Annotated in this window: 57 protein-coding genes (2 of these 57 cut by a window edge); 37 read left to right on the top strand and 20 right to left on the bottom strand. The window is 68.9% G+C overall.

The genetic code is table 11. The features are described from left to right. The 4 genes from ACIA58_RS35680 to ACIA58_RS35665 form a co-directional block, all read left to right on the top strand. On the top strand, window positions 1-181 hold the end of the coding sequence (locus tag ACIA58_RS35680) for an ABC transporter substrate-binding protein (RefSeq protein ID WP_396408259.1). The gene continues 1181 nt to the left of window position 1, outside the view; the window shows 181 of its 1362 coding nt (coding positions 1182-1362); the start codon falls outside the window, past its left edge; the stop codon is at window positions 179-181. Between the two features lie 35 nt (window positions 182-216). Then, window positions 217-1134 (top strand): carbohydrate ABC transporter permease, encoded by a 918-nt coding sequence (locus ACIA58_RS35675; protein WP_396408258.1) that lies wholly within the window; start codon window positions 217-219, stop codon window positions 1132-1134. Continuing rightward, window positions 1124-1921, top strand: coding sequence for a carbohydrate ABC transporter permease (locus ACIA58_RS35670; RefSeq protein ID WP_396408257.1), 798 nt, complete (start codon window positions 1124-1126; stop codon window positions 1919-1921). The genes ACIA58_RS35675 and ACIA58_RS35670 overlap by 11 nt, the downstream gene beginning before the upstream one ends. Before the next feature lie 150 nt (window positions 1922-2071). Further along, window positions 2072-4015 carry a DUF4185 domain-containing protein gene (locus ACIA58_RS35665; RefSeq protein WP_396408256.1) on the top strand — a complete coding sequence of 648 codons (1944 nt, stop codon included), beginning with the start codon at window positions 2072-2074 and terminating at the stop codon, window positions 4013-4015. Between the two features lie 204 nt (window positions 4016-4219). Here ACIA58_RS35665 and ACIA58_RS35660 read toward each other — a convergent pair whose 3' ends face one another. Further along, on the bottom strand, window positions 4220-4885 hold the full coding sequence (locus ACIA58_RS35660; RefSeq protein ID WP_396408255.1) for a maleylpyruvate isomerase family mycothiol-dependent enzyme: 666 nt from the start codon (window positions 4883-4885) through the stop codon (window positions 4220-4222). Continuing rightward, window positions 4876-5526: a pyridoxal 5'-phosphate synthase gene (locus ACIA58_RS35655; protein ID WP_396408254.1), complete on the bottom strand. Its 651-nt coding sequence runs from the start codon at window positions 5524-5526 to the stop codon at window positions 4876-4878. Before ACIA58_RS35655 ends, ACIA58_RS35660 begins: the two co-directional genes overlap by 10 nt. Window positions 5527-5589: 63 nt before the next feature. Between ACIA58_RS35655 and ACIA58_RS35650 the strand changes: the two genes are divergently transcribed. The 7 genes from ACIA58_RS35650 to ACIA58_RS35620 all read left to right on the top strand — a co-directional run bounded on the left by ACIA58_RS35650 (window position 5590) and on the right by ACIA58_RS35620 (window position 11335). Beyond that, on the top strand, window positions 5590-6174 hold the full coding sequence (locus ACIA58_RS35650) for a CGNR zinc finger domain-containing protein (RefSeq protein ID WP_396408253.1): 585 nt from the start codon (window positions 5590-5592) through the stop codon (window positions 6172-6174). Between the two features lie 10 nt (window positions 6175-6184). After that, window positions 6185-6871 (top strand): VOC family protein, encoded by a 687-nt coding sequence (locus ACIA58_RS35645; protein WP_396408252.1) that lies wholly within the window; start codon window positions 6185-6187, stop codon window positions 6869-6871. Beyond that, the gene (gene dapE / locus ACIA58_RS35640) at window positions 6868-7935 is read left to right on the top strand and encodes a succinyl-diaminopimelate desuccinylase (protein WP_396408251.1); all 1068 of its coding nucleotides are present in this window, start codon (window positions 6868-6870) and stop codon (window positions 7933-7935) included. The genes ACIA58_RS35645 and dapE overlap by 4 nt, the downstream gene beginning before the upstream one ends. Before the next feature lie 37 nt (window positions 7936-7972). Then, window positions 7973-8821, top strand: a complete 849-nt coding sequence (locus tag ACIA58_RS35635) for a TIGR00730 family Rossman fold protein (RefSeq protein ID WP_396408250.1) — start codon at window positions 7973-7975, stop codon at window positions 8819-8821. 54 nt (window positions 8822-8875) lie between these two features. Next, window positions 8876-10222: a DivIVA domain-containing protein gene (locus ACIA58_RS35630; protein WP_396408715.1), complete on the top strand. Its 1347-nt coding sequence runs from the start codon at window positions 8876-8878 to the stop codon at window positions 10220-10222. Next, complete coding sequence (locus ACIA58_RS35625; protein ID WP_396408249.1) at window positions 10222-10659, top strand: SRPBCC family protein; 438 nt, start codon at window positions 10222-10224, stop codon at window positions 10657-10659. Before ACIA58_RS35630 ends, ACIA58_RS35625 begins: the two co-directional genes overlap by 1 nt. Window positions 10660-10774: 115 nt before the next feature. Beyond that, on the top strand, window positions 10775-11335 hold the full coding sequence (locus ACIA58_RS35620; protein ID WP_396408248.1) for a DNA-3-methyladenine glycosylase I: 561 nt from the start codon (window positions 10775-10777) through the stop codon (window positions 11333-11335). Between the two features lie 191 nt (window positions 11336-11526). On the opposite strand, the gene ACIA58_RS35615 is transcribed toward ACIA58_RS35620, so the two are convergent. The 3 genes from ACIA58_RS35615 to ACIA58_RS35605 all read right to left on the bottom strand — a co-directional run bounded on the left by ACIA58_RS35615 (window position 11527) and on the right by ACIA58_RS35605 (window position 15445). After that, a complete protein-coding gene (locus ACIA58_RS35615; RefSeq protein WP_396408247.1) occupies window positions 11527-13656 on the bottom strand; it encodes an alpha/beta hydrolase-fold protein in 2130 nt (709 codons plus the stop codon). 137 nt (window positions 13657-13793) lie between these two features. Next, window positions 13794-14585 (bottom strand): enoyl-CoA hydratase/isomerase family protein, encoded by a 792-nt coding sequence (locus tag ACIA58_RS35610; RefSeq protein WP_396408246.1) that lies wholly within the window; start codon window positions 14583-14585, stop codon window positions 13794-13796. A gap of 32 nt (window positions 14586-14617) precedes the next feature. Then, the gene (locus tag ACIA58_RS35605) at window positions 14618-15445 is read right to left on the bottom strand and encodes a PaaX family transcriptional regulator C-terminal domain-containing protein (RefSeq protein WP_396408245.1); all 828 of its coding nucleotides are present in this window, start codon (window positions 15443-15445) and stop codon (window positions 14618-14620) included. A 166-nt stretch (window positions 15446-15611) separates the two neighbouring features. Between ACIA58_RS35605 and ACIA58_RS35600 the strand changes: the two genes are divergently transcribed. After that, a complete protein-coding gene (locus ACIA58_RS35600) occupies window positions 15612-15779 on the top strand; it encodes a DUF3117 domain-containing protein (RefSeq protein ID WP_012923066.1) in 168 nt (55 codons plus the stop codon). A gap of 136 nt (window positions 15780-15915) precedes the next feature. After that, complete coding sequence (locus ACIA58_RS35595) at window positions 15916-17439, top strand: leucyl aminopeptidase family protein (protein ID WP_396408244.1); 1524 nt, start codon at window positions 15916-15918, stop codon at window positions 17437-17439. Between the two features lie 90 nt (window positions 17440-17529). Here ACIA58_RS35595 and ACIA58_RS35590 read toward each other — a convergent pair whose 3' ends face one another. Further along, on the bottom strand, window positions 17530-18018 hold the full coding sequence (locus ACIA58_RS35590) for a CGNR zinc finger domain-containing protein (protein WP_396408243.1): 489 nt from the start codon (window positions 18016-18018) through the stop codon (window positions 17530-17532). 64 nt (window positions 18019-18082) lie between these two features. Here ACIA58_RS35590 and ACIA58_RS35585 point away from each other — a divergent pair, with 64 nt between their 5' ends. Then, window positions 18083-18763, top strand: a complete 681-nt coding sequence (locus tag ACIA58_RS35585) for a hypothetical protein (protein ID WP_396408242.1) — start codon at window positions 18083-18085, stop codon at window positions 18761-18763. On the opposite strand, the gene ACIA58_RS35580 is transcribed toward ACIA58_RS35585, so the two are convergent. From ACIA58_RS35580 to ACIA58_RS35570, 3 genes are all read right to left on the bottom strand, one after another. Further along, window positions 18747-19985 carry a hypothetical protein gene (locus ACIA58_RS35580; RefSeq protein WP_396408241.1) on the bottom strand — a complete coding sequence of 413 codons (1239 nt, stop codon included), beginning with the start codon at window positions 19983-19985 and terminating at the stop codon, window positions 18747-18749. The two genes, ACIA58_RS35585 and ACIA58_RS35580, sit on opposite strands and share 17 nt — an antisense overlap. Window positions 19986-20055: 70 nt before the next feature. Then, window positions 20056-21213, bottom strand: a complete 1158-nt coding sequence (gene glgA / locus ACIA58_RS35575; protein WP_396408240.1) for a glycogen synthase — start codon at window positions 21211-21213, stop codon at window positions 20056-20058. Window positions 21214-21232: 19 nt separating this feature from the next. Then, entirely contained in the window at window positions 21233-21778 is a 546-nt protein-coding gene (locus ACIA58_RS35570; protein WP_396408239.1) for a GNAT family N-acetyltransferase, read from the bottom strand. A gap of 64 nt (window positions 21779-21842) precedes the next feature. Between ACIA58_RS35570 and glgC the strand changes: the two genes are divergently transcribed. The 8 genes from glgC (at window position 21843) to ACIA58_RS35530 (ending at window position 29925) form a co-directional block, all read left to right on the top strand. Further along, entirely contained in the window at window positions 21843-23120 is a 1278-nt protein-coding gene (glgC, locus tag ACIA58_RS35565; RefSeq protein ID WP_396408238.1) for a glucose-1-phosphate adenylyltransferase, read from the top strand. Next, window positions 23117-24358: a kynureninase gene (kynU, locus tag ACIA58_RS35560; protein ID WP_396408237.1), complete on the top strand. Its 1242-nt coding sequence runs from the start codon at window positions 23117-23119 to the stop codon at window positions 24356-24358. Before glgC ends, kynU begins: the two co-directional genes overlap by 4 nt. Further along, complete coding sequence (locus tag ACIA58_RS35555; RefSeq protein ID WP_396408236.1) at window positions 24355-25656, top strand: FAD-dependent oxidoreductase; 1302 nt, start codon at window positions 24355-24357, stop codon at window positions 25654-25656. The genes kynU and ACIA58_RS35555 overlap by 4 nt, the downstream gene beginning before the upstream one ends. Before the next feature lie 130 nt (window positions 25657-25786). Beyond that, the gene (locus ACIA58_RS35550; protein WP_396408235.1) at window positions 25787-27289 is read left to right on the top strand and encodes a 2-hydroxymuconic semialdehyde dehydrogenase; all 1503 of its coding nucleotides are present in this window, start codon (window positions 25787-25789) and stop codon (window positions 27287-27289) included. Then, window positions 27286-27699: a RidA family protein gene (locus ACIA58_RS35545; protein ID WP_396408234.1), complete on the top strand. Its 414-nt coding sequence runs from the start codon at window positions 27286-27288 to the stop codon at window positions 27697-27699. Before ACIA58_RS35550 ends, ACIA58_RS35545 begins: the two co-directional genes overlap by 4 nt. Next, window positions 27699-28214, top strand: a complete 516-nt coding sequence (locus ACIA58_RS35540) for a 3-hydroxyanthranilate 3,4-dioxygenase (protein WP_396408233.1) — start codon at window positions 27699-27701, stop codon at window positions 28212-28214. The genes ACIA58_RS35545 and ACIA58_RS35540 overlap by 1 nt, the downstream gene beginning before the upstream one ends. After that, window positions 28211-29206: an amidohydrolase family protein gene (locus ACIA58_RS35535; protein ID WP_396408232.1), complete on the top strand. Its 996-nt coding sequence runs from the start codon at window positions 28211-28213 to the stop codon at window positions 29204-29206. Before ACIA58_RS35540 ends, ACIA58_RS35535 begins: the two co-directional genes overlap by 4 nt. Next, window positions 29203-29925: an alpha/beta hydrolase family protein gene (locus tag ACIA58_RS35530; RefSeq protein WP_396408231.1), complete on the top strand. Its 723-nt coding sequence runs from the start codon at window positions 29203-29205 to the stop codon at window positions 29923-29925. Before ACIA58_RS35535 ends, ACIA58_RS35530 begins: the two co-directional genes overlap by 4 nt. Window positions 29926-30164: 239 nt before the next feature. Here the strand turns inward: ACIA58_RS35530 and ACIA58_RS35525 are convergent, their stop codons facing one another. After that, complete coding sequence (locus tag ACIA58_RS35525) at window positions 30165-30854, bottom strand: O-methyltransferase (protein ID WP_396408230.1); 690 nt, start codon at window positions 30852-30854, stop codon at window positions 30165-30167. A gap of 149 nt (window positions 30855-31003) precedes the next feature. Continuing rightward, window positions 31004-31786, bottom strand: coding sequence for a DeoR/GlpR family DNA-binding transcription regulator (locus tag ACIA58_RS35520; RefSeq protein ID WP_130440069.1), 783 nt, complete (start codon window positions 31784-31786; stop codon window positions 31004-31006). Window positions 31787-31905: 119 nt separating this feature from the next. On the opposite strand from ACIA58_RS35520, the gene ACIA58_RS35515 reads away from it, so the two are divergent. After that, complete coding sequence (locus ACIA58_RS35515; RefSeq protein ID WP_396408229.1) at window positions 31906-32766, top strand: SIS domain-containing protein; 861 nt, start codon at window positions 31906-31908, stop codon at window positions 32764-32766. Here the strand turns inward: ACIA58_RS35515 and ACIA58_RS35510 are convergent. Then, complete coding sequence (locus tag ACIA58_RS35510) at window positions 32753-33940, bottom strand: MFS transporter (RefSeq protein WP_396408228.1); 1188 nt, start codon at window positions 33938-33940, stop codon at window positions 32753-32755. The genes ACIA58_RS35515 and ACIA58_RS35510 overlap by 14 nt on opposite strands. Before the next feature lie 70 nt (window positions 33941-34010). Here ACIA58_RS35510 and ACIA58_RS35505 point away from each other — a divergent pair, with 70 nt between their 5' ends. From ACIA58_RS35505 to ACIA58_RS35485, 5 genes are all read left to right on the top strand, one after another. Further along, a complete protein-coding gene (locus ACIA58_RS35505; RefSeq protein ID WP_396408227.1) occupies window positions 34011-34532 on the top strand; it encodes a CGNR zinc finger domain-containing protein in 522 nt (173 codons plus the stop codon). A 116-nt stretch (window positions 34533-34648) separates the two neighbouring features. Continuing rightward, window positions 34649-36010, top strand: coding sequence for an extracellular solute-binding protein (locus tag ACIA58_RS35500; protein ID WP_396408226.1), 1362 nt, complete (start codon window positions 34649-34651; stop codon window positions 36008-36010). A gap of 34 nt (window positions 36011-36044) precedes the next feature. Then, a complete protein-coding gene (locus tag ACIA58_RS35495) occupies window positions 36045-36887 on the top strand; it encodes a carbohydrate ABC transporter permease (RefSeq protein ID WP_396408225.1) in 843 nt (280 codons plus the stop codon). After that, window positions 36884-37768, top strand: a complete 885-nt coding sequence (locus ACIA58_RS35490) for a carbohydrate ABC transporter permease (RefSeq protein ID WP_396408224.1) — start codon at window positions 36884-36886, stop codon at window positions 37766-37768. The genes ACIA58_RS35495 and ACIA58_RS35490 overlap by 4 nt, the downstream gene beginning before the upstream one ends. After that, a complete protein-coding gene (locus ACIA58_RS35485) occupies window positions 37765-38628 on the top strand; it encodes an NAD-dependent epimerase/dehydratase family protein (protein ID WP_396408223.1) in 864 nt (287 codons plus the stop codon). The genes ACIA58_RS35490 and ACIA58_RS35485 overlap by 4 nt, the downstream gene beginning before the upstream one ends. On the opposite strand, the gene ACIA58_RS35480 is transcribed toward ACIA58_RS35485, so the two are convergent. Continuing rightward, a complete protein-coding gene (locus ACIA58_RS35480; protein WP_396408222.1) occupies window positions 38601-39596 on the bottom strand; it encodes a LacI family DNA-binding transcriptional regulator in 996 nt (331 codons plus the stop codon). The genes ACIA58_RS35485 and ACIA58_RS35480 overlap by 28 nt on opposite strands. Window positions 39597-39698: 102 nt before the next feature. Between ACIA58_RS35480 and ACIA58_RS35475 the strand changes: the two genes are divergently transcribed. The 7 genes from ACIA58_RS35475 to ACIA58_RS35445 all read left to right on the top strand — a co-directional run bounded on the left by ACIA58_RS35475 (window position 39699) and on the right by ACIA58_RS35445 (window position 47318). After that, a complete protein-coding gene (locus ACIA58_RS35475) occupies window positions 39699-42461 on the top strand; it encodes a sugar-binding protein (protein WP_396408221.1) in 2763 nt (920 codons plus the stop codon). A gap of 97 nt (window positions 42462-42558) precedes the next feature. Then, the gene (locus ACIA58_RS35470; protein WP_396408220.1) at window positions 42559-42780 is read left to right on the top strand and encodes a biotin/lipoyl-binding carrier protein; all 222 of its coding nucleotides are present in this window, start codon (window positions 42559-42561) and stop codon (window positions 42778-42780) included. Window positions 42781-42930: 150 nt separating this feature from the next. Next, on the top strand, window positions 42931-43602 hold the full coding sequence (gene sigE, locus ACIA58_RS35465) for an RNA polymerase sigma factor SigE (protein WP_396408219.1): 672 nt from the start codon (window positions 42931-42933) through the stop codon (window positions 43600-43602). After that, on the top strand, window positions 43599-44210 hold the full coding sequence (locus ACIA58_RS35460; protein WP_396408218.1) for an anti-sigma factor family protein: 612 nt from the start codon (window positions 43599-43601) through the stop codon (window positions 44208-44210). The genes sigE and ACIA58_RS35460 overlap by 4 nt, the downstream gene beginning before the upstream one ends. A 3-nt stretch (window positions 44211-44213) precedes the next feature. Then, entirely contained in the window at window positions 44214-45269 is a 1056-nt protein-coding gene (locus ACIA58_RS35455) for a transcriptional regulator (protein ID WP_396408217.1), read from the top strand. Between the two features lie 76 nt (window positions 45270-45345). Further along, entirely contained in the window at window positions 45346-46920 is a 1575-nt protein-coding gene (locus ACIA58_RS35450) for a S1C family serine protease (protein ID WP_396408216.1), read from the top strand. Window positions 46921-46982: 62 nt separating this feature from the next. Further along, complete coding sequence (locus ACIA58_RS35445; RefSeq protein WP_396408215.1) at window positions 46983-47318, top strand: sec-independent translocase; 336 nt, start codon at window positions 46983-46985, stop codon at window positions 47316-47318. A gap of 3 nt (window positions 47319-47321) precedes the next feature. Here the strand turns inward: ACIA58_RS35445 and ACIA58_RS35440 are convergent, their stop codons facing one another. Next, on the bottom strand, window positions 47322-47741 hold the full coding sequence (locus tag ACIA58_RS35440; RefSeq protein ID WP_396408214.1) for a hypothetical protein: 420 nt from the start codon (window positions 47739-47741) through the stop codon (window positions 47322-47324). A gap of 91 nt (window positions 47742-47832) precedes the next feature. Between ACIA58_RS35440 and ACIA58_RS35435 the strand changes: the two genes are divergently transcribed. Beyond that, window positions 47833-48423, top strand: a complete 591-nt coding sequence (locus ACIA58_RS35435) for a TetR/AcrR family transcriptional regulator (protein WP_396408213.1) — start codon at window positions 47833-47835, stop codon at window positions 48421-48423. Here ACIA58_RS35435 and ACIA58_RS35430 read toward each other — a convergent pair. The 6 genes from ACIA58_RS35430 to ACIA58_RS35405 form a co-directional block, all read right to left on the bottom strand. Then, entirely contained in the window at window positions 48406-49494 is a 1089-nt protein-coding gene (locus ACIA58_RS35430) for a GNAT family N-acetyltransferase (RefSeq protein ID WP_396408212.1), read from the bottom strand. The two genes, ACIA58_RS35435 and ACIA58_RS35430, sit on opposite strands and share 18 nt — an antisense overlap. 42 nt (window positions 49495-49536) lie before the next feature. Next, on the bottom strand, window positions 49537-50682 hold the full coding sequence (locus ACIA58_RS35425) for an Mrp/NBP35 family ATP-binding protein (RefSeq protein WP_396408211.1): 1146 nt from the start codon (window positions 50680-50682) through the stop codon (window positions 49537-49539). Window positions 50683-51783: 1101 nt separating this feature from the next. After that, the gene (locus tag ACIA58_RS35420) at window positions 51784-52347 is read right to left on the bottom strand and encodes a hypothetical protein (protein WP_396408210.1); all 564 of its coding nucleotides are present in this window, start codon (window positions 52345-52347) and stop codon (window positions 51784-51786) included. Between the two features lie 25 nt (window positions 52348-52372). Then, on the bottom strand, window positions 52373-53278 hold the full coding sequence (gene htpX, locus ACIA58_RS35415) for a zinc metalloprotease HtpX (protein WP_396408209.1): 906 nt from the start codon (window positions 53276-53278) through the stop codon (window positions 52373-52375). Window positions 53279-53320: 42 nt separating this feature from the next. Further along, window positions 53321-53860: a DUF1003 domain-containing protein gene (locus tag ACIA58_RS35410; RefSeq protein WP_396408208.1), complete on the bottom strand. Its 540-nt coding sequence runs from the start codon at window positions 53858-53860 to the stop codon at window positions 53321-53323. Continuing rightward, window positions 53850-55127 carry a magnesium transporter MgtE N-terminal domain-containing protein gene (locus tag ACIA58_RS35405; protein WP_396408207.1) on the bottom strand — a complete coding sequence of 426 codons (1278 nt, stop codon included), beginning with the start codon at window positions 55125-55127 and terminating at the stop codon, window positions 53850-53852. Before ACIA58_RS35405 ends, ACIA58_RS35410 begins: the two co-directional genes overlap by 11 nt. 99 nt (window positions 55128-55226) lie before the next feature. Here ACIA58_RS35405 and ACIA58_RS35400 point away from each other — a divergent pair, with 99 nt between their 5' ends. After that, on the top strand, window positions 55227-56086 hold the 5' portion of the coding sequence (locus tag ACIA58_RS35400; RefSeq protein ID WP_396408206.1) for a helix-turn-helix domain-containing protein. The gene runs 109 nt beyond the window's last position; only the first 860 of its 969 coding nucleotides appear in the window; it begins with the start codon at window positions 55227-55229; its stop codon lies beyond the right edge, outside the window.

The following is a 56086-nucleotide window of genomic DNA, read 5'->3' as shown; positions in this document are numbered from 1 at the left end:
CAGCCAGATCGCGCCGACCGGCAAGCCGGAGCCGCGGTTCCCACCGGAGGTGTACCAGCCGATCGCCGACGCGATCCAGGCCTGCCAGCTGAACGCGGCCGACCCGGCCAAGGCGGCGGCCGACGCGGCGGAGAAGATCGACACCTTCCTGAAGACCTACCAGGGCGCGCCGATCAGCTGATGGTGACCACGACAGCCCCTCCGTCCAAGCCTGCCGTGAAAGCGCGAGCGAAGCCGAAGGCCGGGATGACGCGGAAACGGCGCGAGGCGCTGGCGGCGTACGCCTTCCTCGCGCCGGACACCATCGGCCTGCTGATCTTCGTCGCGATCCCGATGGTGCTCGCCTTCGGGGTCGCGTTCTTCAAGGTCGATGGCTTCGGCAACTATCAGTACGTCGGCTTGGCCAACTACAAGCTGATGGCCGGGGACGACCAGCTCTGGGCCTCGTTGAAGGTCACGGCGATCTACGTCGTCACGTTCGTGCCGATCGCGTTCGTGGTGAGCTTCGCGCTGGCCATGCTGGTCCGCAACCACTTCAAGGGCATCGGCTGGGTCCGCTCGGCCTTCTTCCTGCCGAATGTGGTCAGCCTGGTGGTGGTCGGCCTGATCTGGCAGTTCCTGCTGGTCGACAAGCGCGGCGCGCTCTCGAAGATCCTGGCGCCGTTCGGCCTTGGCGACGTGTCCTTCCTCGGTACGCCGTCCCTTGCCCTCGGCACGTATGTGGTGATCAGCGTCTGGTTCCTGATGGGATACCAGATGCTGGTGTTCCTGGCCGGGTTGAAGGATGTGCCGAAGGAGCTCGAGGATGCCGCCGAGATCGACGGTGCGGGCTCCTGGCAACGGTTCCGGTACGTGATCTGGCCGCTGCTCCGGCCGACCAGCTTCTTCGTCGTGGTGAACTCGACGATCGGCGCGGTCACCGGCCTGCAGGCGTTCGACCTGGTCTTCGTGCTGACCAAGGGAGGCCCGGCCCGCGCAACCAGCACGGTGGTGCTCTACATCTACGAGCAGGCGTTCACCTTCAACAACATGGGGTACGCCGCCGCGCTGACGACCGTGGTCGTCGCGATCCTCGTCGTCTGCACCGGCCTGATGTTCGGCTTCACCCGAGGAGGTCGCTTCGATGAGGATTAGATTCTTCCCGATCCTGGCCCACGTCCTCGCGATCATCGCGGTGGCGCCGCTGGTATGGATCCTGATCAGTGCGTTGAAGCCTGCCGAGGACGTGTTCAACTTCGGGTGGCCTTCGACCTGGACGCTGGACAACCTGCAGTACGTGCTGCTGAAGATCCCGATGCCGCGGTTCATGCTGAACTCCGCGATCGTGTCAGTGACGGTCACCGTGGTCGCACTGTTCTTCCACAGCATGGCGGCGTACGCGCTGGCCCGGCTGCGGTTCCCCGGGCGCGGGATCATCTTCTCCGGGATCATGTCGACGCTGCTCGTGTCGCTGCCGGTGATACTAGTTCCGTTGTTTCTAGTTGCAAAGCAACTAGGTCTGCTGGACAGTTACGCCGGGCTGATCGTGCCGAGCATCTTCCACGCGTTCGGGATCTTCCTGCTCCGGCAGTACTACCTGAACATCCCACGCGAGCTCGAGGAAGCGGCCGACCTGGACGGCTGCGGGTACTGGCGGCGGTACTGGAGCGTCATCCTGCCGCTCAGCCGGCCGGTGCTCGCGTCGCTGTCGGTGCTGTTCTTCCTGGCCAACTGGAACGCGTTCCTCTGGCCGCTCACCATCACCCGGAACCCGGACCTGCGGGTGATCCAGCTCGGTGTCTCCGGCATGCAGGGGCAGTACGCCTCCGCCTGGAACCTCATTCTCGCGGCCGCCGTGATCGCGGCCATTCCCACGGTCGTGGTGTTCGTCGCGGGCCAGCGCCGTCTGGTCGACGCGATGAAGACGACCGGCCTCAAGTGAAGGGCGCATGTCATGAAACGTGGGGCACTGCTTGCCGTCCTGCCGCTGGTCTTCGGAACGGCGACCCTCCTCACCCAGTCCTCCGGCGCCGCTGACCATACCAAACCGTATGGTATGGCAGCCTCGACAGGACATACCAAACCGTATGGTATGGCGGGTTCGATCGGCACCGCGCAGGTGGAGTCGAAGGGCACGCCCAGCAGCAGCGACGGTGACCTGTGGCCGTCCTGCTGGGCCGGCAACGACAAGTTGTACGCCGCCAACGGTGACGGCAAAGGTTTCAGCACCGACGGGGACTTCGCCGACATCGCGGTCAGCGAGATCAACGGCACTCCCGGAAACTTGTCCGGGGCAACGATCTCGAAGGGCGACCAGGTCGGATCGGTCTGGAGCGGCGCCGGGTACAACCGGAAGCCGACCGGGATGGTGTGCGTCGGCGACACGCTGTACCTCGCCGTGCAGGACCTGGCGCTCGACTTCAACGACGTGCCGGCCGCAACGATCCTGAAGTCGACGGACCACGGCAAGACGTGGACGTGGGACAAGAAGCAGCCGATGTTCTCCGACCATGTCTTCACGACGATCTGGTTCGCGGACTTCGGCAAGGGCGGCGCGCTGGCTCCCGACGGCTACGTGTACGCGTACGGGCTGGACGGCAACTGGCGGGATTCGTTCGACGACACGGTGGCCGATCCGCAGAGCGTGTTCCTGGCGCGGGTGCCCAAGAACAAGGTGCAGGACCGCGGCGCGTGGAAGTTCTACACCGGCTCCGGCTGGTCGGCGAAGATCGCGGATCGCAAACCGGTGCTGACCGACACGCGACGGTTGTACGCGCAGACGTACGGCACGAACGCGTCGAACCTGAGCGTGATCAGCCAGGGCGGAGTCACGTACCTCGCGAAGCAGAAGCGGTACGTCTACACGTCCTGGACGGAGTACACCTTCGAGTTCTACGAGTCGCCGACGCCGTGGGGTCCGTGGAAGCACTTCATGAGCAAGGACTTCGGCGGGTATCCGTGGTCGACGTCGAAGTACGGCGGGTACGGCGTGACGATCCCGTCGAAGTTCGTCCAGCCGGACGGCAAGACGATGTACATCCAGGCGAACGTCTGCCCGTGCGGCGGCGGTGGGATCGGTACGTCGGTGTACAACTTCAACCTGCGCAAACTGGTCCTGACGCCGTCGGTCGGCACCCCGGCCGCGAACCTGCCCGGGTCCGACAACCTCGCGGCGCCGTCGACCGGTGCGGTCGCGATCTCCAAGTCGACACAGTCGGGGAGTCTCGCGTTGATGAACGACGGCGCTCGTACCGGCAGCGAGTCCGACTTCGACGACGAGGTGAAGGGCACGTCGTGGTGGGGCTACGAGTGGCCCGCCAAGCACAAGGTGAACAACGTCGAGTTCACGTCGGGCGCGGTGTCGGCCGAGGGCGGGTACTTCACCGGGCGGCCGCGCGTCCAGGTCAAGCAGAACGGCGAATGGGTCGAGGTCGGTTCGCAGACCGTCTCACCGGCGTACCCGGGGGATGCGTCGGCCGGGGCGAACACGACGTACACGATCACGTTCCCCGTGCAGGAGACCGATGGGGTGCGGGTGATCGGCCTGCCTGGCGGGACCCGTTCGTACACGACGGTCTCTGAGCTCGCGGTGCGGTTCGTGTCCCAGTTGGCGGACGGCGGGTTCGAAGGCACCGGCGGCGGCAAGCCGGCGTGGCTGTTCGAAGGTACTGCGGCCAACGGCGTCGACCGGGGTCTCGGCTTCGCCCACTCCGGCGCCAACAACGGCTGGATCCGCTGCACCTGCACGGGTTTCAGCGACCTGTACCAGACGGTCCCGGTCACGCCCGGCGCGACGTACACCTTCGGCGCGTGGATCAACGCCTCGGCCAACCTGCCGGCAGACCAGGGCCGCTTCGGCGTCCGCGCCGGCACCACAGACCTGGCCAGCACCACTTTCGGCGCAGGCACCGGCTACGTCCACCACGAGGTGACGGTAAAGGTCCCCGCCAACACCCACGAGCTAACGGTCTACGCCGGCTTCAACGCCCCCAACCTGGACACCTGGATCCAGGTAGACGACTTCACCGTCAGCTGACGCGCTCTCCGGAAAGAAGTCGTCACCCACCGACGACTTCTTTCCGGAAAGCTCACGGACGGAGCGACCTCGGTCGCGAGCCGCGTTCGCGTGCGGACCCCAGCCACTCACCAACCGGCTGGCCGGGCGTGGCGGCACGCGCGGCCGTGAGCTTTGGTCGGCCAATGCCCACGGTTGATGAGTGCTGCAGGTCTGCTGTTGTTGCTAAGGCCAGGGGAGGAGCTGCGGCTCGGGTCCGGTGATCGGGCTTGGGGTGGTGCGGCCGGCGTACCAGGCGGTTAGGTCTGTGAGCGCGCCGGTCAGCTCTACCTCTTCGCCGGAGCCGTTCTCCCACGTGGCGGTGGGGGACTTGAGGACCAAGTGGATGCCGTCGGGGGTGCGGGGGCGGAGGAAGTCGAGCAGGTGGAGGCAGAACGAGGAGGACCAGCTTGCAGGGGTCACACCCAGGTCTAGGTCTGTGGTGTGGATGGTTAGTTCTCGCCAGGTGGCTTGGAGGCCGGCGGCGAGGTTGCTGTTGCGGTGGAGGATGGGGAGGGGCCAGTCGGTGGGGCTGACCTTGTCCCAGGAGGAGAGCAGCGTGGTGACTGCCGCCGTTAGATGAGCGCGGAGGTCGGCGGCGGAGCGGTCCGCGCCGGCTTCGATGGACGCGTCCCGCTCCGGTCGGCCGCCGTCGTACATCTCGATCAGGCGACCCTGGAGGGCTTCGTCCACCTGACGGGTCATTGCCTCGGAGAAGTAGGCGATGTGCGTGATCACGTGACCGCGGGACCATCCGGGCAGGGACGAAGCGCCGCGGGCGGTCGGCTCGTCCAGGTCCGCGACCAGTGCGAGCAGTTGCTCGGCGGCGGCGCGTACGTCGGTCAGGGCCACAAGAGCTCCTTCGTCCACTGGTCCTCGAGGCGGTACCGCAGACGCGTATGCCGGCGGTCCGGATCGGCCTGCCAGAACTCGACCTCCTCGGCGCGCAGCGTGTAGAGCGTCCAGTTCGGCGCGACCAGTTCGGGCTCGGCGGCGATCCGCTCCGACTGCTCCTTCACCGCGCGGTCGATGTCCGCAGGATCCTCGAGTACGGCGCTCTGCAACCCGACCAATGCCTCGGCCCGAGCTGCCTCGGGCCGCATGAGGAAGTCCCGCGCCGAATCCTCCGGCTCCGCGGCCTCGACCCTCCCGAGCACGCGGACCTGCCGTCCCAGCGGGATCCAGTAGAACGTCAGAGCGGCGTACGGCGAGGTCGCCAGCTCCTCGCCCTTGCGGCTGGTCGACGTCGACGCGAACTGCCACCCGTCGTCCGTCACGTTCTTGAGGATCAGGACCCGCCCGTTCGGCCGGCCGTCGGCTCGGACCGTCGACAGGGTCGCGGCGCACGGCTCGGGCACCTGCTCGTCGATCGCCGTCAGCAGCCACTCGACGAAGATCGGGTGCGGCGTCTCGGGAGCACTTGCGGGATTCCAGGTCGGTGGGGTGCCGGTCAGCGTCGGTACGGCGCGCAGCCGGGTGCGGAGGTCGGTCACGCTTCGAGACCCTAAGCGATGTATTCACATGGCAGCAACCAGATATCCCATTAGAATCACCTGATGACCACGCTGGCCTTCGCCCTCGCCGCGACCATCAAGCACGACGGCCGCGGCGGCGTCGCCGATCTCCTCGCGACGCCCGCGGAGGCGGCCGCGTGGCTCGCTGACCACCAGGACGAGGTCACGGAGGTACTGGGACGGCCGCTCGCGGTAGGTGGGGAGGTGCGCGAGGAGCTTGTCCAGGTACGACGCGCCGTGCGGGCGTTGTTCGCGCGGACTGTCGCGCCTGAGCCGCCGAGCAAGGCCGATGCTCATCGGTTGATGGATGTCGACGCGGCACTGCGGATGATCAACCGGGCTGCCGGCCGCCTGGGGACACAGAAACTGGTGTGGCAGGAAGGCGGGGAGCCGGTTGTCGAGTGGTCCGGGGGAGCCGCGGAGCCGGTGGCGGTGCTGGTGGGCGCCGTGGGGCGGTCGACGATCGAGTTCCTGACCGGCCCGGATCGAGCGCGACTCCGAGCCTGCCCGGCTGCTCGCTGTGTCAAGTACTTCCTGCAGGACGATCCACGGCAGACCTGGTGTTCGGCGTCCTGCGGGAATCGCGAACGGGTGAACCGTCACTACCGCAAACGGCACGCCGGATAGCCTGTCGGTCATGACCATCGCTCGTTTCAAGGACTTGTGTGTCGACGTCTCGTCACCGAGTGAGATGGCCGCGTTCTGGGGCCGGGTGATTGGCCTGACCGCGCCCGCCGACAACCCGAACGTGCTCGTCGGCGACGCCCCGGAGAAGACGATCTGGATGTGCAAGGTCCCGGAGTCGAGGACGGTCAAGAACCGGGTCCACCTCGACCTGATCACCGGCGCGATCGAGGACCTCGAGCGGGCCGGCGCGGCGATCCTGACCCCGGCCACGGACGAGCAGCGCTGGACGGTGATGACCGATCCCGAGGGCGGGGAGTTCTGCGGGTTCGTCCGCGACACGGTTCCGGCGTACCGGCTGATGGAGCTCGTGGTCGACTCGGCCGAGCCGGAGAAGCAGGCGCGCTGGTGGGCGGAGGTGGTCGGCGGCGACTTCATGAGTCGACCGGGTACGCCGTATCACTGGCTCGAGAACGTGCCGGGCCTGCCGTTCCGGTACTGGGTCTTCGTCCCGGTGCCCGAGCCGAAGACCGTGAAGAACAGGGTGCACTGGGATGTCACCGCGCCCGCGCTGCAGCCGGTGCTCGACGCGGGTGCGACACTGCTGCGGCCCAAGGACGACGAGATCGGCTGGCACGTCTGCGCCGACCCCGAGGGCAACGAGTTCTGCGTGTTCCTGCCGCCGGAGGAGTCTTCATGACCAAGCTCGACCTGACCGCATCCGGTCCAGACCTGACCGAGGCGTTGGTCAACGTCTCGTCGGTGAGTGGGACCGAGGAGAAGATCGCGGACAAGGTCGAGAAGGCGCTCTCGGCGTACGGGCACCTGAAGGTGTTCCGGCACGGGAACACCGTGGTCGCGCGGACCGATCTCGGCCGCGCCGAGCGGGTCGTGATCGCCGGTCATCTCGACACTGTGCCGCTCAACGACAACCTCCCGGGCCGCCGCGCCGACGGCCTGATCCACGGCCTCGGCGCCTGCGACATGAAAGGCGGTGTCGCGGTCGCGCTGCGGCTCGCCGCGACGCTCGACGAGCCGAATCGGGACATCACCTACGTCTTCTACGACTGCGAGGAGATCGAGGCCGAGCGCAACGGTCTGTTCAAGCTGACCCGGTCCAACCCCGAGCTGCTCGAGGGCGTGTTCGCGGTCGTGATGGAGCCGTCGAACGCCGTCGTCGAGGCCGGTTGCCAGGGCACCATGCGGATCGAGGTCACCACCCGCGGCGAGCGCGCGCATTCGGCCCGGTCGTGGATGGGCCGCAACGCCATCCATGCCGCGGGCGAGGTGCTCGCGCGGCTGGCGGCGTACGAGCCGCGGCGGGTGCCGATCGACGGACTCGAGTACCGCGAGGGGCTGAACGCGGTCGCGATCACGGGCGGGGTCGCCGGCAACGTCGTACCGGATCTGTGCACGGTGACGATCAACTACCGCTTCGCGCCCAGCCGGTCCGAGGCGGAGGCCGAGGCGCACCTGCGGGAGGTGTTCGAGGGGTACGACGTCGCGGTGACGGACTCGGCGCCGGGTGGGCTGCCGGGGCTGGAGCGGCCGGCCGCGGCGGCGTTCCTGCAGGTGGTCGGGGGAGAGCCGCAGCCGAAGTTCGGGTGGACGGACGTGGCGCGGTTCACGCTGCTCGGCGTCCCGGCGGTGAACTACGGGCCCGGCGACCCGCTGTACGCGCACAAGCAGGACGAATTCGTGCCCGAGGCCGAGATCGAGCTGTGTGAACAGCGGTTGAGGAGTTGGTTGACGGGCCGCGCCTGAGCCGCAGGTGTTACCGGTCAGGCCATAATCTGGATGCATGTCAGAACCATCGATCCACCCCGACCGTCCGGTCGGCCAGCAGCAGCGCGGGCCGATCGTGATGCGGCGCAAGCAGGTGCAGCACTCCACCTCCGAGCAGCGGCTGCTGGACAGCCGCGGCCCGTCGGACTGGGTGCACACCGACCCGTGGCGGGTGCTGCGGATCCAGTCGGAGTTCATCGAGGGGTTCGGCATGCTGGCCGAGCTCGGGTCGGCGATCAGCGTGTTCGGGTCGGCGCGGACCAAGGCCGACGACCCGATGTACGCCGCCGCCGAGGAGTTCGGGCGGAAGCTGGTCGGCGCGGGGTACGCCGTCATCACCGGTGGCGGGCCGGGCGTGATGGAGGCCGCGAACAAGGGCGCCTCCGAGGCCGGCGGCGTGTCGGTCGGGCTCGGTATCGAGCTGCCCTTCGAGAACGGCCTGAACGAGTGGGTCGACATCGGGATGAACTTCCGGTACTTCTTCACCCGCAAGACGATGTTCGTGAAGTACGCGCAGGGGTTCGTGGTGATGCCGGGCGGGTTCGGCACGCTGGACGAGCTGTTCGAGGCGCTCACGCTGGCCCAGACGCGGAAGGTCACGTCGTTCCCGGTCGTGCTGTTCGGTACGGCGTACTGGGGCGGGCTGGTCGACTGGCTGCGGAACACGATGCTCGCCGACGGGAAGATCTCCGCGGCCGATCTGGACATGTTCACGGTCACCGACGACGTCGACGAGGCGATCAGCTACATCATGAAGGCCGGGGAGCTGGCCGACGCCGCCGCGGAGGAAGCCGCCGAGGTCGCCGCGCAGGACGTGGACAGCTCGTCCGCGAAGGCGCGCCGGCTGGGGTCCGACGGGAGCTGAAATCGCGGGTGATGGTTCGGTTGACTCGGACGGCATGGCACGATCGGACCCGTGATGTGGTTCTTCGGGCTGATCGTCGTGGTGTTGATCGGGGCTGTCGCGGTAGTCGCCTCGGGTCGTTGGGGTGCCATGAGCACGGCGTACGACGACCGGCCCGACATGACCGTGCCGGCGCGGCAGGTGCTCACGTCGGCCGACATCGAGTCGGCGCGGTTCGCGGTCGGGGTCCGCGGCTACCGGATGGACGAGGTCGACACACTTCTCGAACGGGTCGCGAAAGAGGTAGCTGAGCGCGACCGCCGGATCGCGGACCTGGAGCGCGCGGTCGCTCCGATCGTGGATGCGCCGGACGGGGCTGGGTTCACGTCGAAGTCGCCGTACGACTCGTCCGAGTTCGAGGACACCGGGGCTCACCCGCCGATCCTCGTCGGCGGGGACTTCCCGGCTCCTGCCGGCAAGGCCACGCAGCCCGCGGAGCCTTCGGAGGCTCCGGCGGCTACTGCTGGTGAGGTGCCGCAGGTCGGTGTCCCGGTGTCTGCGACGGCTCCCGGGGCGGCTCCTGAGGCGGCTACGGAGCGGACCGATGAGTCGGCGCGAGCTGAGTCCGCGGGAGATGCCGAGGATGACGTCGACGACGAGCCGGAGACCTCGGAGATCCCGCGCACGAGCCACGAAGCGGCCGCCGACGAGTACGAGCGCCTCCAGGCCGAGGCCCGTGCCCTCCTGGAGGCGCAGTCCCAGCCGGTAACTCCGCGCCGGACCCCTGCCACTCGCACGCAACAGCAGCCGGCAAGTACCCCGAAGCAGCCGCAGGACGAGCAGAAGCCGCAGCCCCCCACGCAGCAGGCGCCAGACGAACAGAAGCCGCAGGTCCCCACGCAGCAGCCTGATGGCCAGCAGCCGCCGCAAACTGCAACCCAACAGCCCCCACAGGGCCAGTCGCCGTCGGCCGCCGCACAGGAGCAGTCGCCGCAAGCCTTCGTGCAGGAGCAGTCGCCGCAGGCCCTCGTGCAGCAGTCGGCGGACACGCGGCCGGGGGCCGCCGAACAGTCTGCTCCTGCGCAGCACTGGACGCAGATGCCGCCGCCCGCTGAGGTGCAGGAGACAGCGGCCGAGCAGTTCGCTCCCGCGACGCACTGGACGCAGGCGCAGGAGTCGCAGTACGTCGTCCGGGAGCAGCAGACCGCCGGTCAGCAGCAGGCGCCAGCTCCTCAGCACGAAGCCGCCTCTCAGCAGCCGCCCGACCCTCAGCAGCAGTCCGGCGCTCAGCAGCAGGCGTCCACGGCTCAGCAGGAGCCCGGCTCAGCGCAGGCTGCGTCGCAGCAGGGTGAGGGGGAGGGGTGGCAGTTTTGGCCGCCGGTTGAGGAGGGTGGGGAAGGCGCCTATCAGCGGCCGAGCTGATGGACGGGACGGGGAGTTGTCACGCGGAGGCGTCGGTTGTACTGCAGCTCACGCCGGAGGCCGCGTGGGACCTGGTGATGGACTGGAAGCGGCAGTCCCGGTGGATGCTGCTGACGCGCGTCTGGGGGACTGAGAACGACGGGGTGGGCGTCGGTGGTGGGGTCGCGGCGCGGACTTCTGTCGGTGGCATCGGGTTCACTGACGACATGGTCATCACACACTGGGATCCGCCGCGAGAGTGCACGGTGAAGCATCTCGGCAAGGTCGTCCGCGGCACCGGCACATTCTCGATCACACCGGTCTCCACCGGAAGCGTCTTCACCTGGGCGGAGGACGTCCAGCCCCCGTTGGGACGGATCGGATGGGTAGTGGCGCGACCGATGTTCGAGCTGATGATGCGCGTCTCGCTGAGCCGCTTGGTGCGTGAGGCCCGATGACGGTACTGATGCCGCGCCTCCGGCGCGGCGGGTCATCGGGCTGTAACTCCCGGCCTTCCCTCGTCGCTCCGGTCGCCGCGCTCCCTGCGCTCCTCAGTCCAGGCAGGGAGGCCCGATGACGGTGATCGGCCCCGACGGGCAGGCGCGGTGTGGGTGGGCGACGTCCGCGCCGGAGTACGTCGAGTATCACGACAACGAGTGGGGCAAGGAGATCCGGACCGATGTCGGGCTGTTCGAGCGGATGACGCTCGAGGGGTTCCAGTCCGGGCTGTCCTGGATCACGATCCTTCGCAAGCGGGAGAACTTCCGCGCCGCGTTCGCGAACTTCGACCCGGAGACGATCGCGAAGTACGACGACTCGGACTTCGACCGGCTGATGGCCGACCCCGGCATCGTCCGCAACCGGTTGAAGGTCAACGCGACGATCAACAACGCCCGCGCGCTGCTGGAGCTGGACGACGGCGAGTTCACCGAGCTGCTCTGGTCGTTCCGGCCGGCCGAGCACAAAGCACCCCGGACGCCGGTCGATGTGCCGGCCACGACGCCCGAGTCCGTGGCCATGTCGAAGGCGCTGAAGAAGAAGGGTTTCGTCTTCGTCGGACCCACCACGGCGTACGCGTTGATGCAGGCGACAGGCATCGTGAACGACCACCTGAAAACTTGTATAGCCCGCTGAATCTCGTGCACGTGCAGGTGCCTTCTGCATATGCAAAAGGAACTTTGGCGAAACGCGAACACAAACGGCTGAACGAGTTGTGCATCGGGTACTGAACGTGATGTGGTGTTCAGCGGGCTCCCCGGCTGTCAGGTGGTTGTCCGGCCGTGACTCGCCCGGCCGGAACGCGGTCTGGGAGCCCACCAAACGTTCTATGGCAGCTTGTTGACGCCATCCGAGGTGAAGGCTGTCCGGAACACATCCGTTCCGGTCAGCCCACTCAACTGGGTACCCGTCGGCGTGACGGTGAGGTAGAGATTCGCCTCGGCGAACGGGTCCGCCGCGTCGTCGTCCGCAGTGCCGAACTGCCGTGTCCACGTGCGCGTGTGGTCCGGCGAGTACTTCGCCAGCACGCCGTCGAACTTGCCGAGCGGTGTCTCCAACGCGCCGTCGGTGAAGCCTGCAACGTAGAGGTTGCCGGCGGCGTCGACGGCCAGCGCGGCGGCCTTGTCGTTGGTGGGTGTGCCTAGCTGGTCCCGCCACGTCAGCGTGCCGTCGGAATCGGCACGTGCGATCAGAAGATCCTTGTCGCCGCTCAGTGTTCCGGCAAAGTCCCCTGCCGTGTAGCCGGCCAGATAGACGCCACCGTTCGGGTCTGGGGCCAGAGCCCACACCTCGTCCGACGCCGAGGTGCCGAACTGCCGAACCCACACCGGATCGCCATCGGTGGTGTAGCGGGCGAGGAAGCCATCCAGTCCACCAACCGAGGTGCCGAGCGCACCAGCTGTCATCCCAGCCAGATACACCGACCCACCCGAGACAGCGACCGCCATCCCCTTGTCCTCGCCGGTGCTTCCCGTCTGCCGCAGCCACACCAGCCGTCCCTCACCATCCAGCCGAGCGACGAACACATCCTTGTCGCCCTGATTGGCGCCACCGAGCGCACCCTTCGTGTAGCCGCCGACGTAGATGTCAGAGCCGTCGACAGCCACCGAGTAGCCGCGATCAGCAGCCCCCGGTACGCCGAACTGCGTCAGCCACCGCCGATTCCCATCGGCGTCGTACTGCGCCACGAACGCATCGTCCGTGGTGGTTCCCGCATGCGACCCATCCAGGTCCCCGTTCGTGTACCCGGTCACCACGACGCGCCCGTCCGCGTCGACAGCGACGCCGTACGCGCGTTCTGTCCCGCTCGTCCCGAGCGACCGGGTCCATACCCGCGAGCCGTCCGCGCGGTACTTGACCAGTGCGACGTCCGTCCCGCCCGCGTACGGCTGCCCGTCCAGCGCACCCGCTGCCGCGACCGCCTGATAAACGTTGCCTGAGGCATCAGTTGCGATGCCGCCGGCGCGGTCGTCGCCCGCCGTGCCGGTGATCGCCGCACGCATCGGGGTGGCCGGCGGCTTGCCGATGTACTGGAAGATGTACTTCGCGCCCTCGACGAACGTCGGCCCCCAGACGTCCCAGTCGTGCCCGCCGTCGACGACGCGGAATTCCGAGGTCAGGTTCGGCACCCGGGACGCCTGGTTGAAGACGATGTGCGCCTCGAAGTCGAGGTCGTGGATGGCGTCGATCGCCTTCGGGTTCTTGTACTCGTCGTCGCCGACCGCGATGTACAGGTGCGACTTCAGCCCGGTCGCCGCGAACGACTTCAGCGCCGCGGGCCAGTTCAGCTTCAGGTACGTCGCCTCGACGAACGGATCCTTACCCTTGCCGAAGGCACCGAACTCGCGGGTGCTCGAATCCGCCGGCGGCAACGGGAAGTACACCGCCGGGCTCAGGGCGATCGCGGCGCCGAACACGTCCGGATGCGCGAGCGAGTACCGCAGCGCACCGGCGCCGCCCATCGAATACCCGGCGATCGCCCGGCCGGTGCGGTCGGCGATGGTCCGGTACGTCGCGTCGATCTGTGGCACGAAGTCGCGGAAGAACGCCGTCTCCACCGGACGACCCGGATCGGTCCCCGTGTACGCCGAGTCGACGTACCAGCTCGCCCGGCTGCTCCACGGTGCGTCCGGCATGATCGCGATCATCGGCGGGATCTCGCCGGCGCCGATCAGCTCGTCGAGCCGGCTCTTCAGCTGCGTCCAGGCGCTCATCGAGTCCCCGCGCCCGTGCAGCAGGTAGACGACCGGGTACCGGCGCGTGGATTCCTCGTACCCGGCCGGCAGATAGACGTTGTAGTCGATGTCCTCGCCGAGAGTTGCGGACCGCACAGCGGCGGACTTGATGACTCCGGGCGCGGCGGCAGGCGTGGCCACAGGCGCGGCGGTCGAGCCAGGCACGACGAAGCTCCCGACCAGCGTGGCGGCGGTCAGGGCAGGCAGCAGCAGTTTCCTCACAGGTCAGGTTGTAATCGCTTACGTAAACGATTACAAGAGGTGGTCCATCGCTAACGACAGGAGGTAGTCGCCTATCACGGTGGAAATCTCGGCGTGTCGACCGCTCAGGTGCTCGATGGAGGCACTACCTCCTGTCGTCAGCGACCGGTGAAGGTTGGCTTCTCCTTGGCGACGAAGGAGGCGACGGCGTTGTGGTGGTCTTCGGTGGCACCCGTCAGCTGCATCTGACCGGCCTCGAACGCCAGCGACTCGGCCAGGGTGTGCGTCGCCGAGAAGTTCACCGACTGCCGTACGGCGCCGTACGCGACCGTCGGGCCCTTCGCGAGCTTCCCGGCCAACGCGGCGACCGCCGGCTCGAGCTCAGCAGCGGGTACGACGGAAGTCGCCAGGCCGAGGTCCAGCGACTCGGCGGCGGGGATGGTCCGCGGGAAGTACAGCAGCTCGAGCGCCTTGGCGCGCCCGATCAGCCGGGGGAGCGTCCAGGAGATCCCGGTGTCGCACGACAGCGCGATGCCGGTGAACGCGAGGTTGAACCCAGCAGTGTCGGCGACGACGCGGAAGTCGCACGCGAACGCCATCGACGCGCCGGCGCCCGCGGCCACTCCGTTGACCGCGGCAATCACCGGCTTCGGCATCTCGGCCAGCGCCAGCGCGATCGGCGCGTAGTGGTCCGGCACGGTGCTCCACAGCGCGGCCTGATCGTTCGCCTGCAGCAGCCCGATGTGCTCCTTCAGGTCCTGCCCGACGCAGAGCGCACGTCCGGTCCCGGTCAGTACGACGACGCGGACGGCCGGATCCTCGGCGGCTGCCTGGACGGTGTCGCGGAGCAGGACCTTGGTCGGCGTGTCGAGCGAGTTCATCGCGTCCGGCCGGTTCAGGGTGATGGTGGCCACGCCGTCGGAAACGGCGTACACAACGGAGTCACTCATCGTGGTCAGCTCCTTGACTGTCGGTGAGAATTTCAGTGCAGTGTCAGACAGTTGTCGACGAAACGCCCGGCCGCGGGGCTCAGTCGTTCGGCGTGGAAATCGAAGAATTCGGCCGCCCTGGTCCCGGCCCAGTCGGCCGGCAGGAGCTCGTCCGGCAGCCCCGGGTCGCGGAACAGGAACTTGCGCCACTCGTGCACCAGCTCGGACCGGACGGCGAACGCCTGCTCGTCGCCGCCTACGGTGGACTCCTGGCCCGCCTCGTCGACCAGCGCCTTCGCCTCGATCAGCCAGGCGTCGTACGACGCGCCGAGCTCGTCCAGCTTCCAGACCCGCCGGGCGAACTCCACGGCGCCGTCGTCGACCGGCGCCCGGAACCGGTCCGCGGCGATCCCTTCCATGCCGAGGATCTGGTCGACCTCGGCGTCGTTGCGCAGCCCGACCCAGGCGCCGTCGGACAGCGGAGCCCAACCCAGGAAGGCGAGTTGGCTCGCCAGCTGCTCGCGGCGGCGGGCGTTCGGGACCTCGCGCAGGATGCCCAGATGCCAGTGCCGGTCCCAGTCGCCCGGCCCCTCGGAGCCGGTGACCACCGGTGTGCCGTCCGGCGCGGTCCGGTAGATCCGGGCGGCGGCGTCGTCGAGGCGGCGACGCGCCCGGGCGGTCAGCGCGTAACCGGGCTGACCCTCGATCCGGACCGGCTCCAGCCAGCCCTGCCGGACCATCCGGGACACGGCGGTGCGCACCGCCGGCGGATGGACGCCGAGCGGCGCGAGCAGCTGGACCAGGGCCGCGACCGGGGCGCGCGCGCCACGCGCGCGCAGGTGGTCGCCGTACAGGTCGAAGAGGGCTGAACGGGCGTGCACAAGACTCGAGTCTGCCGTATGGTGCACGGCTCTGGCCTGGGATCGGGAATAATGGGGTCTGATACACACTGCGATACGCGCCGACGGCGCATCACCGCAACGGCGCCGGCGACGGTTCCCCGCGCGGTGTCGTCGCTCAACACCGACACTGGGAAGGGGTGCGCGCATGGCGGCGATGAAGCCGCGGACGGGCGATGGTCCGCTCGAGGTCACCAAGGAGGGCCGGGGGATCGTGATGCGGGTTCCGCTCGAGGGCGGCGGCCGGCTCGTCGTCGAGCTCAACGCGGACGAAGCGACCGAGCTCGGGAACGCGCTCAAGGCTGTCGTCGGCTGACCAGGTTCTCCCCGGGGTGCCCACGGGCGCACTCCTCTGATAATCCTGCGACCCCGGTGGGTGCCTGTTTCCGGCACCGGCCGGGGTCGTTACGGTTGCACCCTATTTTGATCAAAACTTCAGTGAGGTCCTCCTAGTGGCTCGCCGCAGCAGCAACGCGTCCCCTTTCCCCAGCCTCCCGGGCGTCGCCTGGCAGCCCGGTCTGCCGGTGCACGGATCCCCGGCCTGGGTGATCGTCGTCGGTGCCGAGACCGGTCTGCCGGCCGCCGCGAAGGAGGCCGGCGAGCGTCTCGGCGTCGACCTCGACCGGTTGCTCGAGGTGCAGCAGGCGACCGGTTTCGGCGCGTCCGCGGGCGCCGTCGCGGCGTACCCGCTGCTGACCGGTGACGTGGCCGAGGTCGTGCTGGTCGGCGCCGGCGACGGCAGCGCCAAGGACCTGCGACACGCCGGGGCGGCGGTCGCGCGGTTCGGCCGCGGCAAGGACGAGCTCACCACGGTTGTTGCCGAGGGCATCGATGACGCGGCGCTGCAGGCGTTCGCCGAGGGCGTGGTGCTCGGCTCGTTCTCGTACACGCTGAAGACGGTCGACCAGGGCAAGCCCGCGGTCGGCAAGGTCACGCTGACCGACGGTACGGCGCAGGCGCGGCAGCCGGTCGTCGACCGCGGCGTCGTCGTCGGCCGGACCGGCTGGCTGGCCCGCCGGCTCGCGATCACCCCGTCGAACGAGAAGGACCCGGCCTGGATGGCCGCCCGGGCGACCGAGGTGGCCGCCGCGACCGGTCTCGAGGTGACGGTCTGGGACGAGAAGCAGCTTGCCGAGGAAGGGTTCGGCGGCATCCTCGCGGTCGGTCAGGGCTCCACCCGGCCGCCGCGGTTCATCCGCCTCGACTACGTGCCCGCCGGCGCGACCAAGAAGACGCCGTACGTCGTGCTGGTCGGCAAGGGGATCACGTACGACACCGGCGGCCTGTCGCTGAAGCCGCGCGAGGGCATGGTGTCGATGAAGCGCGACATGACCGGCGGCGGCTCGGTGATCGCGACCATGTCGGCCTTGCGCGACCTCGGCGCGAACGTGCGGGTCACGGGCCTGGTCTGCTCCGCGGAGAACATGCCGTCCGGTTCGTCGTACCGCCCGGACGACGTGATCCGGCACTACGGCGGCCGGACGACCGAGGTGAAGAACACCGACGCCGAAGGCCGGCTGGTGATGGCCGACGGGCTCGCGTACGCCGTCAAGGAGCTGAAGCCGGACGTCCTGGTCGACGTCGCCACGCTGACCGGCGCGATCAAGGTCTCGCTCGGCGCGATGCTGTACGGCGGGATGTTCGCCACCGACGACGCGCTCGCGGACAACCTCGCGGACGCCGGCCGGATCTCCGGCGAAGAGGTCTGGCGGATGCCGCTGCCGCCGGAGTACGAGGACCTGATCGCGACCCCGATCGCCGACTCGGTGAACAGCTCGAAGGGCCCGGGCTCCATCACCGCCGCCCTGTTCCTCAAGGCGTTCGCCGGCGATATCCCCTGGGCCCATCTCGACCTGTCGTCGATCGCCGAGTCGCCGGCCGACCGCTTCGAGTACTCCGTCGGCGCGACCGGCGCGGGCGCCCGCCTGCTCACGACGTGGCTGAGCGGCGAGCGACCCACGGCCGGGATCGGCTGACCCATCCGACGTCGACTCGCTGGCCCTGCTCGGCAGCCTTGTCGCCTCGAACGACGAACTGCCGCAGCAGCACCAGCCAAGCCCCAAGGACTAGGAGTTCTTCGCCGTCCGGGCCCGGTACGCCGCGACCGTGGTCCGGCTCGCGCACGCGTTGGAGCAGAACCGGCGCGTCCGGTTCCGGGACTGGTCCACGAAGTAGTTGCCGCACCCGGCCGCCGCGCACCGGCCCAGCGTCACCGACGGATCCCCGGCCACGATCAGGGCGAGCTTGGCGGCGATCAGCTGGCCGGCCCAGCGCTTGGCCGGAGTGCCGTTGCGTCCGAAGTGGACGTGCCAGCCGAAGCCGTCGTGGTCGGACAGGTGCATGTCCGGCGGGTACTCGCGCAGCAGGCGATGCACGGCGTCAGGCGCGCCGCCATCGACCGATTGCGCCAGCGCCGTACGCACGAGGTCCGGCAGGTCGCCGAAGTCGCCGTCCGGCGGCGGAGTGATCTCGTGCTCCGCGAAGAACGCGGCGACCAGTTCACCGTCCGGGGCGAGCGTGCCGGTGTTGGCCAGCTCGACGGCCAGCCGCGTCACGTTGCCAATGTAGTCACCGTATTCCACTTGACCACCTACATCGTCGATCTCTAACGTAGGTGCCATGCTAGCTGACGCCACCTACGTGGCCCGTCGTCTGTTCCTGCTCGGGGAGTGGGACGCCGCGCTCGCCGTCCTCGACCCGGACGGCGATCCCGAGCTCCGGGCCGAGATCGCCGTCGACCACTGGTTCTTCCAGGTCGAGCGGCACGACGAGGCCGAGAAGGCGGTCGCGGCGCTCGATCCCGCGTCGTCGACCGCGCAGTTGCTGACGGCGCGACTGGCCTACAGCCGGCTGCTGTTCGATCGCGATCCCCGCCCCGACGACCGGGCCGTGGCAGAGGCGAGCTACCGCGCCGCGGCGGAGAGCGGCGACGAGTTGCAGCGCGGCTGGGCCGTCTACCACTGGGGCGTTCTGCTCGACAACATCGACGAGGACTCGGCCGGCGCCGTCGCGCGCTACGAGACAGCTCTCGAGATCGCGGCGAAGCACGGCGACGGGTTCCTGGAGTCCTACATCATCCGGCACCTCGCACATCTCCAGGAGCCGGCCGAGGAGATCGCGATGCTGCGCCGCTCGCTCCACCTACGGGCGGCGCTCGGAGCCCGGCCGCAGACCGTCGCCGCGCAGGCGACTCTCGCCCAGGCGCTGCCGGAAGCCGACCCCGAGCGTGCCGAGCTCATCCGGACCTACCTCCCGGCCGCGGCCGAACTACGCATCGGCTGGCTCAAGCCCACCGACTGAACGCGCGGATGATCAGCGGGTACGCCGCGAACGCCGTACCGGTGTGGTCGACCGCGCCCATCGAGTGGACGGTCACGTCGGCGCCACGAGCCCTGAACGAGGCCGCGCAGACGTCGGCGTTGGCGGCGACGACGTCGGTGTCCTTCGTGCCGCTGTACAGATGCACCGGCACGCGCGGTGTCCAGTCGCGGCAGACCTGGTCGGCCGCACGAACCGCCCGCAGGAGCCGGCCGGTCGGATGCTGTAACTGCTTGACGAAGGCCGGCGTGAACAGCTTCTCCGGCGAGTCCGGCAGCGCGGCGACGATCTCCTCATCGGAGTGCGTGCCGTCGAACAGCCCCTCGACCGTCGCGGCGTACGGCGCCTGGAACGCCTCGCGCGGATCGTCGTACAGTCCCACAGTCCGGTTCCACGCGGTGACGAGGTACCCGAGGTAGAACGTCGCCGTCGGCGGCAGGACGCCACCGTCGAAGGCCGCCGGGAGTTCCGAGCCGAGCAGGTCGTACGGACCGGCGACGGCCTGGATCGAGCCGAGGCGGAAGGAGCCGACCTCGCCGCGGCTCAGCGCGCGCCCGAAGGCGATCGACGCGCGCCCGCCCTGCGAGAAGCCGGTGACCAGCACGTCCCGCTTCAGCGCGACGCCGTGCTTGGCCGCGAACGTCCGTGCGGCGAGCAGCAGGTCGCCCGAGGAGGTCGTCTCGGTCTTCGTGTCGAGGTACGGTGGCTTGCCCGGACCGAGCCCGAGACCGAGGTAGTCCGGAGCAACACCGACGAGCCCCTGACCGGCGAAGAGCGCGGTGACCAGTCGATCGGTCGAGGTGTCGTCAACCGACGCCGCGGCCGCCTTCGTCGGGTTGGTCCCGTGCAAGTACTCCGCCACGGTGAGCGCACCGCGCCGCCCGTCCGGCAGTACGACGATCCCGCTCGCGGTCGTCGGCCGTCCGTTGTGATCGATGGTCCGATAGATCAACCGGTACGCCGTGACGCCGTACGACGCATGCGGCGTGCCGGGGAAGTCGGCCGCCGCCGCATCCAGCTGGGCCGCTGTCAGCTGCGCGACCGGCACCGCCGAGACCAGCGCGCCGCGAGGAGCGTGCACGCTGGAGACAGCGGCTTCGGACAGCGTCGGCTGACTGACAGCACCGAACGCGGACAGCGGGAACGTGAGCAGTGCAGCGGTCGCGAGCGTCGCGGCGACCGTCTTCGTCAGGCGAGAAGTCATACCTCAACCCAACCGCCGCCGCGCCACTCGAAGAATGGGTCCGAACCCCCGAACGAGGGTGGAGTTTCTCCTACCCGAGCAGGCTCGTGTACAGCTGCACGGTCCGGTCCGCGACAGCATCCCAGCCGAACTGCGACACGGCCCGCTCGCGCCCGGCCTTGCCCATCGCCTGCGCCTTGGCCGGGTTGTCGACGAGCTCGTTGATCCCGTCCGCGAGGCCGCGCTCGAAGGTGTCGGTGTCGTCCTCGTCGTACGCGACCAGGGTGCCGGTGACGCCGTCGTCGACGACCTCGGGAATGCCGCCGACCGCGCTCGCGACGACAGCGGTCTCGCAGGCCATCGCCTCCAGGTTGACGATGCCCAGCGGCTCGTAGATCGACGGGCAGCAGAACGCCAGCGCGTGCGTCAGGACCTGCCGGACGTCCTCGCGCGGCAGCATCTCGGAGACGACGAAGACCCCGTCCCGGGCCATCCGGAGGTCCTCGATCAGCGCGTCGGTCTCGGCCTTCAAGTCGACCGTGTCGGCCGCGCCGGCGAGCAGAACGAGCTGCACCGACGGGTCGAGTCGCAGCCCGGCGCGGAGCAGGTGCGGCACGCCCTTCTGGCGCGTGATCCGGCCGACGAACGTCACGTACGGACGGTTCAGATCGACACCCAGCCGCTCGAGTACATGCGTCGACGGGTCCGGGTGGTAGAAGTCCGCGTCGATGCCATTCGAAATCACATGGACGCGAGACGGGTCGATCGACGGGTAGCAGTCGAGTACGTCGTCGCGCATCCCGCGGCTCACCGCAACCACCGCGTCGGCCGCCTCGTACGCGGTCTGCTCGGCCCAGCTGGACAGGCGGTACCCACCGCCGAGCTGCTCGGCCTTCCACGGGCGGCGCGGCTCCAGCGAGTGCGCGGTCACCACATGCGGTACGCCGTACAGCAGCTTGGCCCAGTGGCCGGCCATGTTCGCGTACCAGGTGTGGGAGTGCACCAGTTGGGCATCGCCGACCGCGGCCGTCATCGTGAGGTCGGTGGACAGGATCCGCAGCGCCGCGTTCGCGCCCGGCATCCGCGGGTCGTCCTCGGAGTGGGCGATCGCGCCCTGCCGGGGCTCGCCCATGCAGTGCACGTCCACGTCGATCAGCCGGCGCAGCTCGCGGACCAGGAAGTCCACGTGCACCCCCGCCCCGCCGTACACATCCGGTGGATATTCACGCGTCAGGATGGCGACCTTCATAAGCTCCGACCATAGGTCATCAAGCCACGTGTGTGGGCACCCAGAACCGCAGCTTTCCGTGTCGTTCGTCTTCCAATTCGCCGCCAGCGGCCTCGATCACCTTGCGCGAGCCGACGTTGCCGGCGTCGCAGGTGACGAGCGCCGGCTCGATGTCGAGAGCGGCCGCGATCGGGAGCGACTGCGCCAGCATCTGGGTCGCGTACCCCTTCCGCCGCACGGACGGGCGGACGCAGTACCCGATGTGGCCGGCCACCTCGAGCAAGGGCGGGGTGAGCCAGTGCCGGATCGAGAGCCGGCCGAGGAACTCGATCCCGTCGACGAACCACAGCACGGTCTGGTGCACGATCCCCGGCGGCAGCTCGGTCGCCGGGTCGGCCTCGGCCTTGATCGCCTCGACCAGCCGATGGAACTCGGCCGGGTCCGCGGCCTGCTCGCGGGTCCACTCCTCGTCGTCGGCGGCGATCGACCTCGCACCCATCCAGCGCTCATGATCCGGACCGAGCTCGTCCCAGGCGGCGAGAAACGATCGGTGGACGGCAGTGGTCGGTACGACGAGGATCGGCATCTTTACAGTGTCGCGACACTCGCAAGCGCTTATGCCGGTGGGTTGTCGGAGCTAAGGTGCGGACATGGCAAAGGCGCCCAGAGTTCTCGGAATCGTGCTGGCCGGTGGCGAGGGGAAGCGGCTGATGCCGCTGACGGCGGACCGGGCCAAACCGGCTGTGCCGTTCGGGGGAAGTTATCGCCTGATCGATTTCGTGTTGTCGAATTTGGTCAATGCCGGCTATCGAAATCTCTGTGTGCTCACGCAGTACAAATCGCATTCGCTCGACCGGCACGTCACGCTGACCTGGCGGATGTCGACGTTCCTCGGCAACTACGTGACCTGTGTCCCGGCCCAGCAGCGGCTCGGCCCGCAGTGGTACCAGGGCAGCGCGGACGCGATCTACCAGTCGATGAACCTGATCAACGACGCGGACCCGGAGTACATCGTGGTCTTCGGCGCCGACCACGTGTACCGGATGGACGCCTCGCAGATGGTCGCCGCGCACATCGAGCGCGGCAACGGCGTGACGGTCGCCGGCATCCGGGTGCCGCGGGTGGAAGCCACCGAGTTCGGCGTGATCAAGACCGGTGCGGACGGGCACCTGATCGAGGATTTCCTGGAGAAGCCGGCCGATCCGCCGGGGCTGCCGGACTCGCCGGACGAGACGTTCGCGTCGATGGGCAACTACGTGTTCAGCCGGGACGTGCTGGTGGAGGCGCTGCGCAAGGACGCCGCCAACCCGGCCTCCCGCCACGACATGGGCGGCGACATCGTCCCGATGCTCGTTGCCGAGGGCAAGGCCGGCGTCTACGACTTCCAGGAGAACGACGTACCGGGCGCACTCGACCGGGACCGGTCGTACTGGCGCGACGTCGGGTCGCTGGACTCCTACCACGAGGCGCACATGGATCTGGTCTCGATCCAGCCGGTGTTCAACCTGTACAACTCGGACTGGCCGATCTTCACCTCGCATCCGCAGCTGCCGGGCGCGAAGTTCACCGACGACGCGACGGTCGGCGAGTCGATCGTCTGCCAGGGCTCGATCGTGAGCGGGGCGCACGTGGACCATTCGGTGCTCGGCTCGAACGTGATCGTCAGCTCGGGCGCGGACATCCAGCGCTGCGTGATCATGGACAACTGCAAGATCGGCAAGGACGTCGTGCTCAAGAACGTCATCCTGGACAAGAACATCGTGGTCCCGGACGGCGTCGAGATCGGCGTCGACCCGGACTACGACCGGGAGCGCGGCTTCATCGTGTCCAAGGGCGGCGTGACGGTGCTCGGCAAGGGCCAGGTGATCGAGGCGCCGAAGGCTGCCGCAGCTGAAGAGGTCGCCGGCGACGAGGTTGCCGAGGGGTGACGACCGAGGCTGAGGCTCTGGCTCTCGATGCCACCGACGCCGGGCACCGGGACCTGTTCGACGTGCCGCCCGCGCAGGGCGGCGACTACCCCGAGGTGGCGTACTTCGCCGGCAACTCGCTCGGTTTGCGGCCGAAGGCGACCAGGACCGAGCTGCTCGAGGACCTCGACGCGTGGGCGGCGCTCGGCGTCGAGGGACACCTGGACGCTGCCAGGCCCTGGTTGCCGTACCACGAGTTGCTGACGGGTCCCGCCTCCCGGCTCGTCGGCGCGTTGCCGAGCGAGACCGTGGTGATGAACTCGCTGACCGTCAACCTGCACCTGTTGATGGTGTCGTTCTACCGGCCGACGCCTTCGCGACACCGGATCGTGATCGAGGACGCCGCCTTTCCCTCGGACAGCTACGCCGTACGGTCGCAGGTCGCCTTCCACGGGTACGACGCCGAGGACGCCGTCGTCCGGCTGCGGCCGCGACCGGGCGAGGACAGCCTGCGTACGTCGGATGTGGTCGAGCAGCTCGGTGGCGACGTCGCGCTCGTACTGCTCGGCGGGGTGAACTACCTGACCGGCGAGTTGATGGACATCCCCACGATCACCAAGGCCGGGCACGCGGCCGGCGCGGTGGTCGGATGGGATCTCGCGCACGCGGCCGGGAACGTGCCGTTGGCGTTGCACGACTGGGATGTGGACTTCGCGGCCTGGTGCTCCTACAAGTACCTGAACTCGGGTCCGGGGGCGCTGGCCGGTGCTTTCGTGCACGAGCGGCACCTCGGGACGGACGTGCCGCGGTTCGAGGGCTGGTGGAGCACGGAGGCAGCGACCCGGTTCGAGATGACGCCCGAGTCGCGGCCGCCGGCGACCGCCGACGCGTGGCAGGTCTCGAACCCACCGATCTTCTCGATGAGCCCGGTCCGGACGTCGCTGGAGATCTTCGACAAGATCGGCATCGAGGTACTGCGGGAGCGGAGTGTGCGATTGACGTCCTACCTGGCGGAGCTGCTGGCGGATGTGCCACTGCAGGTGATCACGCCGACAGATGTGGCGCGGCGTGGTGCCCAGTTGTCGTTGCGGGTCACAGGTGTGCGGGCAGGTGAGCTGTCGCGGCGCCTGCGGTTCGAGCACGGCGTGATCGCGGACGCGCGGGAGCCCGACGTACTGCGCTTGGCGCCGGTGCCGCTGTATTCGACGTACCACGACTGCTGGCGGGCTGCTTCCGCCTTGGCTGAGGTGATGGCATGAGGGTCGCGATCGTCGGGGCCGGGCTGACCGGTTCGTTGCTCGCGTGTTTCCTCGCGCGGCGTGGGTTGTCGGTGACGCTGTACGAGCGGCGCGCGGATCCGCGGGTGGCGCAGGTCGAGCGTGGGCGGTCGATCAACCTGGCGATCTCCGAGCGTGGGCTGGACGCGTTGCGGCGGATCGGCCTGGTCGACGAGGTGATGGCGGATGCGCTGCCGATGAAGGGCCGGATGATCCATCCGGTGACCGGGCCGCTGGACTTCCAGGCCTACTCGGCCTCGGGGGACCGCGCCATCAACTCGATCAGTCGCGGAGCGCTGAACAACGCGCTGCTCACGGCCGCGTCGGCCGCTGACGGCGTCTCGGTCGAGTTCGAGCATCGGCTGGTGGAGCTGGACTCTGCCGCCGGGACAATGGTTTTCGCGACGCCGTCGGGGAAGGTGTCGGCTGCCGCGGACGTCGTACTCGGAGCCGACGGCGCCGGGTCGGCGGTGCGCGAACAGATGCTTGCCGAGGGCATCGTCGCGGAGAACGTGGACTTCCTCGACTACGGCTACAAGGAGCTGTCGATCCCGGCCGCTGCCGGGGAGTTCGCGCTCGACCCGGGTGCGTTGCACATCTGGCCGCGGGGTACGTCGATGATGATCGCCCTGCCGAACCCGGACCGCTCGTTCACCTGCACGCTGTTCTGGCCGGCCGGGTCGTTCGACGCGCTCACCACTGCAGCCGGGATCGAGGACCATTTCCGGACCAACTACCCCGACCTGTTGCCCTTGGCGCCGAACCTGGTCGACGACTATCTGAACAACCCGGTCGGTGTGCTGGGCACCGTGCACACGCTGCCCTGGCAGGCGCACGGGCGTACCGCACTGGTCGGGGACGCCGCGCATGCGATCGTGCCGTTCTACGGGCAGGGTGCGAACTGTGCCTTCGAGGACGTGGTCGAGCTCGACCGCTGCCTCGACGACACCGGCGGCTCCTGGGCGCGGGCGCTGCCGCTGTTCGAGGCCCGTCGTCGTGAGAACACCGAAGCGATCGCCGACATGGCCCTGGCCAACTTCGTCGAAATGCGCGACAAGGTCGCCTCGCCGGTCTTCCGCCTCCAGAAGCAGGTCGAGCACGCGCTCGAGCGCGCCCTGCCGGGCCGGTACGTGTCCCGCTACGAGCTCGTGTCGTTCTCCACGACGCCGTACGCCGAAGTCCAACGCCGGGTGCATCGCCAGCACCGGCTGCTGGCGGTGGCAGCCGCCGCAGCCGGAGCCACCCTCCTGGCCCTCGCCCGCCGGAAGCCCCGCCGATGACCCCCCAACCGCCGCCCGTCCGCAGCGCGAGTGGATATCCCGTCGTGTTGGGGGTTCTTCGTCCTTGTAAGAGTGAAGAACCCACAACAGGAGCGGATATCCCGTGCGATGCTGCGAGGAGGTGGACGGCGTGACGCTGTGGACGGGGGAGTTGCTGACGGGGCAGCCCGCGTCGGTCGGACTGCTTCGGCACTTCGTCGACGGTGAGTTTGTGGAGAGTGCGGGGCGGTTCGCGAAGGTTTCGCCGGTGACGGGTGAGCAGATCTTCGACGTGTGCGAGGCCGATCAGTCGACCGTGGACGCGGCGGTCGGAGCGGCGCGGGCGGCCCTGCGCGGGCCGTGGGGACGGATGAGCGAGCAGGAGCGGGCCGCCGTGCTGCGACGGGTCGCGGACGGGCTCGAGCGGCGGTTCGAGGATCTGGTGGCGGCCGAGGTGGGCGACACCGGGAAGTCGATCAGCCAGGCGCGGACGCTCGACATACCACGCGGGGCGGCGAACTTCCGCGCGTTCGCGGACTTCGCCACGACCATCCCGACCGAGTCGTACACGACCGTGCTGGCGGATGGGCGTCGCGCGTTGAACTACGCCGTACGCAAGCCCGTCGGTGTGGTGGCGATCGTCGTACCGTGGAATCTGCCGTTGCTGCTGCTGACCTGGAAGGTCGCGCCGGCGCTTGCCTGCGGCAACGCAGTGGTGGTGAAACCGTCCGAGGAGACGCCGTCGTCGGCGACCGTGCTGGCCGAGGTGATGGCCGAGGCCGGCGTACCGGCAGGGGTGTTCAACCTGGTCCACGGCTTCGGACCGTCGTCGGCGGGGGAGTATCTGACGCGGCACCCCGGCGTGGACGCGATCACGTTCACCGGTGAGTCCGCGACCGGTACGGCGATCGCGAAGGTGGCCGCGGACCGGGTGAAGGCGGTGTCGTTCGAGCTCGGCGGGAAGAACGCCGGCCTGATCTTCGCCGACTGCGATCTGGATGCCGCGGTCGAGGGCTCGGTCCGCTCGGTCTTCACCAACGGCGGCCAGGTCTGCTTGTGCACCGAACGCCTGTATGTGCAGCGATCCGTGTACGGCGAGTTCACCGAGCGGCTGGCGGCGCGGGCCGCCGAGCTGAGGTACGGCTGGCCGGCCGACGAGGCCACGATGAACATGCCCCTCATCTCCAAACAACACCGCGACAAGGTCCTCTCGTACTACGATCTCGCCCGCGCCGAGGGCGCCGAGGTGGTCTCCGGTGGGGGTGTACCGACCTTCGGCGACGCCCGCGACGGCGGTTGCTACATACAACCAACTGTGGTCACTGGTCTGGGGGCTGACGCTCGCACCAATCGCGAGGAGATCTTCGGACCGATCTGCCACGTCGCGCCGTTCGACACCGAGGACGAGGCTTACAGCTTGGCCAACGACAGCGACTACGGGCTTGCCGCAACCGTCTGGACCCGCGACGTCGGCCGCGCCCACCGTGCCGGCGCTGCCCTCGACGTGGGCCTCTGCTGGGTGAACACCTGGTTCCTCCGCGATTTGCGAACGCCGTTCGGCGGGGTGAAGTTGTCCGGCGTCGGGCGAGAGGGCGGACGGCATTCGGTGGACTTCTACACCGAGACCACGAACGTCTGCGTGGAGCTGTCGTGACCGTCGTGCCCGGGAAGGCCACGCCGCGGGGCCGGTTCCCTCATGTGAAGGTGTCCAACGGGTTGGCGTTCGTGTCGGGTACGTCGAGCCGACGGCCGGACAACTCGATCGCCGGGGCATCCGTGGACGCGATGGGGACCGTGTCGTTGGACATCCGGGTGCAGACGCGAGCGGTGCTGGAGAACATCCGGGACGTGCTCGCGGCGGTCGGGGCGGGGCTCGAGGATCTGGTGAGTGTGACGGCGTACCTGGTGTCGATGAACGACTTCGGGGGGTACAACGAGATCTATGGTGAGTTCTTCGACGAGTCCGGGCCGGCTCGGACGACTGTCGCAGTCCATCAGCTGCCGCATCCCCAGCTGTTGATCGAGATTCAGGCCATAGCGGCGATCCCGCAAAGGAGTGAGTGATGGCGAACTTGGAGTCGACGAATTTCCCGCAGTGGATCGAGGAGAACAAGCATCTGCTGAAGCCGCCGGTCGGCAACAAGCAGATGTTCCCGACCGGGGACGACTTCATCACGATGGTGGTCGGCGGCCCGAACCAGCGCACCGACTTCCACGTCGACCCGTACGAGGAGTTCTTCTACCAGATCAAGGGCACGATGCACGTCGACGTGATGACGGACGACGGCCCGGGCCGGGTGGACATCAGCGAAGGGGAGATGTGGGTGCTGCCGCGCAGCATGCCGCACTCGCCGCAACGCGACGCGGACTCGATCGGCCTGGTGATCGAGCGGGTCCGGGAGCCCGGCACACTGGAGAAGTTCCGCTGGTACTGCGCCAACTGCAACGGGATCGTGCACGAGGTCGAGCTGCAGGTGACCGACATCGTGGCCGACCTGCCGCCGGTGTTCAAGGCCTTCTACGAGAGCGAGGACGCGCGGACCTGCCCTCAGTGCGGCACGATCCACCCGGGTAAATGACCGTCGACGCCCACACCCACCTGGTGCCGCACGGGTGGCCGGACCTCGCCGCGGCGTGTGGCGGGGACGGCTGGCCCTGGCTGCGGATCGACTCCGAGCGGGCCGCGACGATCATGATCGGCGGGACCGAGTTCCGCCCGATCGGACCGCAGGCCTGGGATCGCGACGTACGGCGTGCCGATATGGATGCCGATGGCATCGATATCCAGGTGGTGTCGCCGACCCCGGTGTTCTTCGGGTACGAGCGGCCGGCGACGCAGGCGGTCAAGCTGGCCGAGATCTTCAACGACCTGACGCTGGAGACGCTGGCCGGCGACGACCGGTTCGTGCCGTTCTGCCAGGTGCCGTTGCAGGATCCGGACCTGGCCTGTGCGGAGCTGGACCGCGCGCGGGCCGCCGGGCATGTGGGTGTCGAGATCGGGAACCATGTCGGCGACAAGGATCTCGACGACGCCGGGATCGTTGCCTTCCTCAACCACTGCGCCGAGACCGGTACGCCGGTGCTCGTACATCCGTGGGACATGCCGGGCGGGCCGCGGCTGGACCGGTGGATGGCGCGCTGGCTGACCGGGATGCCCGCCGAGACGCATCTGTCGCTGCTGGCGATGATCCTGGGCGGGGCGTTCGACCGGCTGCCGCCGTCCCTGCGGATCTGTTTCGCCCACGGGGGCGGCAGTTTCGCGTTCTGGCTCGGGCGGCTGGAGAACGCGTGGCACCGGCGCGGCGACATCGTCCGTGGTTGCTCGGAGCACCCACCGTCGACGTACCTGGACCGGATCCTGGTCGACACGGTGGTGTTCGAATCAGCGCCTTTGCGGCTACTTGTCGATACCTTGGGGGAAGACCGCGTTCTGGTCGGCAGTGACTATCCCTATCCATTGGGTGAGCGGCCGGTCGGGGAGGTGGTACGGAAGGCCGGCTTCCTGACCGCGGAGCAGCAGCACAAGGTGCTGACTGCGAACGCCCTGCGCTATCTCGGGAGGTCTGAATGACCGAGGACCGATCGGTACTGACTCGCGAAGCGCGCGAGCCGGACGAGCAGCTCAAGTACGGCGACCACGCGGACCAGGTGATCGACTACTGGCACGCGAAGGAGTACCGGCCGCTGATCGTCTTCATCCACGGCGGTTTCTGGCGGCCCGAGTACGACCGCAAGCACGCCCGCCCCCTCGGTGAAGCCCTCTCCGACCTCGGCTGGCCGGTGGTGTCGCTGGAGTACCGCCGCGAGCCGGGCAATCCCGATGCGACGACCTCCGACATCCGTACGGCGCTGGACGCACTGCCGGACCTCGTCGACGTACACGCCGGCTACATCCTCGTCGGCCACTCAGCCGGCGGCCAACTGGCACTCTGGCTGGCCGCGACCACGAACCCGGTCCGCCTCCGCGGCCTGATCGCACTGGCCCCCGTGGCCGACCTGTTGATGGCGGATCGCCTCAACCTGGACCAGGGCGCCGTACAGGCCTTCATCGGCAGCGGCGTCCGCAACGACCTTGACCCGGTCCACCTACCCGCGCCGATCGCCTCCGTGACCCTCATCCACGGCGTGGACGACGCCCGGGTCCCCCTCAGCATCACCGAGTCCTACTTCGCCGCCCACCCCACCGCCCGCCTGGTCCGCGTCCAGCACTGCGCCCACTACGAGCTGATAGACCCCTTGTCCACCGCCTGGCACGAACTAACCACAGAACTAACCCGCCTGACCGGCTAGCTCAGCTCATGCGCTCGGCGGCGGCAGTTGAGGCTCGCCGATCTGCAGCTCGACAGGAGGTATCGGCCACTGCCGTGCGATCCAACGCTGTGCCAGGCGTGCGGGGGCGGGCTGTAGACAGACACATCCTGTCGAGCTGTCGGGCGACAACCCAAAGCTGTGCTCGTACACCGATAGAAACGTACTAATCGGGTCGGCGATTAGTACGGTTGTTGGGTTTGTTGGTGGCTTGCGGACCGTCAGCTCATGCGTTTGGCGGCGGTGAGGAGGCCGTCGGAGGTGGGGAGAAGGGCGGAGACGAGGTTGTCGTCGTCGCGGACGGCTCGGATGAGGTCCCGCAGGGCCATGGTGTCCGGGTCGCGGTGGGCCGGGTCGGCTACTCGGCCGCCGGTGAGGACGCCGGCGAAGGCCACGACGCCGCCGGGGCGGAGCAGGCGGAGGGCTTCGTGCAGGTACGCCGTGTTCTCGCGGCGGTCCGCGTCGCAGAAGACCAGGTCGTAGTGGCCGTCGGTAAGCCGGGTGACGACGTCGAGCCCGGCGCCGGCGATCAGCCGGAAGCGGTTGGAGGCGACGCCGGCGTCCAGGAACGTCTTGCGCGCGAGGCGCTGGTTCTCCGCGTCGATGTCGACCGTGGTGAGCGTGCCGTCGGCCCGCATCCCGCGCAGCAGGGCGAGCCCGGAGACGCCCGTCCCGGTGCCGATCTCCACGACCGCCTTGGCGGCGGCCCCGGCGGCGAGCATGCTCAGCGCGGCCGCCGCGCCAGGTCCGATCGGGGCGACACCGCTGTCCGCGGCGCTCGCCCGTGCACCGGTGACGACTTCGTCCTCGCCGGTGTAGTCCTCGGCGTACGCCCAGGACGTCGGGTCGATGCCGGTGGCGATGGCGTCCTCCCAGTGGTCGGCGGAGTGTTCTGCGGCTGCGGTACCCATGCTGAGTCAGAGCCTAGCGGTTGGAAGTCCGCTTTCCGTGCTGCACGCGCTGAGGTTGCGCACTCTTGCTCATAACAACCGGCCCTCAATCAGATATGATCGTCTCTTAGAGACGTGACTCACCTGGTGAGGAGGTGTGTGGAGTGGGGTCAGGCGCGGATGACGTCGATGCCGGCTTCCTTGAAGACGGTCAGCTGGCTCTCGTCGGCCTGGGCGTCGGTGACGATCGTGTCGATCTCGCTGAGCTCGCAGATCCGGGCGAAGGCGCGCTGCCCGAGTTTGGACGAATCGGCCACCACGACCACCTTCGCGGCCCGGCTGACGATCAGCTGGTTGATGTTGGCCTCGCCCTCGTGATGGGCGGTGGCGCCGGTCTCGTCGATCCCGTCGACGCCGATGAAGGCGATGTCCAGCGACAGGTCGGACAGGATCCGGTGCGACAGCGGGCCGATCATCTCGTAGGACTGCGGGCGGGCCACGCCGCCGGTCAGCACCATCTTCACGTGCGGCCGCACGATCAGCTCGTTGGCGATGTTCAGTGCGTTGGTGACGAGGGTGAAGGCCGGCTCGCCGTGCTCGGCGGACAGCTCCGGGCGGGTCGCCAGCGTGCGCGCCACCTCGGAGATCGTCGTACCGCCGTTCATCCCGATCACCATGCCGCGACGTACCAGCGTGGCCGCGGCCTGCGCGATCCGCTGCTTCTCGGACGCGAAACGCGCAGTCTTGTAGCGCAGGGGCAGGTCGTACGACACCGCGTTGGCCACGGCGCCACCGCGGGTCCGGGTGAGGAGCTGCTGCTTGCCGAGATGGTCCAGGTCGCGCCTGATCGTGGCCGCCGAGACGTGCAACTGCTCGGCGAGCTCGTCGACGTCGATGGCGCCCTTTTCGGCGAGCGACTCGAGCAAGGTGTTCAGGCGTTCATAACGCTTCACCCGGGGCTCCTCCTTCACACAATCGGTCAGCCGGGTGGCGGCTGGTTGGCACCATTCGATCACGTTCGAGCAGTTTCGACCATGACAAGTGCGGAGACGACATGACGCAGACGCCATTTGTGAGCACTGAGATCGCCACTCAGCCGGACCTCTGGCGACAGGTCGCGGACGGTTTCGCGCAGTACGGCGGTGCGCTTCCGAAGGCCGGCCAACGGGTCGCGGCCGTAGGCTGCGGGACCTCCTGGTTCATGGCGATGGCGTACGCCGCGCTGCGCGAGGACCTGGGCCAGGGCGAGACCGACGCGTTCGCCGGATCGGAGTTCCCGGCCGGCCGTTCGTACGACGCCGTGGTGGTGATCAGCCGCTCCGGTACGACGACCGAGGTGCTGGATCTGATCCGCACGACCGACCTGCCGACCATCGCGATCACCGCGACGCCCGGCTCGCCGATCGTCGAGCTGGCCGATCACACCATCATGCTGGACTTCGCGGATGAGCAGTCCGTTGTGCAGACCCGGTTCGCCACCACCACGCTGGCGTTGCTGCGCGCATCGGTGGGTGAGGACCTCACCCGGGCCGCTGCGGACGCCCAGACCGCGTTGACCATCGACGTGGACGACCTGGCCAAGCTCGAGCAGGTCACGTACCTCGGGACCCGGTGGACGGTCGGCCTGGCGCACGAGGCCGCGCTCAAGCAGCGCGAGGCCGCGTCGGCGTGGACCGAGGCGTACCCGGCGATGGACTACCGGCACGGCCCGATCGCGATCGCGCAGCCCGGGCGCGGCGTGTGGATCTTCGGCGAGCCGCCGGCGGGTCTGCTCGACGACGTGGCCGCGACCGGCGCCACCGTCGTACACCACGACCTGGACCCGATGGCGTCCTTGATCGTCGCCCAGCGCGTCGCGGTCGCCAAGTCCCTCGCCCTGGGCCTCAACCCCGACCAGCCCCGCAGCCTGAGCCGCTCCGTCATCCTCGGCTGACCGCCCTTCGCAACACGAGGGGAGCGCGGCCGCCGGCTGTTAGCCGGCCCAGGATGGCTGCGGCCACCAGGCCCAGTCCGACCGTCACCAGGGCTGCGTGGGTGCCGACCGCCGGTACGAGTACGCCGGCGGTCGCCTGGCCGAGCGCTGAGCTTCCGACCCGGAGGCTCGCGGCCGAGGTGCTGACGCGGCCCTGCAGTGCGTGCGGGCTGTACTGCTGCCGGGCCGCGAACATGGCCGGCAGCGCAGGCCCCTCGGCCAGACCCGCCGCGACCGCCAGCAGCAGGAGTACGGCGAACGTCGGCGCCAGTGACCAGCTGGTCAGCATCAGGCCATAGGCGGCGACCGACAGCATCACGACGTACTCCGGGCGCCAGCGCGACTGCAGGCGGCTCAGTAGTAGGGCCGTGGTGACGCTGCCGATTTCGACTGCTGTCCACAGATAGCCCGCCGCGGACTTCGGCATGCCCAGCGAAGACATGTGCAGCGGTAGGGCGATGAGCAGAATGCCGGTGAACCCCATCAGCAGGGTTGTCGTGACGGTGGACGCCCGCAGGCGCGGCGTGCGGACGAGGTGGACCAGGCCGCCGACAACCGAGCTGAAGAAGGACTCGTCCCCACCGCCGACGGGTGGGAGCGCGGGCAGGCGGCTGATGGCGACGATGCTGCACGCCGCCGCGACCACGATCACCACCCCAGCCGCATCGACCGACACGACCGCCGCGACGGTGGCCGCGGTCGCCGGTCCCGCGATCGTGGCGGTGCTGAAGCTGACCGACTCGAACGAGTTCGCCCGCGCGAGCCGCTCGGGCCGGAACAGGCTCGGCAGCATGCTGGTGAATCCGCCACTCACCAGCGGCAGCGTCGCGCCCGCGATCGCTGCGAGCACGGGGGCGAGCCAACTCGCGCTGTGCCCGACCACCGCGAGCAGACCGAGCATGACGAAGGCCAGCGTCGCTTGATTGATGGCGAGCGCGCTGCGCCGGTACGCCGTTCGGTCGAGCCACGCCCCCAGCAGCGGGCCGGTGACGATGGCCGGGAGGGCGTAGGCGGCGCCGGTGAGGCCGGCGAGCGTCGGGCTGTCGGTGCGATCCAGCACCAGCAGGACGAGCGTGAACGCGACCATCTCGTCGGCGAACCGGGCCAGCGTCGCCGCGAGGTAGTAGCTGGGCACGCGGAGCCTCCTGTAACGCAGATCAGTCTGTTACGCGTTACACTAACAAACGCGTTACGGGAGGAGTCCAGTGGAAATTCAGTCCCCGGATCGGCTGATCCGGCTCGCCGTCGACCTGGTGAACACGCGGACGCGGGATCCCGAGCAGCTGACGTCGCCGGCCGCGGTGCGCGCGTTCTTGCTCGAGCACGGCGAGTCCGACCCGATCGAGTTGACCGAGGACGACCTGAGCGAGGTCCGGGCCGTGCGAGAGCGATTGCGGCCGGTTTTCCACACCCGCGAGGCCGAGGTGATCAACGGGTTGCTCGCCGAGTACGCCGTGCGTCCGTATCTCTCGGATCACGACGGATCGCCGTGGCATCTGCACGTAGCTGAGCCGGACGCGTCGTGGGCCGAATGGCTCGCGGCGACGACCGCGCTGGGGGTGGCGACGTTCGCGGCCGGCCACGGGTTCGAGGCGCTCGGCGTGTGCGCTGCGGTCGACTGCGAGCGGGTCTTCGCGAACCCGGCGGAGCGCCGGCCGCGGAGGTTCTGTACGCCGAAATGCTCCAGCCGGACGCGCGTCGCGTCGTACCGCGCCCGCCGCCGTTAGCCGGGTCGCTAACGGATGCGAAACCACTTTCGCTGAGGTCTAGTATTTGCGAAAGCGCTTGCGCTACTCTGCGGAACGGTCGGCTCGCCGATCGCCATCCCCGCAGAGGAGCTTCGATGAACAGATTCGCAATCCGTTGTGCTGCAGGGCTTTCAGTGCCGTTCTTGCTGGTGGCCTGCTCCAGTGCGCCGTCGTCGACCGGTGCTTCCGGCTCCGACGGACAGGTGACGATCACGGTCGGTGACCGTCCCACGAGTTCCGATCCCGCCAACCGGGCGTCGTTCGACAAGCGGGTCGCCGACTTCCAGAAGGCGAACCCGGACATCAAGCTGAACCCGGTCGAGACGCTCTGGGACGCGACCACCTTCCAGGCGCAGGCGGCCGGCGGACAGTTGCCGGACGTGCTGAACGTGCCGTTCACCGAGCCGCAGGGCCTGATCGCCCGTAAGCAGGCCGCCGACCTGACCAAGGTGCTCAAGGACGACGGCCTGATGAGCGAGCTCAACCCGAACGTGCTCAAGATCGCCCAGGACCAGTCCGGCAACGTGTACGCCGTACCGACCGCCGCGTACTCGGTGGGCATGATCTACAACCGCGACCTGTTCAAGAAGGCCGGTCTGGACCCGGACAAGCCGCCGACGACCTGGGACGAGGTCCGCGCGGACGCGAAGCAGATCGCGCAGAAGACCGGGCAGGCCGGCTACGCGCAGCTGACCACGAACAACACAGGTGGCTGGATGTTCACCACCCAGACGTACGCGTTCGGCGGTTCGATCGAGAACGAGGACGGCAGCAAGGCGACGTTCGACGACGCGCCCTCGAAGGCCGCGCTGCAGTTGCTGCACGACATGAAGTGGACCGACAAGTCGATGGGCCAGGCGGTGCTGTACGACATCCCCGGGATCTCCAAGGCGTTCGCGGCGGGGAGGATCGGGATGTTCATGGCGGCGCCCGACGGTTACCGCACGCTGGTACAGCAGAACGGCCTGCCGTCGTCGGCCTTCGGTATCGGCCCGATGCCGCAGCAGGGCGGTGACCACGGCACGCTGACCGGTGGCAGCGTCCAGATCGTCAGCCCGACCGCGACGGACGCGGAGAAGGTTGCGGCGATCAAGTGGATCAAGTTCAACTACCTGAACAAATACGTGGACCAGGACGCCGCGGTGACGGCCGCAAAGGCCGGTGTGGCGGGGAAGTTGCCGGTCGGTACGCCGGGTCTCCCGGTGGTCGCCGCGGACCAGTGGTCGACGTACCAGGGCTGGATCAAGCCGTACGTCAACGTGCCGCTGGCGCAGTTCGCGCCGTACACGAAGGTGGCGGCCGACCAGAAGATCATCCCTGAGCCGCCGGTGAAGGCTCAGGAGGTGTACGCCGCGCTCGACCCGGTCGTACAGGCCGTGCTGGGCAACGCGAAGGCTGACATCCCGGCGCTGCTGACCAAGGCGACCGGCACCGTGAATGCCAAGCTCGGGCGCTGAGTTGCTTCGCCGTCTGCGCAACGGAGTACCGGCAGTGCTGTTCGCGCTGCCGGTGCTCCTGGTCTTCGTGGTGTTCTCGTGGGGCCCGATCGTCAAGGGCCTGGTGATGAGCCTCCAGCAGACCAACCTGATCGATCCGGTCAAGTGGGTCGGGCTGGAGAACTTCCGGTACGTCCTGTCCGACCCTGGCGTCGGGCAGGCGGCTCTGAACACGATCTGGTTCACCTTGCTGGCTTTGCTGTTCGGCTTCCCGGTGCCGGTGCTGCTGGCGATGTTCCTGTCCGAGTTGCGGGGCAAGTCCTGGCTGTACTCGACGCTGGCGTACCTACCGGTGATCACTCCGCCGGTCGTTGCCATCCTGCTCTGGCGGTTCTTCTACGACCCGTCGCCGAGCGGGATGTTCAACACCATCCTCGGCACGGTCGGGCTCGGACCGTACCCCTGGCTCGACAGTCCGTCCTCGGCGATGCCCTCGATCGTGCTGGAGGCGACCTGGGCCGGTGCCGGCAACGCAGTGATCATCTATCTGGCCGCACTGACCTCGGTACGCGCGGACCTGTACGAGGCGGCGGAGCTGGACGGTGCAGGCGTCGTACGGCGGGTGTGGCACGTGATGCTGCCGCATCTGCGTGGCGTGCTGCTGCTGATGCTGCTCCTGCAGGTGATCGGCACGATGCAACTGTTCACCGAGCCGCTGCTGTTCACCGGCGGCGGACCGCAGGGGTCGACCATGACGATTCTGCTGCTCATCTACAACTACGCCTTCGTCAACGGTGACTACGGCGCCGCCACTGCGTTGAGCGTCCTGCTGGCGCTGGTTCTCGCCGTAGTGTCGGCGGTCTTCCAGTTCGCTACGCGCGGCTGGAGTACGGAGTGAGCGGCGAGCGGGGTGCGCTGTCGGATGCCGACCACCGGCTCACCCGGGTCCGGGTGCCGTACGTCATCGGACAGGTCGTCGTACTGATCGGACTGCTCGTCGCCGGCCTCGGTCCGCTGCTTTGGTTGCTCAAGGCAGCGATCTCGCCGACGCAGGACAGCATCCGCTCGCCACTCGCGTGGTTCCCGTCCGGTCAGGTGCAGTGGGGCAACCTGTCCACTGCGTGGCAACAGGGCCACATCGGCTACTACCTCGGCAACACGGCCATGATCGCGGCCGGTACGGCAGTTGCGTCGCTGATCGTCTGTACGACGGCCGGCTACGTACTGAGCGTGCTGCGGCCGCGGTGGGGCGCACTGCTGTCCGCAGGGATCCTGGCCACGTTGTTCGTGCCGCACATCGTCTCGCTCGTCCCGCTGTACCTGACCGTGCTCAAGGTGCCAGTGGTGCACACCAACCTGACCAACACATTCTGGGCGGTCTGGCTGCCGCCCGCGGCCAGTGCGTTCAACGTGCTGATCGTGAAGCGGTTCTTCGACAGCATCCCGCGCGAGTACTTCGAAGCCGCCCGCATCGACGGCGCCGGATCGATCCGCGTGTTCACCTCGCTCGTGCTCCCGCTGTCGCGGCCGATCCTCGGTGTGGTCGTGCTGCTCAGCATCATCTCTTCCTGGAAGGACTACCTGTGGCCTCTGCTGGTGCTGACGAATCCGGATCTGCAGCCGGTCTCGGTGGCGTTGCCCAAGATCGCCAAGGTGACGGAGCTCAACATCCAGTTGGCGGGCCTGTTCCTGGCTCTGCTGATCCCGGTGCTGCTGTTCCTGGTCTTCCAGCGGGCATTCCTGCGTGGTGTGGGCCTGTCTGGGGGAATCAAGGCGTGAAGCGTGTCCTGGTCACCGGTGCGGACGGATCCATCGGTCGCGCCGCGGTCGACGGCCTGCAAGCCGCCGGGTACGACGTGACCGGCCTGTCGCTGCGCTACGACCACAGCAGTACGGCGGACCGTCCGCTGGTCGGTGATGCACGGTCGGCCGAGGACGTGACCGCCGCGCTCGCCGGTGTGGACGCCGTACTGCATCTGGCCGCCATTCCGCACCCCAGTCTGGGTACGCCGGAGGAGGTGTTCGAGAACAACGTCGCGGCGACGTTCAACGTGCTGGCGCAGGCCGGGCAGCAAGGGGTACGCCGGGCGGTGATCGCGAGCAGTATCAACGCATTCGGCGTACCGATGAACGTGAACGAGGTGGAGCCGGCGTACTACCCGCTCGACGAGGAGGTGGAGGCGGACATCGCCGATGCGTACTCCTTGTCCAAAAGTGTGGACGAGCAGAGTGCGCGGATGGCGTGGCGGCGCTGGGGTACCGACGTGATCGCACTGCGCTTTCCGCTGGTGAAGACTCGCGAGGAGCTGTTCAAGTTCGCGGCCAGGGCCGAAAGCGACCCGTCGGTGATGGCACGCGAAGGCTGGGCCTACCTGGACCTGCGGGACGGCGTACGGGCGATCATCGCCGCACTGGAGTCAACGGCTCCGGGAGCGCATGTACTTGGTCTGGCGGCCGACGACATCCTCATCGACCGCAAGACCGACGACCTGTTGCGGGAGTACGCCCCGACCGTCCCACTGCGGCGACCTGTCCAGGGACGTGCGTCACTGGTCGACACCACGCGGGCGAGGGAGCTGCTGGGCTTCAGGCCGCAGTACTCGATCCACGATCAGGCTGTGTCCGCGATGACCACGTGAGGCTCGACGTACTGGGTGCCCGGCTCGAGGTCGGCTTCGAGGAGCTGGTTGGCGACCTGGCGGCCGATCTCCTCGAGACCGACGTCGATCGTGGTCAGGTGCCTGGTGCCGCGCTGGTCGTGCATCAGGCTCTCCCAGTTGTCGACGCCGATCAGGGCGATGTCGTCGGGCACCTGCCGTCCAGCGGCCCGGACGACCCGCTCGATACCGCGGCCGATCGCGTCGCTGCCACAGAAGATCGCATCCACGTCGGGCACCTCGGCCAGCAGCTCGGCCGCGGCCTGCTCGCCCCACTCCTCGCGCCAGCGCCCGAAGCGGACCGGCGCCGCCCACTGGAGCCCGGCGTCGGCGAGGACCTCGGCAGCACCCTCGGCCCGCCGTTGCGCGGCCATGTCGTGCGGCTCCGCGGTGATGTGAGCGATCCGGCGCCGGCCGCTCGACAGCAGATGGGTGATCGCGAGCCGTCCGATGGCGAAGTCGTCGGCGGTGATCGTGGTGTCCTGCGGGTCCTCGGAGACCGTGAACGCGTTGATCACCGGGACGTCGAACCGGCCGGTGAGCGACGGGGTGGTGAACGACGTGCTGGTGCCGATCACGATCACGCCGTCGATCCTGCGGGCCCGCAGCTGCAGGATGCTCTCGGTGACGTCGCGGTCGCCCATCCGGGCGTCGTACAGCAGGATCGCCTGCTCCTTGGCGCCGAGCTCGGTGGCGGCGGTGGCGAGCACCACGCGGGTGAACGGGTTGGACGCGCGGTGCGTGAGCACACCGATCGTCTGGCTGCGGCCGCGGGCGAACGAGCGCGCCAGGGCGTTGTGGCGGAAGCCCAGCCGGTCCGCGGTGACGCGGACGTGTTCCCGGGTGGCCTCGGAGATCCGGTCGGTGCCGTTCAGCGCCTTGGAGGCGGTCGACAGCGACACCCCTGCGGCAGCGGCCACGTCGGACAGGGTGATCACTGAGTCGGCCATGTGCACATCGTAGTCAGCTTCGAGCCGTTGACAGGTGGCCCGGGGCGTATCAAGGTGTGATTTGCGAAACCGCTTTCGCTTCATCTGGGAGGAGCGCACTCCATGACCCGTCGCCGCTCCGGCGCAGTCAGTCTTCTCACGGCCGGCCTGCTGCTGGCCGCCGTACTGCAGTCACCCGCCCGCGCGGCCGTCACCGCCGCGCCGACTCTGACCATTACGCCGACCACGGTCGGCAACACCTTCACCGTCGGGCAGCAGGTGAAGCTGGGCTTCAGCACAGACGCATCGGCGGTCAACTGGACGGTCCGCGACGCCGGTGGCACCGAAGTGGCCAAGGGCTCCGCATCGGGGTCCTCGCTCAACGGACAGCTCGCGTTGTCGGTCAGCACGCCGGGCTGGTACCAGACCGACCTCACTGCGGTCGGGGCAGACGGCTCGACCACGCTCGGCGGCACGGACTTCGCCGTACTGACTCCGCACGACTTCTCCACCTCCACAGACACGCGGATCGGTGTCGCGGGAGCGCTGGGGTTCGGCAGCACGGCCAATCCAGGTCTGGAAGCGATCCCGCTGATGGCCAACGGCGGTATCTCCACCGACCGGGACGAGGCGTTCTGGGCGGCGGCGGAGACCACCAAGGGCGTCATCGACTTCCCGCAGCGGTACAAGGACTACAAGGCCGCGCTGGACGCGAACAACGTGGACTTCCTGAACATCCTCGACTACGGCAACACGCTGTACTACCCGGACGAGGCGCCGTCGACCGACGAGCAGCGTGCGGCCTTCACCCGGTACGCCGTTGCTGCCGTGGACCAGTGGGGCACCGAGCACACGACGTACGAGCTGTGGAACGAGTGGAACCTGCGCGACCCGAACGGCGCCGCGAAGGCCAGCCCGGAGAACTACGTCGCCCTGCTCAAGATGGTGAGCGCAGCAGTACGGGCCAAGCACCCGGACGTGAAGCTGACCGGTCCGTCGCTGGCGGTCATCAACGACTGGCAGGGCTGGTTCACCAAGTTCGCCGACCTCGGCGGGCTCGACTACGTGGACGCCGTGACCATCCACCCGTACGTGCAGCCGCTGGACCCGGAGGCCTCGGTCACCTACGTCAACACCATCCGCAGCATCATGGCGGCGCACGGCTCGACCAAGCCGATCTACATCAGCGAGCAGGGCTGGGCGACCGGCACCAACCCTAGTGCGGTGTCGGAGCCGGCTCAGGCGCGCGACCTGGTGCGCGGCAGCCTGCTGGCGTACGGCAACGGTGTGGCGCGCTACAGCTCGTACAACTTCATGGACTCGGGCACTGACCCGTCGAACGTCGAGAACCGGTTCGGCCTGGTGCGCAACCGGCTCGATTCCCGTGGCGCGCTCGTACCCAAGCCGTCGTACGTCGCCACCGCCGTGCTCGCCCGTCAGATCGACGAGCTCCCGCTGATCGGCCAGACCCGCTTCGGCACGAACGGGTACGACGTCGCCTTCGATGCCGGTGGTGGGCAGTCGGTACACGCGGTCTGGTCGGCAACACCCGGCCTGGTGAACTTGGCTGCGCCGGCCGGCGCCCAGGTCCAGATCACCGACTTGTACGGCGCGACGACGACGCTGACCGCGGACGCCGGCGGGCACGTGTGGGTGTCAGCGGGACCGGACCCGTTCTACGCACGCGGTGCGATCACCGGCGTTGCTCCGTCCAACCGCTTCGCGTTGTCGGTGGCTCCGGAGATCGCCGGTGACCCGGCTACGGGCACGCTGACGTTCACCAACCCGGATGCGGTTGCGCACGCGTTCACCGTGTCCGCCGGGGGTGCCGAGACGAGTGGCTCCGCTGCCGCGGGTGCCACGGCGACGGCTGCCGTCAGCTATCCGGCACAGGACTCAACGGGAGCACGTACCTACACCGCGAAGGTCAGCGTGGACGGCCAGGCCGTCGGATTGGTCTCGACCACGGGTACGGCGACTCCGCCGCTGTCGGTGAGCGCTTCGCACGTGGTCAATGGCAGTGGGAAGGACCTGCTGCGATTCCGCGTCACCAACGCCTCGTCGCATGCGCTTCCCGTCGCCGGACTGGACTGGGTCTCCGGTACGTCGTCCGGGACCTTGCTGGCGGGCTGCACGATCGGTGCGAATGCCACGCGAGAGGTAGATGTGCCGATCACCCTGTCCGCTCCTTCGACGTGGTCCGCGAGTCTGCGGCGAACCGGTGAGGCAGATATCAAGGCGTCCGGGACGCTGGTGCCAGTCAGTGCGGCAACCGTCGCCAAGCGGCACACCGTCAAGCTGGATGGGGTCATCGACCCGGCGGTGGCCCGGCAGCCTGCGATTGCGCTGGAAGGGACCGGTACGCCGCCGGTGACCGGCTGGGGTGGACCGGGCGACCTGTCCGGTTCGCTGTGGCTGACGCACGACGACCAGAACCTGTACCTGTCCGCCAAGGTCACCGACGACGTGTTCTCCCAGCCGAACCGGGCGGGCAACATCTGGGGCGGTGACGGTCTGCAGCTCGGGATGACGGCCGGCGCGCCGGGGGAGACGACCCAGACCCAGGAGATCGGCGCCGCCCTGACCGACGCCGGTCCGGTGGACACGTGGCGCTGGACGCCGACCAACGCAGCCGGTGTGCCGCCGGGTGTCCAGGCCAAGGTCGTGCGCGACGAGACCGCTCACACCACGACGTACGAGATCGCGATCCCGTGGAGCACGCTCGGGTTCAAGGCCTTGGACCGGCTGCTGTCGACGACCGTGGTGATCAACGAGAACGACGGCACCGGACGGCGCGGCTGGCTGAGCTGGGGCAAGGGGGTCGCGGAGACCAAGAACCCCGCCCTGTTCAACGCGGTCCGGCTGGACCCGGCTGCCGCCCGGTAGGCCCGCTGTAGTTCCTCACCGACTCGGCGTAGGTGCCCTGGTCTGCTGCCCGAGGGGCACCTACGCCGAACCCTTGCGACCCGCCTAGGATCGGACCATGAGTCACACCGTGCTCGCCGAGTTGGTGGCAAACGTGCTGAAGGTCACCGCCAAGGCCGGGGACACGGTGCGTCCGGACGACACTCTGGTCATCCTGGAGTCGATGAAGATGGAGATCCCGGTGCTCGCCGAGGTGGCCGGGACGATTACCGAGCTGAAGGTCGCCGAGGGCGAAGTGGTCCGCGACGGCGACCCCATTGCTGTCATAGAAGAGAAGTGATTCAACCGAAATGGCCGTTCGCGCGTCTTGTCTGGTGAGAGGTCTGGTCGGGAACTTCCGGCCGGGGCGCCGCGTTGAGCCGTCGTACGAGCGACTCAGGGTTCTACCCGGGTCTTCCCGACGTGCGCAAAGGACGGTGACCGCGGCACCATGGCCTTCACGCTTATTGCCGAGAGGACCCAGGGAGGCGTCGCGGTGAAGCCCGCCGACACCAGGACCGCGCCCGCGCCGCAGGAGGCGCCGGAGGTGCTGCCCTCGTGGGACGAGATCGTCCGCAACCACTCCGCCCGGGTCTACCGCCTCGCATACCGGCTGACCGGTAACAAGCACGACGCCGAGGACCTGACCCAGGAGGTCTTCGTCCGGGTCTTCCGCTCGCTGTCGTCGTACACGCCGGGCACGTTCGAGGGCTGGCTGTACCGCATCACCACGAACCTGTTCCTCGACGGCGCCCGCCGCAAGCAGCGGATCCGCTTCGACGGCCTGCCCGAGGACGCCCACGACCGGCTGCCGGCCAAGGGCGAGGGACCGGCCGAGAAGCTGGACTCCGACCTGTTCGACCACGACGTGCAGGACGCGCTCGACGCACTGCCCGAGGACTTCCGCGCCGCCGTCGTGCTGTGCGACATCGAAGGCATGACGTACGACGAGATCGCCGACGTCCTGGACGTGAAGCTCGGCACCGTCCGCAGCCGCATCCACCGCGGCCGGTCGATGCTGCGCAAGCACCTGGAGCACCGGGCCCCGCGGTCCGGCCAGACCCGGGTCGGCGGCCCGCCTGCCGACGGTGGCCTCTTCAGTGACGGAGGTGACCTGCGATGAGTCTGCAGCACCCGATGGACAAGCTGAGCGCCGTCGTCGACGGTGAGCTCGACCACGACTCCCGCGACAAGGTGCTGAGCCACCTGGTCGGCTGCGACACCTGTCGCGCCGAGGTGGACGCACAGCGCCGGCTGAAGGCGCGGATGGCCGGGCTGGACTCGCAGGACCCTTCCACCGACCTGATGCAGCGCCTGATGGGCGTCTCGTCGTTCTCGACCGAGCCGCGGGAGGAGGTCCGTCCGGTGCTCACACCGGCGGTCAGCCTGTTCCCGCAGCGGTCCGCGTTCCCAGCCGGGCGCACAGGTGGCACCCGACCGGGAGCCGCCCGTGGCACACGCTCCCGCCGGCGCACCGGCGTGCTGGGCGCGGCCGGCTCAGCCGCCGCAGTGGCCTCCCTGCTCGGGACTGCGTTCGTGGTGGGCGACCCGTCCCGGTCGGAGCAGCCGCCGACGCTCAAACCGCCGGTCGCGAGCTTCTCGTCCGACCATGCGACCACCAGCGGCGGAGCGCCGTTCGCCGACCCGGTCGCCCTGCTGAACTCCTACAACGGTTCTGGGTACGCCGGGCTCACGTCGACGCTCCAGCCGGTGGCCCTGACAGGGCGCTGACCGGTGAGCCTGTCCCGGCTCGCCGTCCTGGTCAGCACAGCCCTGATCGGTTTCGGCCTGCCCACGTCCGCGGCCGCCGTGCCGGCAGTCACGAAGGCGGATTCGCCGAGCGCCGTGAGCTGGCTGCAGCGGGCAGCCGCCGCACCGAACCGGGTCTCGTACCACGGCACGCAGATCATCACCGCCTGGGGACCGCAGGGCGCGAGCTCTGCCATGTTCGAGATCACCCACGCGGCGTCACAGGGCTCCGAGATCAGCGTGCTCGGTTCGTCGTCCGCGCCGGGTGCGAAGGCGTTCGTCCAGCGGGCCACGACCACCGACGCCGCCATCGACGGCGGACCGCTCGCCTTGCTGCAGGCGACATACCAGTTGGTCGAGAAGTGCTGCACCGATCTCATCGGCCGGACCGCAGTGCTCGTCGAGGCGCTCCGGGGCGACCAGACGCTGGCCGCCCGGTTCTGGATCGACAAGGCGACCGGACTGCTGCTCCAGCGTCAGCTGTTCAGTGACGACGGCAAGACGATGGTCCGGGCCACCGTGTTCACCGAGCTGGAGATCGAGAGCTCCGAGTTCCTCGGCCACCTGCCGCCGATGCTGCCCAGCGGCGTCGAGGCTGTCGGCATGGGCAAGGTCGACAACCTGCGCTCCCAGGGCTGGGTGTGCACGCCGGAGCTGCCCGCATCGCTCAAGCTTTACGACGTCCACCAGGACACAGCCAACGGCTCCCTGCAGTTCTCGTACTCCGACGGCCTGTTCAACGTCTCCCTCTTCGAGCAGCGGGGCGCTCTCGATCCGAGCGCGGTCGCGGGCTTCAGCAGCACCGACAGCCCCGGCGTCTACCAGCGCTACGGGATGCCGTCGTACGTCGTCTGGTCGTCGCACGGAATCGTCTACACGCTCATCGGGGACCTGCCCCCGGACCAGCTCGACAAGGTGGTGCGGGCGTTCTCGCACGACGTGCCGATCAAGCTGACCGCCGTACAGCGGCTGGGTACCGGGCTGGCGAAAATCGCGACCTGGCTCACTCCGATGGGTGCACTCTCGCCGAAGCTGGGATAATCGAATGTGGACGGCCCTCCGGTTACTCCGGAAGGCCTCCGAACGATGACCACGACGATGACGTGAGGCGGGGACCGTGACAAGCGACGACGCCGAGCCGACAGTTCCGAATCCGGCCACCGCGGACACCACCGCGGCCCTGCCCACCACCCCTGAGCCGTCCGCCGCCCCGCCCGCCGCCCCCGCCCCGACGCAGCAGTCGTCTCAGCAATCTCCGCAAGGCTCGTCGTCTGGTTCGCCGTTGAGCGGACTGACCCCGCCGCCACTCGGCGCCGGGGCGATGCCGCTGCGCACGCCCGGCTCCGACGCGGCGTACCGGCAGACCAACGGCGGCCAGCTGAACGGCGGCCAGACCAATGGCGGCCAGACCAACGGCAGCCAGGTGAACGGCGGCCGGTCCACCACCCAGCGCAGCTTCGGGCAGCCCGAGCCGCAGGAGCCGCGGTTCAAGCCGCTGTATCCGGGCCAGGCCTGGCCGACCGAGCAGCCGCAATACCGGCCCGCCTACATCCCGCCGCCACCGGCCGACTGGCACGCGCAGCAGGCCCGCTCGTACACGAGCGATCCGCCGAAGGTGAACCGGATCGTCGCGATCGCGTCCCTGGTCGCGTTGATCATCGGTGTCCTGGCCGGAGCCGGAGCGGCCACGGTCGTCGTCGCACTCAACGGCCGGGGCACCGCGCCGGTCGCCGATCAGCCCAACCCGCCGGTCGGCACCGGCGCCGATCCGAAGATCCGCACCGGCTCGGTCTCCGCCGTCGCCGCGGCGCTGCTGCCGAGCGTCGTCCAGCTGAAGGTCGACGGCTCGGACAACTCCGAGGCCACCGGGTCCGGCTTCGTGATCGACAACGCCGGGCACATCCTGACCAACAACCACGTCGTCGCGGCCGCGGCCGGCGGCGGTTCGATCCAGGTCGTGACGAACGGGAACAAGACCGCGACCGCGCGGCTCGTCGGCCGCTCGCCGGCCTACGACCTCGCCGTCGTGCAGGTGGTCGGCCTGGACGCGCCGTCGGTGCAGTTCGGCAGTTCGAACCAGGCGGTCGTCGGCCAGGACGTGGTCGCGATCGGCTCGCCGCTCGGGCTGGCCGGCACGGTCACCTCGGGCATCATCTCGGCGAAGAACCGGCCGGTGACGACCGGCGACGACACCGGCCAGGCGTCGTCGTACATCAGCGCGCTGCAGACCGACGCCGCGATCAACCCGGGCAACTCCGGCGGCCCGCTGGTCGACATGGACGCGCGGGTCATCGGCGTGAACTCCGCGATCGCGACCGTTCCGGGCTCCGGCGAGGGACAGAGCGGGAGTATCGGGCTCGGGTTCGCGATCCCGATCGACCAGGCTCGCCGGACCGCGCAGCAGCTGATCGCGAACGGCAAAGCGTCGTACCCCGTCATCGGGGCGAGTGTGGACATGTCGTTCGAGGGCGGCGGCCGGGTCAGCGCGGTGACGATCAACTCGCCGGCGGCGCGGGCCGGCCTACGGGTCGGTGACGTGATCACGTCGATCAACAACCAGCCGGTGGACAGCGCCGAGGTGCTGATCGTCGCCATCCGCACGCACCAGCCGGGCGAGGCGGTGCGGCTCGCGTACGAGCGCGGCGGACGGTCCCGCACGGTTACCCTGACTCTCGCCCAGCAGATCGGCTGACTTCCCATGACCGAACCCGATATAGGCTGGTCCGCGTCGGTGTACAGGAGTGAGGTGGGGACATGTTCGGCATCGGGCCACTCGAACTGGTCGTGATCGCGATCGTCGCCGTACTTGTCTTCGGACCGGACCGGCTGCCGGAGTTCGCCCGTACGGCGGGACGCCTGCTGCGGCAGGTCCGTCAGATGGTGAACAACGCGCAGAACGACCTGCGCAGCGAGCTCGGACCGGAGTTCGCCGACCTCGAGCTCCAGGACCTGAACCCGAAGAACTTCGTCCGCAAGCACCTGCTCGACCCGATGGACGAGGACGAGAAGCCGGTCACCGAGTTCACCGACTCCGCGCCGCAGCGCCTCCCGGCCGGCCAGCGCCCGCCGTACGATCCCGAATCCACCTGATCCTTACTTCCGCCGGAAGAGCAGCGCGGTCGCGACAGCACCGGCCGCCGCGGGCAGGAGCGCCAGGACGCCCCACAGCGTCGTGTACGGGTGCACGCCGTACTCCGACACGAGCAGGAGCGTCAGGCCGAGCGACGCCGTGAGCAGTACGACGACGACGCCCAGCACGGCCGCGACCAGACGGTGTGAGCGGGCCAGACCGGCGACCGCCAGCCAGAGCAGCACGTCGAGGACGGCAACGCCGTACAGGAGGCCGTAGAGCGCTCCGGCGGACGCGTGCTTGCCGTATGGCGCGTAGGCCGACGTGGCGTGGTCGAGCAGGCTGCGGCTGCCGGCCTGATCGACGATCGCGATCACGGCGAGCAGGACCGAGAGTCCGACCGCGATCAGGGCGGTACGTTTTTCAGAAAGTGACTGTCTCATGCAAGTGACTGTACGAACGGCAGCCGACGTGCGTCAAGAGTTTTAGACAGTCACTTGCTGAAGCGTGTGACTGTCTCGTACGGTGGCGGGTATGGCTACCGGTCTGCGGGAACGATGGCGCGTCAAGGCGCGACGGACGATCCAGGAGCGCGCGCTCGACCTGTTCGACGAGCGCGGGTTCGACGCGGTGACGATCGAGGAGATCGCCGCCGCGGCCGAGGTCTCGCCGTCGTCGGTGTATCGCTACTTCGGCACCAAGGAGGGGCTGATCGTCGCCGACGAGTTCGACACGATGAGCCAGGAGGCCCTGGACGAGATCCTCGACGTCGACGACCCGGTCGGCAGCATGATCCAGATCGTCCGCAACTACGAGGCGGCGCCGGAGGGCGAGACCGCCGCCGAGCCGGTCCCGTGGCGGCGGATCCGCTACTTCTTCAAGGAGCCGTCGGTCCGTACGGCGTTCTGCGCGTCACTGGACCGCGCGAGCCAGCGCATCGCCCCGATGATGGCCGACGGCCACCTCACCGAAACCCAGGCCCGCGTCGCCGCGAACGCCTTGGTGTTCGGCTACTTCTCCGCGCTGGAGCAGTGGTACGTCGACGGCGGGGTGCATCCGATCGCGCAGTACGTCGAAGAAGGGCTGGAGCCGCTCCGCCCGATCTGGTCAGTCGGTGGCGAGTAGGTCGTAGGTGACCTTGTCGTCCACGTGGGTGGAGATGTGGAAGGCGGCGCGTTCGGTGCCGACGTGACGGAAGCCCGCCTTCTCGGCGGTACGACGGGCTGAGGTGTTGGTGGCCGCCGTACGGATGAAGAGCCGCCGGCCGCCGAAACCGTCCGCGGTCTCGTTGGCGAAATACCATTCGGCGACCCGCTGGATTGCTTCGGTCATCACCCCGCGGCCCTGTGCGTCGGGGTGCATCCAAAACCCGAGCTCGGCGTCGCGGACCTTGCGGTAGTGAATGCCGAACATGGTGAGGTTGCCCAGCCCCTGGTCGGTCTCGGCGTCGGCCACACACCAGTTGAACCGCCGCCCGGCCGCTGCCTGCTCGGCCCTCTCCCTCAGCCAGAAGCGCGCGTCCTCGGCGGTGAACGGCTGCGGGACGAACGGCAGGAAATGCGCGGTCGCCTGATTGGTCCGCGCAGTGGTGATCCGCGGGATCTCGTCCTCGCGCCAGGTCCGCAGGCGCAACCGCGGTGTCTCCAGCACCGGATGCTCGAACCACGGATGCCGCGGCTTCCGCTCGTCGTCCGGTCCGATCCACGCGGTCCACGCGTCGACCCGCCGACCGCCCTCCTCCGCCATACTCGGGATCGTCTCACCCAGGCGGAATCCGGTCGCCCACGCGACCCGCCGGGACGGCCAGTTGCCGACCTGGGCCCACCAGCGGATGACGTGGAATCCGCAGGTCGCGAAGCCGAACTCGAGGATCAACCGCACCGCCCGGCTCATCACACCGGCGCCCCTGGCCCACGCCGAGAGGCCGTAGTGCACGCGGGCGTTGCCGTCGGCGTCGGGCTCGAGGGCGACGCTTCCGGCGTACCGGCCCTGGTACTCGATCACGAACATCAGCCGCTCGCGCTGCTTCCACGCGTCGGTGATGCCGACGGTGATCCAGCGGCGGGCGTCCTCGGCGGTGCGGTACTGGCCGCCTTCGCGGTTGCGCTCGGCCTGCCCTTCGACGTCGTCCGGCCGGGGCGCGCGAAGCGTCACCAACCCGTCGGTCAGGACCGGATGCTCAGCAGGAATCGGCACCCGGCCAAGTCAACACCAACCGGCGGCCACCTTCAGCCGGATTTACCGCCCGGCCGGAGACAGCCCGAGCTGGCGGCCGAGCAGACCGCGCGGACGGCCGCCGAGGGTCGCCGCGATCTTGTCGAGCACCTGGGCTGCCGTGGTCTCGGGGTCCGCGGCGGTCAGCGGCTGACCGAGGTCACCGCCGGAGCGGAGCCGCTCGTCCAGCGGGATCTCACCGAGCAGCGGGATCTTGTAGCCGAGGCGCGCGGACAGCGTCTCCGCGACGCGGGTGCCGCCGCCGGAGCCGAAGATCTCGATGCGGTGCTCGGGACCGCAGTGCGGGCACGGCAGGTACGACATGTTCTCGACCACTCCGGCCACGCGCTGGTGCACCATCTGCGCCATCGTCCCGGCGCGCTCGGCGACCTCCGCGGCGGCCTCCTGCGGCGTCGTCACCACGATGACCTCGGCGCTGGTCAGCCGCTGGCCGACCGAGATCGCTATGTCACCGGTGCCGGGCGGCAGGTCGAGGAGCAGTACGTCGAGGTCGCCCCAGTACACGTCGGCGAGCATCTGCACGAGCGCCCGGTCCAGGATCGGACCGCGCCAGGCGACCACCTGGTCGCGCTTCGGCTTCAGCATGCCGATCGAGATCACCTTCACGCCGTGCGCGGGCACCGGCATGATCATGTCGTCCACCGCGGTCGGCCGCTCGTCCGCGACGCCGAACATGGCCGGCACCGAGTGCCCGTAGATGTCCGCGTCCAGTACGCCGACCGACAGCCCCTGGCGCGCCATCGCGACCGCGAGGTTGACCGTCACAGACGACTTGCCCACGCCGCCCTTGCCGGACGCGATCGCGAACACCTTGGTCAGCGAGTCGGGCCGCGAGAACGGGATCTCCTTCTCGGCCACGCCGCCACGCAGCTGCGTCTGCAGGGCCGCCCGCTGCTCGGCCGACATCACGCCCAGGTCGATCTCGACCCCGGTGACGCCGTCGAGTTTGCTGACCGCGGCCGTGACGTCGCGGCGGAGCGTGTCCTTCATCGGACAGCCCGCGACGGTCAGCAGGACGCGCACGGCGACCACGCCGTCCTCGCGGACGACGACGGACTCGACCATGCCCAGATCCGTGATCGGCTTCTTGATCTCCGGATCCAGCACGCCACCGAGCGCCGTGGTCACCTGATCAGCAGTGGGAGCCATGCACCAAGGCTACGTGCTCGCCCCCACCCACCCGACCACGGTCCATGTGACGTTCCTCCAACCCCCACCCCCGCCCCAACCCCGTCCCGCCCAACTCCAACCCAGGCGCGCTCAACTCCAACCCCGCCCCAAGCCCGTCCCGCCGAACTCTAACCCGGTCCTGCCCACAACGCCGTCCCGCCGACAACCCGGTCCCAGCCCCGCTCAACTCCAACCCGGTCCTGCCCACAACGCCGTCCCGCCGGCAACCCGGTCCCAGCCCCGCTCGACTCCAACCCGGTCCTGCCCACAACGCCGTCCCGCCGGCAACCCGGTCCCAGCCCCGCTCAACTCCAACCCGGTCCCGCCCACAACGCCGTCCCGCCGACAACCCGGCCCCAGCCCCGCTCAACTCCAACCCGGTCCCGCCCACAACCCCGTCCCGCCCACAACCCCGCCCAGCCCCAAGCCTGCCCGGCCCCGCCCAGCCGCAAGCCCGCCCAGCCCCGCCTTGCCCACGAACGGATATCCGCTCGAGTTGGGGGTTCTTCACTGGCACACCACGGGAGAACCCCCAACTCAAGGGGATATCCACCCTTGTCGAGGAGGTCGAGGAGGTCGAGGAGGTCGAGGAGGTCGAGGAGGTCGAGGAGGTCGAGGAGGTCGGGGAGGTCGGGGAGGTCGGGGAGGTCGGGGCGGGTGCGGGTGCGGTGGCTGGGGTGGTGCGGTGGCTGGGGCGGTGGGGGCGGCTGCGGCGGCTGGTGTCGGGCGGTGGCTGGGACGGTGGGGTGGTGGCGTGGCTGACGTGCTGGCGTGGTGGGGCGGCTGGGGTGGTGCGGTGGTGGGGGCGGCTGCGGTGGCTGCGGCGGCTGGTATCGGGCGGTGGCTGGGACGGTGGTGACGTGGCTGACGTGCTGGCGTGGTGGCGTGGTGGCGTGGTGGGGCGGCTGGGGTGGTGCGACTGGGATCGTGCGGTGGCTGCGGTTGCTGGGGCGGTGGGGTGGTGGCGTGGGCCGACGTGCCGACGTGCTGGCGTGCTGGCGTGGTGGGGCGCGGCTGGGGTGCTGCGGTGCTGCGGTGGCTGCGGTGGCTGCGGTGGGTGGGGGCGGGGTGGGGTGGGGGTTACAGGCCGGGGGCGCCGTAGATCGGGAACCAGCGGGAGAGGTCCGGTTCGAAGTTGAGGTCGGTGCCGACGACGGACTTGATCTGGAGTTCGGTGGCGTTGTCGCGGCGGTCGGTGCCGGCGGGGACGAAGGGGTACCAGGAGCCGCGCTTGTACAGGTAGACCAGGCCGACCGACTGGGAGCCGTTGGTGAAGGCGACCAGGGTGCAGAGCAGCGCGTTGCCGAAGCCGGCGTCGACCAGTGACGTGTTGACGGCGTGCAGGTCGGTGACCAGCGTCTTCAGGTCGTCGGGAGCCGTCTGGCGGACCAGCCAGGTGAAGCCGTACGAGTCGGTCGTGCTGGTGAGCTTGCCGTTGTCGAGGGCGAGCAGCTTGTCGACCTCTTCGCGGAGGGTGGAGAACCCGCCGCCCTCGGCCGCCTTGAAGCAGACCGAGCCGCTGCCGGTCGGACGGTAGCCTGCCGCGGTCTCCAAGGTGATTGCGGCCGACGGAAGCGAGAACAACTGGTCGAGGTTCGGCGGGACGGCTTTGCTCCTGCCAAGCAGGATGTCGAGTAGACCCATGACCCGAGGGTATGTCGCCCGATCCCTAAGCTTGGTCGCCCAGCTCGCGGGAGAGCACGCCGAGGCGGTCGAGTCGCTTCTCCAGCGACGGGTGGGTCGAGAACAGCGACGAGAGGCTGGCGCCGGCGCCCTTGCCGGAGATCGCCGGGGCGAAGAAGAACGCGTTGAACGCCTCCGCCTGGCGCAGGTCGCGCGACGGTATCCGTGCGATGTCCCCGCTGATCTTCGTCAATGCCGAGGCGAGTGCGGACGGTCGGCCGGTCAGCATCGCGCCGGCCCGGTCGGCGGCCAGCTCGCGGTACCGCGACAGCGCCCGGGTCAGCAGGAACGAGATCGCGTACACGGCGATCGACACCGCGATGATCGTGAGCACGATGACGGCCGTGTTCTGGTCGCGGTTGCGGCCGAGCCCGCCGTACAGGCCGAAGCGGGTGATCAGGCCGGCCAGCACACCGAGGAACGACGCGATCGTCATCACGGCGACGTCGCGGTGCGCGACGTGGGACAGCTCGTGCGACAGCACGCCCTCGAGCTCGTCCTGGTCCAGGCGGCGCATGATCCCGGTGGTCACGCAGACCACCGCGTTCTTCGGGTTGCGGCCGGTCGCGAACGCGTTCGGCAGGTCGACGTCGGCGATCGCGACGCGCGGCTTCGGCATGTCGGCGAGCGCGCAGAGCCGGTCGATCGCCCCGTGCAGCTCCGGCGCCTGCTCCGGCGTGACGATCCGCCCGTGCATCGCGTAGAGCGCGATCCGGTCGGAGAACCAGTACTGCGCGAACAGCATGCCGCCCGCGATCAGCACGGCCAGCACGGCGCTCTTCGTCAGCGCGATCAGCAGCGCCACGAATCCGACGTACAGCAGACCGAGCAGGAAACTGGTGATCACCATCCGGCTGGACAGTCCCCGGTCAGGCGCAAATCGAGTCTTCATCCCACGTCCTTTTCGTCACCTGATAGTGAGAGTAGCTCGGGGTCAAACCCGGTCGTCCTCACGGCTCTTCAGCTCCAGGTCGGCGAGCAGCGAGCGGAGCTCGGAGCGGAGGAAGTCGCGGGTGGCGACCTCGCCGACCGCCATCCGCAGCGACGCCATCTCGCGGGCCAGGAACTCCATGTCCGCGCGGGTCCGGGCGTCGACGTCGCGGTCGCGCTCGTACTGCACCCGGTCGCGGGCCTCCTGCCGGTTCTGCGCGAGCAGGATCAGCGGAGCGGCGTACGACGCCTGCAGGCTGAGCGCGAGGGTCAGGAAGATGAACGGGTACTGGTCGAAGCGCAGGTCCTCCGGCGCGAAGATGTTCCAGCCGACCCAGAACAGGATCGTCGCGGTCATGTAGACCAGGAACTGCCCGGTGCCGAGGAAGCGCGCGATCCGCTCGGACAGCCGCCCGAACGCGTCGGCGTCGTACGTCGGCCGCGGTACGAACGTCCGCCGCCAGTCCCGCGGTACGTCGAGCCGCGTGGTCGTGCCGCGGAACAGCCGGCGCTCGTCCGAGGACCGGCGGTCGTCACGAGGCATCGTGGTCCTCCTCCAGCTCGGGGTGCTCGGTGTGGTCGTGCTCGCGCCAATCGTCCGGCAGCAGGTGGTCCAGTACGTCGTCAACAGTCACCGCACCGAGCAGACGGCCCTCGTCGTCGAGCACTGGCGCCGCGACGAGGTTGTACGTCGCCAGGTACTTGCTGACGGTCTGCAGGCTGTCGTCCGGCCGCAGCCCGTCCAGGTCGGTGTCCAGCGCCGCGGACACCAACTGGGAGGGCGGTTCGCGCAGCAGCCGCTGGATGTGGCCGATCCCGATGAACCGCCCGGTCGGCGTCTCCAGTGGCGGGCGGCAGACGTAGATCATCGCGGCCAGTGCCGGGCTGAGGTCGGCGTTGCGCACCTGGGCGAGCGCATCCGCCACCGTGGCGTCCACCGGCAGGATGACCGGCTCCGACGTCATCAGACCGCCGGCGGTGTGCTCCTCGTAGGTCAGCAGCCGCCGTACGTCCTCTGCCTCCTCGGGCTCCATCAGCGTCAGCAGTCGCTCGGCGGTGTCGGTGGGCAGCTCCGCGATGAGGTCGGCCGCGTCGTCCGGGGACATCTCCTCCAGCACGTCGGCCGCGCGCTCGGTGTCCAGACCGGCGAGGATCTCGACCTGGATGTCCTCTGGCAGCTCCTCGAGCACATCAGCCAGTCGCTCGTCGTCCAGCGCGGCTGCGATCTCCTTGCGGCGCTTGGCCGACAGGTCGTGCAGTACGCCGGCCAGGTCCGCGGCTCGCATCGACTCGAACGCGGCCAGGATGTGTGTCGCGCCCTGACCCTCCTCGACCTGGGTGAACCCGCCCACGTCGCTCCAGTCGAGCACATGCGTCTGTCCGCGCCGCCGGAACCGTTTGGAGCCCTCCCGGACCGCCACCTTGGTCAGCAGCCAGTCCCGGGTCCGCCACTGCTCCATGGCCATGTCGAACACCACAGCGGTCGTCCCTGTGTCCGCGATGGTGACAGTGCGGTCGAGGAGCTCGCCCAGCACGAGTACTTCGGTCGCGCGCTGCTCGAAACGCCGCATGTTGAGCAGACCGGTCGTGATGACGTGGCCGACGTCCACCGAGGTGACACGGGTCATCGGGAGGAAGATGCGGCGCCGGGTGAACACCTCGACGACCAGGCCGAGGACGCGGGGCGGCTGGTCGCCCTGGCGCATCATGGCGACCACGTCGCGGACCTTGCCGACCTGGTCCCCGTTCGGGTCGTAGACCGGCAACCCCGCCAACCGGGCGACGTACACACGCGACGGTGATCCGGTCATGTCCGAAGGCTAACCCGCGGAGCCGGACTAGCAGCTGATGACGCTTCGTAGACTTCTTACCTCGGGCGACGTCGAGGTGGGGTCGAGGTAAGGATGGACATGCTGGGATCGACCGGTCTCGGAGCTGAGAACGAGGCCGCGTACCTGGATCTGATCCGGCGCGGTGCCGCGTCGCTGGCGGATCTGGCTGCGCGACTCGGCCGGCCGGTGGACGAGGTCCAGCGGGCGATCGACGTACTGCAGACCGAGGGGTTCGTGCACCGTACGCCGCCGCCGGGCGAGCTGATCGTCCCCGTGCCGCCGGAGCTTGCGGTGGAGCAGCTCGTCCAGCGGCAGGAGGACGAGTTCGAGCGGATCCGCAAAGCGGCGTACCGGCTGGCGGCCGAGGCGACCAGGCAGGGTGGGGCGCGGCGGACCGAGGAGCTCCTCGAGATCGTCACGGGGGAGACTGCGGTCGGCCTGGCGTTCGACCGGGTGCAGCGGACGGCCAAGACCGAGATGCGTGAGCTGGTTGCACCGCCGTACGTCGCGTCCGCCGAGGTGAACAGCACGCAGCTGGCCAGGCAAGGCGCCGGTGTGGCGTATCGAGTCGTCTACGACAGCTCAGCTCTCGCCGACCCGGTGCTGGCCGCCAGCGCTGTCAGTCACGTCCGGGCGGGGGAGCAGGCGCGCATCGCGGACGTCCTTCCGACCAAGCTGGCCGTCGCGGATCGGGAGCTGGCGTTGCTCCCGCTGGACTGGGCAACGCCGGCACAGGATGCGGCCCTGCTGGTCCATCCGTGCAGTCTGCTGGACGCCCTGGTCGCACTGTTCGAAACGGTGTGGAACAGGGCCAGCCCGCTCTCGGTGACCGAAGCGAACAGCCTGCAGGCAGAGGAAGCGATGTCGGCCGAGGACCGGCATCTGCTGTCACTACTGGTCGCCGGGCTGACCGACGATGCGGCCGGTGCGAGGCTCGG

Source organism: Kribbella sp. NPDC051586, assembly GCF_044453965.1.
GTDB lineage: Bacteria > Actinomycetota > Actinomycetes > Propionibacteriales > Kribbellaceae > Kribbella.
This window is presented reverse-complemented; position numbering and strand designations above follow the sequence as displayed.

Coding starts and splice junctions, on each gene's coding strand:
- ACIA58_RS35625 (WP_396408249.1), top strand. CDS start 10,222: ATGGACGGGACGGGGAGTTGTCACGCGGAGGCGTCGGTTGTACTGCAG.
- ACIA58_RS35620 (WP_396408248.1), top strand. CDS start 10,775: ATGACGGTGATCGGCCCCGACGGGCAGGCGCGGTGTGGGTGGGCGACG.
- ACIA58_RS35645 (WP_396408252.1), top strand. CDS start 6,185: ATGACCATCGCTCGTTTCAAGGACTTGTGTGTCGACGTCTCGTCACCG.
- ACIA58_RS35555 (WP_396408236.1), top strand. CDS start 24,355: ATGAGGGTCGCGATCGTCGGGGCCGGGCTGACCGGTTCGTTGCTCGCG.
- ACIA58_RS35420 (WP_396408210.1), bottom strand. CDS start 52,347: ATGGGTCTACTCGACATCCTGCTTGGCAGGAGCAAAGCCGTCCCGCCG.
- ACIA58_RS35470 (WP_396408220.1), top strand. CDS start 42,559: ATGAGTCACACCGTGCTCGCCGAGTTGGTGGCAAACGTGCTGAAGGTC.
- ACIA58_RS35460 (WP_396408218.1), top strand. CDS start 43,599: ATGAGTCTGCAGCACCCGATGGACAAGCTGAGCGCCGTCGTCGACGGT.
- sigE (WP_396408219.1), top strand. CDS start 42,931: ATGGCCTTCACGCTTATTGCCGAGAGGACCCAGGGAGGCGTCGCGGTG.
- dapE (WP_396408251.1), top strand. CDS start 6,868: ATGACCAAGCTCGACCTGACCGCATCCGGTCCAGACCTGACCGAGGCG.
- ACIA58_RS35435 (WP_396408213.1), top strand. CDS start 47,833: ATGGCTACCGGTCTGCGGGAACGATGGCGCGTCAAGGCGCGACGGACG.
- htpX (WP_396408209.1), bottom strand. CDS start 53,278: ATGAAGACTCGATTTGCGCCTGACCGGGGACTGTCCAGCCGGATGGTG.
- ACIA58_RS35670 (WP_396408257.1), top strand. CDS start 1,124: ATGAGGATTAGATTCTTCCCGATCCTGGCCCACGTCCTCGCGATCATC.
- ACIA58_RS35585 (WP_396408242.1), top strand. CDS start 18,083: ATGCTAGCTGACGCCACCTACGTGGCCCGTCGTCTGTTCCTGCTCGGG.
- ACIA58_RS35650 (WP_396408253.1), top strand. CDS start 5,590: ATGACCACGCTGGCCTTCGCCCTCGCCGCGACCATCAAGCACGACGGC.
- ACIA58_RS35635 (WP_396408250.1), top strand. CDS start 7,973: ATGTCAGAACCATCGATCCACCCCGACCGTCCGGTCGGCCAGCAGCAG.
- ACIA58_RS35440 (WP_396408214.1), bottom strand. CDS start 47,741: ATGAGACAGTCACTTTCTGAAAAACGTACCGCCCTGATCGCGGTCGGA.
- ACIA58_RS35610 (WP_396408246.1), bottom strand. CDS start 14,585: ATGAGTGACTCCGTTGTGTACGCCGTTTCCGACGGCGTGGCCACCATC.
- ACIA58_RS35630 (WP_396408715.1), top strand. CDS start 8,876: ATGTGGTTCTTCGGGCTGATCGTCGTGGTGTTGATCGGGGCTGTCGCG.
- glgC (WP_396408238.1), top strand. CDS start 21,843: ATGGCAAAGGCGCCCAGAGTTCTCGGAATCGTGCTGGCCGGTGGCGAG.
- ACIA58_RS35525 (WP_396408230.1), bottom strand. CDS start 30,854: ATGGGTACCGCAGCCGCAGAACACTCCGCCGACCACTGGGAGGACGCC.
- ACIA58_RS35445 (WP_396408215.1), top strand. CDS start 46,983: ATGTTCGGCATCGGGCCACTCGAACTGGTCGTGATCGCGATCGTCGCC.
- ACIA58_RS35535 (WP_396408232.1), top strand. CDS start 28,211: ATGACCGTCGACGCCCACACCCACCTGGTGCCGCACGGGTGGCCGGAC.
- ACIA58_RS35425 (WP_396408211.1), bottom strand. CDS start 50,682: ATGGCTCCCACTGCTGATCAGGTGACCACGGCGCTCGGTGGCGTGCTG.
- ACIA58_RS35480 (WP_396408222.1), bottom strand. CDS start 39,596: ATGGCCGACTCAGTGATCACCCTGTCCGACGTGGCCGCTGCCGCAGGG.
- glgA (WP_396408240.1), bottom strand. CDS start 21,213: ATGAAGGTCGCCATCCTGACGCGTGAATATCCACCGGATGTGTACGGC.
- ACIA58_RS35540 (WP_396408233.1), top strand. CDS start 27,699: ATGGCGAACTTGGAGTCGACGAATTTCCCGCAGTGGATCGAGGAGAAC.
- ACIA58_RS35600 (WP_012923066.1), top strand. CDS start 15,612: ATGGCGGCGATGAAGCCGCGGACGGGCGATGGTCCGCTCGAGGTCACC.
- ACIA58_RS35475 (WP_396408221.1), top strand. CDS start 39,699: ATGACCCGTCGCCGCTCCGGCGCAGTCAGTCTTCTCACGGCCGGCCTG.
- ACIA58_RS35570 (WP_396408239.1), bottom strand. CDS start 21,778: ATGCCGATCCTCGTCGTACCGACCACTGCCGTCCACCGATCGTTTCTC.
- ACIA58_RS35500 (WP_396408226.1), top strand. CDS start 34,649: ATGAACAGATTCGCAATCCGTTGTGCTGCAGGGCTTTCAGTGCCGTTC.
- ACIA58_RS35665 (WP_396408256.1), top strand. CDS start 2,072: ATGGCGGGTTCGATCGGCACCGCGCAGGTGGAGTCGAAGGGCACGCCC.
- ACIA58_RS35530 (WP_396408231.1), top strand. CDS start 29,203: ATGACCGAGGACCGATCGGTACTGACTCGCGAAGCGCGCGAGCCGGAC.
- ACIA58_RS35580 (WP_396408241.1), bottom strand. CDS start 19,985: ATGACTTCTCGCCTGACGAAGACGGTCGCCGCGACGCTCGCGACCGCT.
- ACIA58_RS35405 (WP_396408207.1), bottom strand. CDS start 55,127: ATGACCGGATCACCGTCGCGTGTGTACGTCGCCCGGTTGGCGGGGTTG.
- ACIA58_RS35410 (WP_396408208.1), bottom strand. CDS start 53,860: ATGCCTCGTGACGACCGCCGGTCCTCGGACGAGCGCCGGCTGTTCCGC.